52 protein-coding genes and 1 tRNA gene (2 of these 53 cut by a window edge) are annotated in these 57671 nt (G+C 60.2%); 35 read left to right on the forward strand and 18 right to left on the reverse strand.

Annotated elements, in window-relative coordinates; all coding sequences use genetic code 11:
• A protein-coding gene (locus tag RY113_RS01540; RefSeq protein WP_396334194.1) for a sigma-70 family RNA polymerase sigma factor crosses the window boundary here: on the forward strand, positions 1–577 show its 3' portion. Its footprint begins 113 nt before the window's first position; only the last 577 of its 690 coding nucleotides appear in the window; its start codon lies off the left edge, out of view; the stop codon is at positions 575–577.
• 2 nt (positions 578–579) lie between these two features.
• Positions 580–840, forward strand: coding sequence for a mycothiol system anti-sigma-R factor (gene rsrA / locus RY113_RS01545; RefSeq protein ID WP_110106725.1), 261 nt, complete (start codon positions 580–582; stop codon positions 838–840).
• Positions 841–866: 26 nt separating this feature from the next.
• Here rsrA and RY113_RS01550 read toward each other — a convergent pair whose 3' ends face one another.
• From RY113_RS01550 to RY113_RS01570, 6 genes are all read right to left on the reverse strand, one after another.
• Positions 867–1376: a group III truncated hemoglobin gene (locus RY113_RS01550; protein WP_211315128.1), complete on the reverse strand. Its 510-nt coding sequence runs from the start codon at positions 1374–1376 to the stop codon at positions 867–869.
• Between the two features lie 6 nt (positions 1377–1382).
• Entirely contained in the window at positions 1383–1850 is a 468-nt protein-coding gene (locus RY113_RS01555) for a hypothetical protein (RefSeq protein WP_315913070.1), read from the reverse strand.
• 170 nt (positions 1851–2020) lie between these two features.
• Positions 2021–2095: a 50S ribosomal protein bL37 gene (locus RY113_RS18465; protein ID WP_373366723.1), complete on the reverse strand. Its 75-nt coding sequence runs from the start codon at positions 2093–2095 to the stop codon at positions 2021–2023.
• An 88-nt stretch (positions 2096–2183) separates the two neighbouring features.
• Entirely contained in the window at positions 2184–2384 is a 201-nt protein-coding gene (locus RY113_RS01560; RefSeq protein ID WP_315913071.1) for a hypothetical protein, read from the reverse strand.
• Positions 2385–2806: 422 nt separating this feature from the next.
• Entirely contained in the window at positions 2807–3424 is a 618-nt protein-coding gene (locus RY113_RS01565) for a GDSL-type esterase/lipase family protein (RefSeq protein ID WP_110106593.1), read from the reverse strand.
• 68 nt (positions 3425–3492) lie between these two features.
• Positions 3493–7320: a multifunctional oxoglutarate decarboxylase/oxoglutarate dehydrogenase thiamine pyrophosphate-binding subunit/dihydrolipoyllysine-residue succinyltransferase subunit gene (locus tag RY113_RS01570; RefSeq protein WP_315913072.1), complete on the reverse strand. Its 3828-nt coding sequence runs from the start codon at positions 7318–7320 to the stop codon at positions 3493–3495.
• A gap of 377 nt (positions 7321–7697) precedes the next feature.
• Here RY113_RS01570 and RY113_RS01575 point away from each other — a divergent pair, with 377 nt between their 5' ends.
• The 9 genes from RY113_RS01575 to RY113_RS01615 all read left to right on the forward strand — a co-directional run bounded on the left by RY113_RS01575 (position 7698) and on the right by RY113_RS01615 (position 16427).
• Positions 7698–9197 carry a GuaB1 family IMP dehydrogenase-related protein gene (locus RY113_RS01575; protein WP_110106595.1) on the forward strand — a complete coding sequence of 500 codons (1500 nt, stop codon included), beginning with the start codon at positions 7698–7700 and terminating at the stop codon, positions 9195–9197.
• 71 nt (positions 9198–9268) lie between these two features.
• The gene (locus RY113_RS01580) at positions 9269–9835 is read left to right on the forward strand and encodes a gluconokinase (RefSeq protein ID WP_315913073.1); all 567 of its coding nucleotides are present in this window, start codon (positions 9269–9271) and stop codon (positions 9833–9835) included.
• Between the two features lies 1 nt (position 9836).
• Positions 9837–10313 (forward strand): redox-sensitive transcriptional activator SoxR, encoded by a 477-nt coding sequence (soxR, locus tag RY113_RS01585; protein WP_315913074.1) that lies wholly within the window; start codon positions 9837–9839, stop codon positions 10311–10313.
• A gap of 126 nt (positions 10314–10439) precedes the next feature.
• Complete coding sequence (locus tag RY113_RS01590) at positions 10440–11000, forward strand: flavin reductase family protein (protein WP_211315129.1); 561 nt, start codon at positions 10440–10442, stop codon at positions 10998–11000.
• Between the two features lie 303 nt (positions 11001–11303).
• Complete coding sequence (locus RY113_RS01595) at positions 11304–12671, forward strand: hemolysin family protein (protein ID WP_315913075.1); 1368 nt, start codon at positions 11304–11306, stop codon at positions 12669–12671.
• Positions 12668–13726 carry a hemolysin family protein gene (locus RY113_RS01600; protein ID WP_110106599.1) on the forward strand — a complete coding sequence of 353 codons (1059 nt, stop codon included), beginning with the start codon at positions 12668–12670 and terminating at the stop codon, positions 13724–13726. The genes RY113_RS01595 and RY113_RS01600 overlap by 4 nt, the downstream gene beginning before the upstream one ends.
• A gap of 75 nt (positions 13727–13801) precedes the next feature.
• Positions 13802–14728, forward strand: a complete 927-nt coding sequence (locus tag RY113_RS01605) for a metal ABC transporter solute-binding protein, Zn/Mn family (protein ID WP_315913076.1) — start codon at positions 13802–13804, stop codon at positions 14726–14728.
• Positions 14725–15555, forward strand: a complete 831-nt coding sequence (locus RY113_RS01610) for an ABC transporter ATP-binding protein (protein WP_315913077.1) — start codon at positions 14725–14727, stop codon at positions 15553–15555. The genes RY113_RS01605 and RY113_RS01610 overlap by 4 nt, the downstream gene beginning before the upstream one ends.
• The gene (locus RY113_RS01615; protein WP_315913078.1) at positions 15552–16427 is read left to right on the forward strand and encodes a metal ABC transporter permease; all 876 of its coding nucleotides are present in this window, start codon (positions 15552–15554) and stop codon (positions 16425–16427) included. The genes RY113_RS01610 and RY113_RS01615 overlap by 4 nt, the downstream gene beginning before the upstream one ends.
• Positions 16428–16573: 146 nt before the next feature.
• On the opposite strand, the gene RY113_RS01620 is transcribed toward RY113_RS01615, so the two are convergent.
• Positions 16574–16981: a Fur family transcriptional regulator gene (locus tag RY113_RS01620; RefSeq protein ID WP_110106602.1), complete on the reverse strand. Its 408-nt coding sequence runs from the start codon at positions 16979–16981 to the stop codon at positions 16574–16576.
• A 117-nt stretch (positions 16982–17098) separates the two neighbouring features.
• On the opposite strand from RY113_RS01620, the gene RY113_RS01625 reads away from it, so the two are divergent.
• Positions 17099–17755 carry an MBL fold metallo-hydrolase gene (locus tag RY113_RS01625; RefSeq protein ID WP_315913079.1) on the forward strand — a complete coding sequence of 219 codons (657 nt, stop codon included), beginning with the start codon at positions 17099–17101 and terminating at the stop codon, positions 17753–17755.
• A 64-nt stretch (positions 17756–17819) separates the two neighbouring features.
• On the opposite strand, the gene RY113_RS01630 is transcribed toward RY113_RS01625, so the two are convergent.
• A complete protein-coding gene (locus RY113_RS01630; protein WP_315913080.1) occupies positions 17820–18899 on the reverse strand; it encodes a PLP-dependent cysteine synthase family protein in 1080 nt (359 codons plus the stop codon).
• Positions 18900–18963: 64 nt separating this feature from the next.
• On the opposite strand from RY113_RS01630, the gene RY113_RS01635 reads away from it, so the two are divergent.
• From RY113_RS01635 to RY113_RS01650, 4 genes are all read left to right on the forward strand, one after another.
• Entirely contained in the window at positions 18964–19824 is an 861-nt protein-coding gene (locus tag RY113_RS01635) for a sulfurtransferase (protein ID WP_315913081.1), read from the forward strand.
• Positions 19821–20870 (forward strand): NAD(P)-dependent alcohol dehydrogenase, encoded by a 1050-nt coding sequence (locus RY113_RS01640; protein ID WP_315913082.1) that lies wholly within the window; start codon positions 19821–19823, stop codon positions 20868–20870. The genes RY113_RS01635 and RY113_RS01640 overlap by 4 nt, the downstream gene beginning before the upstream one ends.
• Positions 20871–20924: 54 nt before the next feature.
• Entirely contained in the window at positions 20925–21353 is a 429-nt protein-coding gene (locus tag RY113_RS01645) for an HIT family protein (RefSeq protein ID WP_315913083.1), read from the forward strand.
• A 140-nt stretch (positions 21354–21493) separates the two neighbouring features.
• Positions 21494–23455 (forward strand): BCCT family transporter, encoded by a 1962-nt coding sequence (locus RY113_RS01650; RefSeq protein WP_315913084.1) that lies wholly within the window; start codon positions 21494–21496, stop codon positions 23453–23455.
• 20 nt (positions 23456–23475) lie between these two features.
• Here the strand turns inward: RY113_RS01650 and hrpA are convergent, their stop codons facing one another.
• From hrpA to RY113_RS01665, 3 genes are read right to left on the reverse strand one after another with little or no spacing between them, the layout of a single operon-like run.
• Positions 23476–27468, reverse strand: a complete 3993-nt coding sequence (hrpA, locus tag RY113_RS01655) for an ATP-dependent RNA helicase HrpA (RefSeq protein WP_315913085.1) — start codon at positions 27466–27468, stop codon at positions 23476–23478.
• Positions 27469–27480: 12 nt separating this feature from the next.
• Positions 27481–28359 carry a hypothetical protein gene (locus RY113_RS01660; protein WP_315913086.1) on the reverse strand — a complete coding sequence of 293 codons (879 nt, stop codon included), beginning with the start codon at positions 28357–28359 and terminating at the stop codon, positions 27481–27483.
• Positions 28356–28859, reverse strand: coding sequence for a MarR family transcriptional regulator (locus RY113_RS01665; RefSeq protein ID WP_315913087.1), 504 nt, complete (start codon positions 28857–28859; stop codon positions 28356–28358). Before RY113_RS01665 ends, RY113_RS01660 begins: the two co-directional genes overlap by 4 nt.
• Positions 28860–28904: 45 nt before the next feature.
• On the opposite strand from RY113_RS01665, the gene RY113_RS01670 reads away from it, so the two are divergent.
• From RY113_RS01670 to RY113_RS01680, 3 genes are all read left to right on the forward strand, one after another.
• Complete coding sequence (locus RY113_RS01670) at positions 28905–29666, forward strand: EamA family transporter (protein ID WP_315913088.1); 762 nt, start codon at positions 28905–28907, stop codon at positions 29664–29666.
• Positions 29621–29842, forward strand: coding sequence for an EamA family transporter (locus RY113_RS01675; protein ID WP_396334195.1), 222 nt, complete (start codon positions 29621–29623; stop codon positions 29840–29842). Before RY113_RS01670 ends, RY113_RS01675 begins: the two co-directional genes overlap by 46 nt.
• A 448-nt stretch (positions 29843–30290) precedes the next feature.
• Complete coding sequence (locus RY113_RS01680) at positions 30291–32144, forward strand: HNH endonuclease (RefSeq protein ID WP_315913089.1); 1854 nt, start codon at positions 30291–30293, stop codon at positions 32142–32144.
• Here RY113_RS01680 and RY113_RS01685 read toward each other — a convergent pair.
• Positions 32139–32783 (reverse strand): class I SAM-dependent methyltransferase, encoded by a 645-nt coding sequence (locus tag RY113_RS01685; RefSeq protein ID WP_315913090.1) that lies wholly within the window; start codon positions 32781–32783, stop codon positions 32139–32141. The genes RY113_RS01680 and RY113_RS01685 overlap by 6 nt on opposite strands.
• 9 nt (positions 32784–32792) lie before the next feature.
• Positions 32793–33416, reverse strand: a complete 624-nt coding sequence (locus RY113_RS01690; protein ID WP_315913350.1) for a response regulator transcription factor — start codon at positions 33414–33416, stop codon at positions 32793–32795.
• On the opposite strand from RY113_RS01690, the gene RY113_RS01695 reads away from it, so the two are divergent.
• Positions 33318–33560, forward strand: coding sequence for a hypothetical protein (locus tag RY113_RS01695; RefSeq protein ID WP_315913091.1), 243 nt, complete (start codon positions 33318–33320; stop codon positions 33558–33560). The two genes, RY113_RS01690 and RY113_RS01695, sit on opposite strands and share 99 nt — an antisense overlap.
• Here RY113_RS01695 and RY113_RS01700 read toward each other — a convergent pair.
• Positions 33532–34911 (reverse strand): GH1 family beta-glucosidase, encoded by a 1380-nt coding sequence (locus RY113_RS01700; RefSeq protein ID WP_315913092.1) that lies wholly within the window; start codon positions 34909–34911, stop codon positions 33532–33534. The genes RY113_RS01695 and RY113_RS01700 overlap by 29 nt on opposite strands.
• 253 nt (positions 34912–35164) lie before the next feature.
• Positions 35165–35237 (reverse strand) — tRNA-Arg (locus tag RY113_RS01705).
• Positions 35238–35404: 167 nt separating this feature from the next.
• On the opposite strand from RY113_RS01705, the gene RY113_RS01710 reads away from it, so the two are divergent.
• The 10 genes from RY113_RS01710 (at position 35405) to RY113_RS01755 (ending at position 49296) form a co-directional block, all read left to right on the forward strand.
• A complete protein-coding gene (locus RY113_RS01710; protein WP_315913093.1) occupies positions 35405–36706 on the forward strand; it encodes an MFS transporter in 1302 nt (433 codons plus the stop codon).
• Positions 36707–36849: 143 nt separating this feature from the next.
• Positions 36850–38502 (forward strand): arginine--tRNA ligase, encoded by a 1653-nt coding sequence (gene argS / locus RY113_RS01715; RefSeq protein WP_315913094.1) that lies wholly within the window; start codon positions 36850–36852, stop codon positions 38500–38502.
• 3 nt (positions 38503–38505) lie between these two features.
• A complete protein-coding gene (lysA, locus tag RY113_RS01720) occupies positions 38506–39975 on the forward strand; it encodes a diaminopimelate decarboxylase (RefSeq protein WP_110106620.1) in 1470 nt (489 codons plus the stop codon).
• A 36-nt stretch (positions 39976–40011) separates the two neighbouring features.
• Positions 40012–41373, forward strand: a complete 1362-nt coding sequence (locus RY113_RS01725) for a homoserine dehydrogenase (RefSeq protein WP_110106729.1) — start codon at positions 40012–40014, stop codon at positions 41371–41373.
• Positions 41373–42476, forward strand: coding sequence for a threonine synthase (gene thrC / locus RY113_RS01730; protein WP_110106621.1), 1104 nt, complete (start codon positions 41373–41375; stop codon positions 42474–42476). The genes RY113_RS01725 and thrC overlap by 1 nt, the downstream gene beginning before the upstream one ends.
• Positions 42477–42499: 23 nt before the next feature.
• On the forward strand, positions 42500–43483 hold the full coding sequence (gene thrB, locus RY113_RS01735) for a homoserine kinase (protein ID WP_396334183.1): 984 nt from the start codon (positions 42500–42502) through the stop codon (positions 43481–43483).
• 339 nt (positions 43484–43822) lie between these two features.
• Positions 43823–46099, forward strand: coding sequence for a transcription termination factor Rho (gene rho, locus RY113_RS01740; protein WP_315913096.1), 2277 nt, complete (start codon positions 43823–43825; stop codon positions 46097–46099).
• Positions 46100–46274: 175 nt separating this feature from the next.
• Positions 46275–47348 (forward strand): peptide chain release factor 1, encoded by a 1074-nt coding sequence (gene prfA, locus RY113_RS01745; protein ID WP_110106624.1) that lies wholly within the window; start codon positions 46275–46277, stop codon positions 47346–47348.
• A 148-nt stretch (positions 47349–47496) separates the two neighbouring features.
• On the forward strand, positions 47497–48366 hold the full coding sequence (gene prmC / locus RY113_RS01750) for a peptide chain release factor N(5)-glutamine methyltransferase (protein ID WP_315913352.1): 870 nt from the start codon (positions 47497–47499) through the stop codon (positions 48364–48366).
• A gap of 72 nt (positions 48367–48438) precedes the next feature.
• Entirely contained in the window at positions 48439–49296 is an 858-nt protein-coding gene (locus RY113_RS01755) for an L-threonylcarbamoyladenylate synthase (protein ID WP_315913097.1), read from the forward strand.
• A gap of 644 nt (positions 49297–49940) precedes the next feature.
• Here RY113_RS01755 and RY113_RS01760 read toward each other — a convergent pair.
• Genes RY113_RS01760 through RY113_RS01770 form a run of 3 tightly spaced genes read right to left on the reverse strand, consistent with a single transcriptional unit; the run spans position 49941 to position 52794 of the window.
• Positions 49941–50939 carry an NAD-dependent epimerase/dehydratase family protein gene (locus tag RY113_RS01760; RefSeq protein WP_315913098.1) on the reverse strand — a complete coding sequence of 333 codons (999 nt, stop codon included), beginning with the start codon at positions 50937–50939 and terminating at the stop codon, positions 49941–49943.
• On the reverse strand, positions 50936–51898 hold the full coding sequence (locus tag RY113_RS01765; RefSeq protein ID WP_110106629.1) for a glycosyltransferase: 963 nt from the start codon (positions 51896–51898) through the stop codon (positions 50936–50938). The genes RY113_RS01760 and RY113_RS01765 overlap by 4 nt, the downstream gene beginning before the upstream one ends.
• Positions 51895–52794 carry a glycosyltransferase gene (locus RY113_RS01770; RefSeq protein ID WP_315913099.1) on the reverse strand — a complete coding sequence of 300 codons (900 nt, stop codon included), beginning with the start codon at positions 52792–52794 and terminating at the stop codon, positions 51895–51897. Before RY113_RS01770 ends, RY113_RS01765 begins: the two co-directional genes overlap by 4 nt.
• Before the next feature lie 312 nt (positions 52795–53106).
• Here RY113_RS01770 and RY113_RS01775 point away from each other — a divergent pair, with 312 nt between their 5' ends.
• The 5 genes from RY113_RS01775 to atpB all read left to right on the forward strand — a co-directional run.
• Entirely contained in the window at positions 53107–54873 is a 1767-nt protein-coding gene (locus RY113_RS01775; protein ID WP_315913100.1) for a nucleoside-diphosphate sugar epimerase/dehydratase, read from the forward strand.
• On the forward strand, positions 54873–55943 hold the full coding sequence (locus tag RY113_RS01780; protein WP_315913101.1) for a glycosyltransferase family 4 protein: 1071 nt from the start codon (positions 54873–54875) through the stop codon (positions 55941–55943). The genes RY113_RS01775 and RY113_RS01780 overlap by 1 nt, the downstream gene beginning before the upstream one ends.
• Positions 55944–56078: 135 nt before the next feature.
• A complete protein-coding gene (locus RY113_RS01785; protein WP_315913102.1) occupies positions 56079–56600 on the forward strand; it encodes a hypothetical protein in 522 nt (173 codons plus the stop codon).
• Entirely contained in the window at positions 56593–56847 is a 255-nt protein-coding gene (locus RY113_RS01790) for a hypothetical protein (RefSeq protein ID WP_315913103.1), read from the forward strand. Before RY113_RS01785 ends, RY113_RS01790 begins: the two co-directional genes overlap by 8 nt.
• Before the next feature lie 91 nt (positions 56848–56938).
• Positions 56939–57671: the 5' portion of a F0F1 ATP synthase subunit A gene (gene atpB, locus RY113_RS01795; protein ID WP_170120969.1), read on the forward strand. It continues 80 nt past the right edge of the window; the window shows 733 of its 813 coding nt (coding positions 1–733); the start codon lies at positions 56939–56941; the stop codon falls past the right edge of the window.

Consider the following 57671-nt stretch of genomic DNA (forward strand, 5'->3'; position numbering starts at 1 on the left):
GCGCGCCCGTTTTGAACGCGATGCCATGGTGTACGTTGACCAGCTATATTCGGCGGCCATGCGCATGGCGCGAAATCCTGCAGACGCCGAGGATTTGGTGCAGGAGGCCTACACCAAGGCGTTTTCAGCGTTCCACCAATATAAGCCGGGCACAAACCTGAAGGCTTGGCTGTACCGGATCCTGACCAACACCTATATCAACTTGTACCGCAAGCGTCAGCGTGAGCCGCTGCAATCCAATGCTGATTCCGTGGAGGACTGGCAGCTGGCACGGGCGGAATCGCATACGTCCGCGGGTTTGCGTTCCGCCGAAGCAGACGCCCTGGACCACCTGCCAGATTCGGACGTGAAGAACGCACTGCAAGCCATTCCGGAGGAATTCCGGTTGGCCGTGTACTTTGCCGATGTGGAGGGATTTGCCTACAAGGAAATCTCAGAGATCATGAACACCCCCATTGGCACCGTGATGTCACGGCTACACAGGGGAAGAAAACTATTGCGAGATATGTTGGCTGACTACGCCGTGGAACGCGGTTACCTCAAGGACGCCAAGCAACTAACTGAGACGGAGAAATGACCATGGGCGACTGCCAAAGCCTGGGCGATTGCGACGACGAACGCATCGCAAGGATCTACGAATACCTTGACGGCGCGCTGTCCTGCGAGGACCTCACCGAGATCAAAAATCACCTTGACGCCTGCACCGACTGTTCGCAGGAGTACGATCTGGAGTGCGTCATCCGTTCCGTGGTGAAGCGCTCCTGCAAGGAAGCCGCTCCGGAAACCCTCAAGGCAGCCATCCTGGCCCGCCTCCATGCAGGTAAGCCCGCCGCCGTTTAGCGGGCAGCCGTTTAGCTGACAGCCGTCTAGTCAGCAGGCGTCGGAGGACGCAGGGAGATGGTGCTGTACTGACTGGCCGGCCGGCCCGTCACGCGCCGGTGCAGCGAACCTGCGATCAGATGTGCCTGCACCTTCGCCATTTCGGCTTTCTTGCCAGCAAAGAGCTCGTCCACAGTGGCGGTCCATAACTGCAGCCAACGGTTGAAATGCTCCAGGCTCAGCGGTTCTTTAGCGTGGATATGGAAGTGGATCTCCAAGGCATTCCTGTTGTACAACCCGGCCTTGAACAACACTGTCTGCCAAAAGTCAGCCATGATGGGCAGGTGCCGCGGCAGGTCCATGTGCACCACATCGGTGAAGATGTACCCGATCGAAGCATCCGCGAACGCCTTGGTATAAAAGCTCTCCACCAGCATCAAGATGTCCTCCCGCGTGGTGATATCGGGGAGCTCCGCCGCGCATTTTTCCGTGCTGGAGGGGTTGTAGGCTGCCACGTTCGACGCCGTTCTGCCGGAGTTGCGTGCCGTGCGTTTCATGGGTGCCTAAGCCGCCACGGCAAGAAGCAGCAGAACGCCGGCTAGAGGAAGGGCAATGGCCTTGAGAAGTTCCGAGGCAATGTAGGTGATGTGCGTGATGGTGGCGACTTTGGCCTTCACCGCGGTACCGCCCGAGTGGGTCAGGGCCGTGTCCGAGAGCGCCTTGGTCCGCGCGGACATTGCAGGGCGCAGAACCAGGGCCTGTAGGGCCAAGGCAATAAGGGGCAGTGCCAATATAATGCCGATAGGCAAAGTTACCAGGTCCTGTCTTTGCGTCCATGCGCCCACCATGGCTACTGCCAAGAGCGCCTCCACCAAGTTCAGCACCTTGAAGACGAGCCTGCCAATGCCAACTCCCAAAGCGTGAGTCATACCCGGGGCCTTGAACTTCAGCGGCGTTTCTATGAATGAGATGGCGAAGATCATGCCAAACCAAACAAACGGAACCATGACCAGGACAACCAGCGCGAGCATTTCCCAACTTCCTTAGAGGGCGGCAAGAGGCCGTTATTTCCAGCCTATCTTTAGAACAGTATTTTCCGTGATTAATGGGCTAGTGCGTAGCTCACACAGGGTTGGGGCGCGGCATGAAAAAGCCCGTCCTGCCGGTTGGCGGGACGGGCTTTTACTTATTACGTCAAGACTTACGTGTTGGGACGCTTACCGTGGTTTGCGCCGCCACTCTTACGATCCCGACGCTTACGTGAACGCTTCGACATAGCTGCCTCCAATCATCTGAAAAAAGATCTTCAAAACCGATCCGAATCAAGTTTCTCATAGGTGACACATCCGCGCCTAACCGGCGGTTCAGGCGTGGCTGCTCAGTGACGACGGCGGGTAAAAGGGCGAGGTGCCTGCTCCCAGCATCATGGCTGCTGCGTCGCCAGCGAGCCACCAGGAAACAGTGCTCACACCGGTGTGGGCCAGGTCCTGTTCAACCCCACCGGCAGGTGCTGTGCCAGTATGGGTGACTGGCCGTGGGTGTAGTTGCGGCGGGCGAGCCCGCATAAATGCTTGCAAAAGCGCCGGTGACCGTCACACCCCAGAATGCTGCCACAATGCGCTGGGGAACTTCCGCGGTAGCGGCAACGGCCGGGTATTGAGGACCGGCAACCGCCTCGCTGCCCAACTCATAGAAATTTACGCTCGCTGGCCCGGAGAGACGGTCCTAGAGGCTCTTTGCAAAAAGTGCGGCTTGTTTGCTCGGAGCGCCCACAGTTTGAACCGAGCCGCGGGCAAAGATCTATTCAACATTGGCGCAGGGCTCACCTAGTGCGCCGCCGGCGGCTTGAGCGGCGGAAATAGTGAGTGCTCACGCAGGGCAACTTCGTCCCAGATGACAGGCACGCACTGAAGGAAAACCGTCAGTGCGTGCCTGTACTTTTTAGTGTGCTTCGAGGCCGCCAAGCCCCGGATGATTCGGTACGCGCCTAGTTGGCTTCGGGAAGATCAAGCCACTGGTACCAGCCGCGGTGCAACACCAACCAAGCCATAAGACCGTACCCGGCCTGGCCGGGCGCCCCTGCGTTGGCGGCTACGTCGTTGCGCCACTGCTCATGATTTTGCAACGGCGTGAACGTATCAACGTAGTGGTGCTTGCGGCGGGTGGTGACATCAGCAAAGGCCGTATTCAACTCCGCCAGCTTGCGGTTCAGGGCAGGATCCAGTGACGGCGGTGGCCCCACCACGAACACGGGGATGTTCAGCTGGGTGGCGCCGTCGAGGATGTTCGCCAGGTTCAGCCGGCTGCGGGCAGTGGATAGCCCATATTCAATGTCACGGCCGGAAAGCCCAATGACCAGACGGTTCTCATGGAAGTCATCAAAGCGGCGCCCGGCCTCGTTGAGCCAACGCCCCGCTAAAGCCTCGGTGCCTTCCCGCGGGCAGGCCAAAACAAAAGGCTCTATGGAAACATCGTCGGAGGGGGTCCTTGCCAGAACCCGGCCCAACCAGCCCAGCGCGCGGGGATCGCCCACACCTGCCACCAATTCATCCCCGACAGCTACAATTCGCAGGTCCCGCTTCTCCACGGCTCCCCTTTCCTTCATGTAAAAAATCCGAAAGTCTAAACAAAAGATGCCCGGCCTGATAGTGCAGACCGGGCATCTTGGATGGGCTAACTACGCTCGAAAGCCTGCTTGATGAGCAATGTTTGCTCCACCGCGTGGGTCTTGGCGGACCCCGTAGCTGTGGCTGCAGAGGCAGGGCGGGAAACCCGGTTCAGTTTCTTCGCCAACTCCGGTGCCAAGTTCAGGCCCATGAACGGCCAAGGACCCTGGTTGGCAGGCTCGTCCTGTGCCCAGACCAGATCGGCATTGGGGTACTTGGCCAGTTCGGCCTTGATCTCCTCCAGCGGGAGCGGGTAAAGCTGCTCAACACGGATGATGGCAACCTTAGTGTCGGCGGCCTTCTCACGTGCTGCAATCAGATCGTAGTACAAGCGGCCCGAGACCATAATGACGCGATCCACGGCGTTGTTGTCCACCGCTGCATGCTCACCAATCACGGGACGGAAACCGCCCGTGGTGAAGTCCTCAACGGGGGAAGCGGCAGCCTTCAGGCGCAACAGCTGCTTCGGGGTGAAGATGATCAGCGGCTTGCGCGGGCGCAGGTACGCCTGGCGACGCAGCAAGTGGAAGTGCGAGGCCGGCGTGGTGGGGTTGGCCACGATCATGTTCTCTTCAGCACACATCTGCATGAAGCGCTCAATGCGAGCTGAAGAGTGGTCCGGTCCCTGACCTTCATAGCCGTGCGGGAGCATCAGTACCAGTGAGGAACGCTGGCCCCACTTCTGCTCAGCAGAGGAGATGAATTCATCAATGACCGTCTGGGCGCCGTTGACGAAGTCACCAAACTGGGCTTCCCAGACAACCAAGGCATCTGGGCGCTCTACAGAGTAGCCGTATTCAAAGGCCATGGCAGCGTATTCACTCAGGAGTGAGTCATAGATCCACAGTTGTGCCTGATCCTCGCTGAGGTCACGCAACGGGGTCCAGACCTTGCCATTGGCGCGGTCGTGGAACACTGCGTGGCGCTGTACGAAGGTGCCTCGGCGTGAGTCCTGACCAGCCATGCGGACAGGGACGCCTTCCATGAGCAGTGAGCCAAAGGCGCTGAGTTCACCAAAGCCCCAGTCAATGCCGCCTTCACGGGACATTGCCTCACGCTTAGCCAGGAGCGGCTTGAGCTTCTGGTGAATCTCAAAACCTTCCGGGATCTGTGTGTGGATGGAGCCGATCCGGGCCAGCATGTCTGCGCTGATGGCCGTGATCTGAGGATCGTTGACACCGGAGTCAGCCTGCTGGGCGGTGGGACGCTCCAGATCCGAAATGGCCTGCGAATCCTTGGTGATGATGGGGATCGGGGATGTCTGAGCAGCATGCGTTTCAGCGAAGACGCGCTCGAGGCGTTCCTGGTAGTCGCGCAGCAGCTGCGTGGCTTCCTCTTCGGTGATGTCGCCACGGCCAATCAGCGCTTCCGTGTACAAGCGGCGCACTGAACGTTTGGCTTCGATCAGGTTGTACATGAGTGGCTGCGTCATCGAGGGGTCATCGCCCTCATTGTGCCCGCGGCGGCGGTAGCAAACCAGGTCAATCACAACGTCCTTGCGGAAACGCTGCTGGAACTGGTAGGCCAGCTGTGCGGCACGGACCACGGCTTCGGGATCGTCTCCATTGACATGGAAGACAGGTGCCTGGATCATCTTGGCCACATCGGTGGAGTACACCGAGGAGCGCGATGAAGACGGGGCCGTGGTGAAGCCAACCTGGTTGTTGACAACAATATGGATGGTACCGCCGGTGCGGTAGCCGCGCAGCTGGGACAGGTTCAGGGTTTCAGCAACAACACCCTGACCCGCGAAGGCGGCGTCGCCGTGCACCATGATGGGTAGCACGGGGAAGTTCTCGCCCTGGTCCAGACGGTCCTGCTTGGCGCGGACAATTCCTTCCAGGACGCCGTCAACAGCTTCCAAGTGGGAGGGGTTTGCAGCCAGGTAAACCTTGGTTTCGTTGCCGGCGTCGGAAGTGAAGGTTCCTTCCGTGCCCAAGTGGTACTTGACGTCACCGGAGCCCTGGACGCTGCGCGAATCCTGGGTGCCCTCAAATTCGCGAAAGACCTGGGCATAGGTCTTGCCGGCAATGTTGGTGAGCACGTTTAGGCGGCCGCGGTGGGCCATGCCAATGGCAACTTCATCCATACCGTCATCAGCGGCATCGGAAATGATGGAGTCAAGCAGCGGAATCAGGGATTCGCCACCCTCCAGGGAGAAGCGCTTCTGGCCAACGAACTTTGTCTGCAGGAACGTCTCAAACGCTTCGGCGGAGTTCAGCTTGGAGACAATGCGTAGCTGCTCTTCGCGGCTCGGCTTGGAGTACGGGTGCTCCAGCTCGTTCTGGAACCATTCGCGCTGTTCAGGTTCCTGGATGTGCATGTATTCCACGCCAGTGGTGCGGCAGTAAGCGTCACGGAGGACGCCCAAGATGTCACGCAGCAGTAGTTTGGACTTGCCGCCAAAACCGCCAGTGGGCCATTCGCGGTCCAGATCCCAGAGGGTGAGGCCGTAGGTCAGCACATCAAGGTCCGGGTGCGTGCGCTGGACGTATTCCAGCGGGTCGGTGTCGGCCATGAGGTGGCCGCGAACACGGTATGAGTGGATGAGCTGCTGGATGCGGGCGACCTTGTTGATCTGGTCGGCCGGATCCACCTGCAGGTCAACACTCCAGCGCACAGGCTCGTACGGGATGCGCAGGGATTCGAAGATTTCATCATAGAAGTTCTCGGCACCGAGCAGCAGCTGGTGCACCTTCTTCAAGAATTCGCCCGAACCGGCACCCTGGATGACGCGGTGGTCATACGTGCTGGTCAGCGTCAAAATTTTCGATACGGCGTTGCGAGCGATGATCTTGGGGCTGGCACCCTGGTACTCGGCCGGGTAATCGAGAGCGCCGACGCCGATGATGGCCGCCTGGCCCTTGGACAGGCGCGGCACCGAGTGCACGGTGCCGATCCCACCGGGGTTGGTGAGTGAAACGGTGGTTCCGGAGTGGTCATCAGCTGTCAGCTTGCCAGCACGGGCACGCTTGATGAGGTCCTCATAGGTACGCCAGAACTCGGCGAAGTTAAGCGTCTCAGCCTTCTTGATGTTCGGCACCATGAGAAGGCGGGTGCCATCCGGCTTGGGCATGTCAATGGCAATACCGAAGTTCACGTGCGGAGGCTGCACTGCTACGGGCTTGCCATCGATTTCGTCGTAGTAGACGTTCATCGAGGGGAATTGGCCCAGCGCCTTGATGACGGCGTAGCCGATCAAGTGGGTGAAGGAAACCTTGCCGCCGCGGGCGCGGGCCAGGTTGGAATTGATGACAACACGGTTATCGATCAGCAACTTCGCCGGGATGGCGCGCACGCTGGTAGCCGTGGGAACTTCAAGGCTCATGACCATGTTGGCTGCAATGGCCTTGGCCGGTCCACGCAACACAGTCTTGACTGCTTCAGACGGAACGGACACGTCCTTGGCGGACTTGGGCAGCTGGGCCGGGATGGGGGTGGTTCCCGTGCGTGCTGCATCCTTGGCCGGAGCCGGCGGACGCGGGGCAGCCGGCGCCTTGGGGGCCACGGCGGGAGCTGCCGGAACAACGGCGGCGGGAGCCGGCGTCGTGCTTGCAGCAGGGGTGTCTGCCGCAGGGGCAGCAGGCGCAGGGGCGGCAGGTGCAGCAGCAACAGGGGCAGCTACAACTGGAATCTGGGCGGTGATGGGGGCGGAATTGCTGGCAGTATGGCGGCCATTGCCGGCCGCATCATCAGCAGCGAAACCCTCAAAGAGTGGCCACCACTTGGTGTCTACTGAGTTCTTGTTGCCCTTGTAGCGCTCATACAGTTCATCGACGAGCCACTCGTTGCCGCCAAATTCTTCTGGTAGACGGTGGATGGATTGCTCTGGCACGTGTATTACGCCTCTTCCATGAGTTCTTGTTGCCCGCTGTGCAGTCATACGCATGGCGACAGCACCCGAATCTGGCGGATGTTGACGGCGCAAACGTGCGAAGCCTATTCGTAAATGGTCAGGATCCGAGAAATCCCTTCCTCGAGCAAGTCTAGTAAGATTCACGGCCTGTAGGCCAATCTATGCCGCGGCGCGCCCGGGTGCTTCGTAAAAACATGCACGTTCTGGCGGTGAGGCGCCTCACATGGTGGCTAGACTCGGAGGCGGATGCTGCCAAGCTCAGAGGCGGCTGCCGGGCGCTGTGCGTACGCTGCCTAGCAGCTCTTCGGCTATCCGCCCGGGCATATACCACCGGCACGCGTGAAAGAGGGAGAAAGATGCGTTTTCTGACCCAACCCACCACGGACCTGACCTATTCAGATGTTTTCTTGGTTCCCTCGCGCTCCACAGTCTCATCACGGCTGGATGTGGACTTGTCCAGCGGCGATGGCACCGGCACCACCATTCCACTGATCGTGGCCAATATGACGGCAGTCTCCGGGAAACGGATGGCTGAAACCGTGGCCCGGCGCGGCGGCATGGCAATCCTGCCCCAGGACATTCCGTTGGATGTTCTGCGTTCCGTCACCAGCTGGGTGAAACAGCGTGATTCGCTTTTTGAAACACCTCTGCTGATGAGATCAAGTGACATTGTGATTGACGCCCTGCACCTCATGGGCAAGCGCTCCCACAACGCCGTGGTGGTGGTTGACGGTCATGACTTTATGGGTGTGGTGCGCGGTGCCGATTGTGAGGGGGCAGATAGATTCGCCTCCCTAGCCTCAGTTATGCGCTCAAATGTTTTGACGCTGGAGTCCGCACCCTTTGACGAGATTCGCACGCAGGCCGACGCCGGTGAACTGGATTTTGCTGCCGCGAAGGCGCAGACGGATGCGGCCCTACGGTCAGCCTTCGCAGTCCTTGATTCCGCGGGGGCCGACTACGCCCCTGTCCTGCGGGCTGGGGAGGTTGTGGGAGTTTTGACCCGTTTAGGGGCGCTGCGTTCCACCATTTACCGGCCGGCTCAAGATGATTCGGGCCACTTGCGGTTGGGTGTGGCCGTGGGGATCAACGGTGATGTGGCCGGGAAGGCCGCGGCTCTTTTGGACCATGGTGTGGACGCCTTGGTGGTGGACACGGCCCATGGTCACCAGGAAAAGATGCTGGCCGCACTGCGCGGTGTGCGCCTGCTGGGCCCATCCGTTCCGGTGGTGGCGGGCAACGTGGTCAGCGCTGCGGGTGTGCACGATTTGGTGGAGGCCGGCGCGGACATCATCAAGGTAGGGGTTGGTCCGGGTGCCATGTGCACCACACGCATGATGACGGCTGTGGGCCGGCCCCAGTTCTCTGCCGTTTTGGAATGTTCCGCGGCAGCCGCAGAGCTGGGTGCCCACGTGTGGGCCGACGGCGGTGTGAGGTACCCGCGTGATGTTGCCTTGGCTTTGGCTGCCGGTGCCAGCCAGGTCATGATTGGCTCTTGGTTCGCCGGCACGTATGAGAGCCCGGGGGATCTGCACCTGGACGCCACTGGGCGCCAGTTCAAGGAAAGTTTTGGCATGGCCTCGGCCCGGGCCGTGGCGAACCGTTCCTCGGGGGACGCCGCTTTTGAACGCGCCCGCAAGGGATTGTTCGAGGAAGGAATCTCTACTTCCAAGATGTATCTGGATCCGGCTCGGCCGGGAGTGGAAGATCTCTTGGACATGATCACGGCAGGGCTGCGCAGCTCATTTAGTTATACGGGTGCGTCCTCCCTAGCCGAATTCCGGCAGCGGGCCATTGTTGGGGTGCAGTCCGCGGCTGGTTATGAGGAGGGCCGGCCACTACAGCAAAGCTGGTAGGGGAGCAGCTCACCTGGGCTCCGGTGGGCTCATCCGGGGTTTCTGGCCCAAGGTTTGGTATACAAGAAGCTATGACTACCCCTGAAGATGCTTCACCTTCACCCACCAGCCGAGTGCCTGCTACCCGAAAGTCTGCCACCCGGATTGTGGTCATGGGTGTTTCCGGGGCCGGTAAGTCCACCATCGGCACGCTCGTTGCGGACGCCCTGAATGTCCCCTTCGTGGACGCCGATTCGCTGCATCCGCTGGGAAATGTCCGCAAGATGGCCGGCGGCACCCCGCTTGATGACGATGACCGCTGGCCCTGGTTGTACCTGGTGGGCCACGAATTGGCGGCCACCACGGCCAGCGGAATTGTGGTGGCCTGCTCGGCGCTGAAGCGGCGCTACAGAGACGCCATCCGGGAACAGGCGCCCGACACCATTTTCTTGCACCTCGATGGCACGCTTGAGGTGCTTAGTGCAAGGCTTGAGGGCCGCTCCGGGCACTTCATGCCGCCGAAGTTGCTCGCCTCCCAGCTGGAAGCCCTGGAACCGCTGGAAGCCGACGAGTCCGCCGTCGTGGTTGATGTGGGTGGGAGCATGAGCGAAATTCTGGACCGCGCCGTGAGCGGCATTCGCCAAGGGCACGGGCAATAACATGTCCGACGCCGGAGCAAGCCTCCGCGCGCAGGAACAGTTGAGCGTGGGCCAAGTTGCCCAACGTGGTGACGTCAGCGTTTCAGCACTGCACTTTTATGAGCGGCAGGGGCTTATTTTCAGTTCCCGAACCTCCGGGAACCAGCGCCGCTACCCCCGCTCAGTGCTGCGCCGTGTGGCTGTCATCCGGGCAGCCCAGCGTGCAGGCATTCCGCTGTCCCTGGTGCGCGGGGTCTTTGCCGAACTCCCTGATCACGGCGTCCCCACCCAGCAGGATTGGCAGCGCCTGTCCGAGCACTGGCAGAGTGAATTGGACGCCCGCATCGCCGCTCTGCAAAAACTGCGGGGCAGTTTGGGTGGCTGCATTGGCTGCGGTTGCCTTTCGCTGGCAGAATGCGGCTTCGTCAACCCTGATGATCAGGTAGCCGATTTGGGGCCAGGGGCGCGGGCGTTCGACGGCATCGATCGGGATGAATAATACAACGGTGTCCAGCGGTGTGAGGGGCCTCATGGCGCTCCGGCTTGACCTCAACTAAGGTTGAGGTTCTAGAGTCACTTGAGGATCTTGGCCCAGAGGGCAAGACGCGGTGAGAGGAATTTTGTTATGACTGTGCAGGCCCATCACGTTCAGCTCGGTGCACCGTTAACGCAAGAAACCATGACGGCGGGCTTCAAGGCAGCCTTCGGCGGGCACCCTGCCGGCGTTTCCATCATCACAGCCGATTCTGTGACGGGGCCAGTGGGCATTACGGCGTCGTCGGTGGCTTCAGTTTCCGCAGACCCGCCGCTTTTGGCCTTCTCATTGGCTGCCTCGAGCGGTTCGGCGGCGGCGATCGCCGTGGCCGACTCTGTTGTGGTGCATCTGCTCACTGCCGGAGATCTGGAGTTGGCCAAGACCTTCGCAAACTCCGGAGCTGAGCGATTCGCTGGAACAATGGCCTGGACCCGGCTGGAGACAGGTGAGCCGCTGCTGTTGCACGGTGGCTACGCGCTGCGCTGCAAGATCATCAGCCGTACCCCGGCCGGCGGCTCCTTATTGCTGGCGGCGCACGTTCAAGAGATCATCACCTCCGAAGATGGTGCGGCGCATGGAGACCATGTGCCCATGGTTTACCACGGCCGTAACTTCCATGCCTTGGGCGAACACACAATCTTGCCCCACTAGAGATTCACGGCAAACTCACGGCTTTTGTTCACCTGTTCGACACCGAAGTCTCAGCAGTCCCGGTGTGCACTGGGGTAGACTGAACGTCCAATGGAAAGTAAATCTAGGGGCCGGCGCAACGGCTTACAGGGCACTGAAGGTGCCACTTGTATTCACGTTGCTCATGCCGGCAAAACCCGTACACATGACCACAGTTCCCTCACCCCCGCAGTGGCCGGCCCCAGCGCCGACCACCCTCCGCCGGCGGTCAACCCCCCTCAACGGACAGCATGGCTGTCCGTCACATCTAGGGGGGTGCTGTAAATGGAATGGTTACTACTTGCAGCAGGCCTGCTGTTAATCCTTGGCACAGGATTCTTTGTTGCCGTTGAATTTTCCCTCGTTGCGCTGGACCAATCCACCGTGCAACGGGCCGTGAACAATGGGGACAAGGCAGCAGTTCCGCTGCTGCGCTGTTTGAAGTCTCTATCTACGCAACTTTCCAGCTGCCAGCTGGGTATCACCTTGACTACTTTGTTGACGGGATTCCTGATGGAACCGTCACTGGGAGCCTTGCTCCAGGGACCGCTAGGCGTGCTGGGCATCCCCGAACTGGCTGTTTCTGGCATAGCGTTGGCCCTGGCCATGCTGATCGCCACGCTCCTGTCAATGCTGATTGGCGAACTGGTTCCCAAGAACATGGCCATTGCCAAGTCGCTTGAAATCGGCAAGCTGGTGGCCCGGCCGCAACTGGTGTTTACCGCCGTTTTCAAGCCCGCCATCATTGTCCTGAACGGCTTCTCCAACAAGGTGCTGAACGTGTTCGGCATGGAAGCCAAGGAAGAGATTTCCGGCGCCCGATCGCCGTCGGAGTTGGCCTCACTGGTGCGCCGTTCCGCAGCCATGGGCACCTTGAACAAGGGAACGGCAACGTTTGTGGCCCGCACCCTGAGCTTTTCCGAGCGCACCGCCGCAGACGTCATGACACCGCGCATGCAAGTTCAGACGATTGAAAGTACCCAGTCCGTGGCGGAGATCATTGACGCCGCCCGGCGCACAGGCTTCTCCCGATTCCCTGTCATCTCTGAATCGCCAGATAACATTGTGGGCGTGGTACACCTGAAAAAGGCTGTTGCCGTGCCCTCCCACAAACGTGAATCGCTCCAAGTTGGCGCCATCATGACTGATGTTCTGCGGGTGCCGGAAACTGTTCACCTGGACGCCTTGATTCTTGAACTCCGCGAGGGAAACCTGCAAATGGCCGTGGTACAAGATGAATATGGTGGCACTGCCGGCGTGACCACACTAGAAGATCTGGTGGAGGAAATTGTTGGGGAAGTTTCCGACGAGCATGACCGCATCAAGCCGGGCATTTTGCTCGGTGCTGACGGGACCTGGCTTTTTCCTGGACTCATGCGCCCCGACGAGGTCACTGAGCGCATTGGCCCGCTCAATGTTCCAGACGAGTCAGGCTACGAAACTGTGGGCGGCTTCATGATGGCAGAGCTGGGCCGCATCGCCGTCCCCGGTGACAGCGTCACTGTGGAGGGAGGGACTCTGGTGGTTGATCGGATAGAACAACGCCGTATTGACCGGATCCGGTTCCTTCCGGCACCAAGTCCCGACGGCGCCAAAGGTGGCCCCGGTGCCACCGAAGGTGCAGCCTCAAAGGAACGCGGTGAGCGAGCATGAGCCCCATTGCCGGAATTGCCTGGTTGGTGGTGCTGCTCCTGGGTAACGCCTTTTTTGTTGCCGCCGAGTTTGCCGTCATGACTGCGCGCCGCAGCCAGATTGAACCTCTGGCGGACGCAGGTTCCAAGCGTGCCAAGATCACCTTGGGCGCCATGGAAAACGTCTCGCTGATGCTGGCATGTTCGCAGCTTGGCATCACGGTGTGTTCGCTGCTGATCTTGAACGTCTCCGAACCTGCCATCCATCACCTGCTGGCCGCACCACTGCATGCCCTGGGTATCCAGGACAATGTGGCATCACCGGTGGCCTTCATCGTTACCTTGGCGCTTGTGACCTTCCTGCACGTGACGTTCGGTGAAATGGTGCCGAAGAACATGAGCGTTTCCGCAGCGGATAAGGCGGCCTTGCTGCTGGCACCGCCGCTGGTACTTGTCACTAAAGTGGTGCGGCCCCTGATTGTGGCGCTGAACTGGACTGCCAACCATATTGTGCGGTTGTTCGGGATCACACCCCAGGATGAGGTGTCCTCTACCTTCACGCTGGAAGAAGTGCAATCGATCGTGGAGGAATCCACCCGCAGTGGGCTGGTGGTTGACCAGACGGGTCTGATCACCGGTGCCCTGGAATTCTCGTCCCAGACGGCCCAGAGCATCATGGTGCCCTTGGCGGATCTGGTCACGTTGCCAGCAAATGTCACCCCCGCGGACTTTGAACGTGCCGTGGGTAAAACAGGCTTCTCACGCTTCGTTTTTGCTGATGAGGCGGGCGTGCTGATCGGCTATTTGCACCTGAAGGACGTGCTGCGGATTCCCTTGGAGCGCTACCAGATGCCCATCGGTGAAGCACGTGTGCGTTCCATGGTGAATCTGGCGGCCACCGAGGAAATTGAGGATGTTATGGCTACCATGCAGCGCACCGGCTCACACATGGCCAGGGTTATCGATGCCCATGAACAGACCATGGGCGTGCTGTTTTTGGAGGATGTTATTGAGCAGTTGGTAGGCGAGATCCGCGACGCTACTCAGACGCACATCCACGAGCGACGAAAAGCTTGATGCGAACGGTTCCTAATATGGGCTATGCTGGTCTTATTGGTAACAATTCTCATTAGCATCCCGTAAAGGAACCTTATGTCTTCACGTCGCCGCGCATTTCTTGCCATGGGCTCAATAGTGGCCGTCTCCCTCACCCTCGCCGCCTGCGGCGGTGGGGGAGGCGTCTCCACCACCGCCGCAGCGGAGGGCACCATCTCGGTGGTGGCCTCTACCAATGTGTACGGGGATATTGCCCAGGCCATTGGCGGGGAGTACGTCAGTGTTCATTCCATCATCGCCAAGGCCTCGGCAGATCCCCACGGCTATGAAGCCAACGCTCAGGACAAGCTGGCGGTCTCCAAGGCGCAGATCGGCATTGAAAACGGCGGTGGCTACGATGACTTCTTCGCCCAGCTGGCCAAGGGGCAGCTGGATTCGGGAGAGATTGTCAATGTCAGCGAGCTCTCAGGATTGGACACCGGAGCGGACTTCAACGAGCACCTCTGGTATTCCGAACCCACCATAATCAAACTCGCCGATGATCTCGCAGCCCGCTTCTCAGCAGTGCTACCGGCCCACGCGGAGACTTTCACCACCCAGGCGGACGATTTTAAAGCCGGTCTGAAAGAGGTGGCAGATGGCCTGGCCCAGGTGAAGACAACCTTTGGTGGCGAGTCCGTGGCCATCACTGAGCCCGTGCCGCTGTACCTTCTAGAACAGGCCGGTCTGACTAACAAGACCCCCCATGAATTCACGGATGCAGTAGAAAGCGGCAATGACGTCCCGGCCGCAACTTTGGTGGAGATGAAAACTCTGCTTTCTTCCGGCACCGTTGCGCTGCTGGCGTACAACGAACAAACCGCAAGCCCACAGACCGAACAGGTTAACGCCGAAGCCGTGGCCGCCGGTGTTCCCGTGGTGGACTTCAATGAAACTCTTCCGGAAGGGTCCACCTACCTGCAGTGGATGCTTGCTAATGTTAACCACTTGGAACAAGGACTAAAAGCAGCGGCCGCCAAGTGAGCGAAGCCGCTGTCATAACACTGAAACGGGCCACATTAGCGTACGGGCCGCGAACTCTCTGGGAAGATCTCAACCTGACTGTGGCCCCCGGAGAATTTCTCGCCGTCCTCGGTGCTAACGGCAGCGGCAAAACCAGCTTTCTGAAGACCCTGCTGGGCATGACCCAGCTTAGTTCCGGCACGCTCATGCTTGATGGTGCACCTGCTCGCCGTGGCAACCGCACCGTTGGCTACGTTCCCCAGCAAAAGAATTTCGCGCCAGACACCCCCTTGCGGGCCAGGGATTTGGTGGGCTTGGGTGTTGACGGTGACAAATGGGGCTTCCGTCTCCGCGGCCGGTCCTACCGGGCGCGTGTGGATGAATTACTGGAGCAAGTGGGTGCCACCAGTTACGGGAATATCCCGGTAGGCATGCTTTCCGGTGGTGAGCAACAACGGCTGCGCATTGCCCAGGCCGTTGCCGCCAACCCGAAGATTCTGCTCTGTGATGAGCCGTTGCTCTCCCTTGATTTGAATCATCAAAAAGAAGTCAGTGCCTTGGTGGGCCGGCAAGCCAAAGATCACGGGGCCGCCGTCGTGTTCGTCACGCATGAAATCAACCCCATTCTGGAACACGTGGACAGGGTGCTGTACCTGGCAGGTGGAAAATTCACGCTCGGAACACCGCAGGAAGTCATGCGCAGCGAGGTGCTCTCGGAGCTGTATGGCACTCGGGTTGAGGTACTCGCGCTGGACGGACGGCTCGTGGTGGTGGGCGGTCCGGACACGGTCCTGGATGGGCATGCGCTGGACACGCTGGGCTCCGTGACGGGACGGGAACTTTCATGAACTGGACAGATTTTTCTGATGCCGTCTTCAACTTCTCCAACTATGGCGAACTGCTGCCGCTGTTCCGGGACACGTTGCTGGCCGGTGCCATCCTCGGTGTGGTTGGCGGGCTGATCGGCACCTTTGTCATGATGCGGGATTTGGCGTTTGCGGTGCACGGCATTGCCGAATTGTCCTTCGCGGGGGCCGCCTTTGCCTTATTGATTGGCGCGGACGTCATTTTTGGATCCTTGGTTGGCTCCATTTTGGCCGCCTTGTTATTGGGAGTCATGGGTGTCCGGGCCCGGGAGCGTAACTCGGTCATTGGCGTCATCATGCCGTTTGGGCTGGGTTTGGGTATCTTGTTCCTGTCCCTCTATGAGGGCCGCTCCGCCAATAAATTCGGGCTCTTGACGGGGCAGATTGTCTCCGTTGATTCAACTCAGCTCTCCGTCTTGGCGGGCACGGCACTGGTGGTGGTGGTGGGGCTGGCCCTGATTTGGCGGCCGCTGACATTCGCCAGCATTGATCCTGACATTGCAACAGCACGCGGAGTGCCCGTGCGCACACTCTCGTTGGCGTTCATGTTCCTGTTGGGCATTGCCGTGGCGCTGTCGATCCAAGTGGTGGGTGCCCTGCTGGTTTTGGCCCTGCTCATCACGCCCGCCGCCGCGGCCTTGCAGGTCACGGTGGCGCCTCGGATGGTGGTGGTGCTGAGCGTGGCCTTCGCCATGATCTCCACCGTGGGTGGAATCATGCTGGCCCTGGGCGGCAGCATCCCCATTAGCCCTTACGTGACAACACTTTCCTTCGTGATTTACTTGCTGTGCCGGGCCACAGGGGCGGTGCGGCGCCGTCGTGGTTGGTCCCAGCGCCCCGCGTTGGCCGCATAGCTTCCTGGGTCCTCTGAAGCTGCACACGGTTTGGGCCCCAATGGTGCGCTACTTCAAAAGTGGCGCACCATTTGAGATCTTCCGTACGCACGTCCAGGGCAGGACGGGGCAGAGTGGTACAGGGCAAGGGTGCGCAGCAGAACGGCTTACGCGGCTGAGCACTCCGGGCAGAGGCCATAAATTTCCACGGTGTGCTGGACTTGGGTGAAGCCGTTGGCTTTGGCGATGGCCGCCGCCCAGCTCTCCACCTCTGGTGCCTGCACCTCCACTGTTTTCCCGCAGTTGCGGCACAACAGGTGGTGGTGGTGGCTGGTGGCGGAACAACGCCGATACACGGCCTCGCCTTCGCCGTTGCGCAAGGTGTCCACCAGACCCTCTTCAGCCATCGAGGCGAGGATCCTGTAGGTGGTAGCGAGTGAAACCCGGGTTCCTTGTTCATGCAGCAAGCGGTGCAGTTCTTGCGTGCTGACGAAGTCGTCCAGAGTGTCCAATGCTGCGCCGATGGCAACACGTTGCTTGGTGACGCGCTGCTCCTTCACCGGGGCATCCGACATGGTGCTCTCTTACTCTCATAGGGGCCGTGTTCCAATCACCCAGCCTAGCGCACCAGCATGAAAAGTCCCGTGGCGCCGCCCATGGCCGGGGCGGCGATACGGGCATAGGCTGACAGCATGTTGCTAACAAAATACACCCACTCTTGTATCCGGCTCGAGCAAGACGGGCGCGTGCTGGTGCTTGACCCGGGGATCTTCTCGGAGTCCGCCACGGCGCTGGCGGGGGCTGACACCGTCCTGATCACGCATGAACATCCGGACCATTACGACGGCGATGCCCTGGCACACGCGCTCTCAACCCTGCCGGACTTGAGCGTTCACGCTCCGGCCGGTGTGGCCCGCGACTTGCGGGTGCGGGCGCCAGAGGCGCAGGGCCGGATCATGGACGCGGCGCCCGGGGAGCGGTTCACGGCCGCCGGTTTTGCCGTTGAGTGCTTTGGCGGACAGCACGCCCTCATTCACCCCAGCATTCCCGTGGTGGCCAACGTGGGCTACCTGATTGATGATGATCTCTATCACCCAGGGGATGCCCTCATAGTCCCCGACGGGGTCAGCGTGGGCACCTTGTTAGTACCCGTCCATGCGCCGTGGTCGAAGGTGTCCGAAGTGGTGGACTTTGTGGTCTCGGTGCGCGCCCCGCACGCGTTCCAAATCCACGACGGCCTGCTCAATGAGCAAGGACTCGCGTTCACGGAGTCGCACATTGCCCGCATTGGCGGGCTGCACGGGGTGAAATTTCGGCACTTGCACGCCGGGCAATCCGTGGACATTTAGGCGTTGCGAGGTACAGGGTTTAGCCGGTCCTGCCCGCTTATCCGTCCAGCCCGTCCTGGCCGGTTTAGCCGTTCCAGAGGCCAGTGGCGAAGAAGTCTTCAATGACTTGTAGGTGCGGTGCGGGGTCCAAATCCTTCTCGCGCAGCCACGCCGGGTTGTTGTAGCTACCCGCGTACCGTTCACCGCCGTCACACATCAGCGTGACAATGCTGCCCTTTTCTCCGGCAGCCACCATGGCGGCCACCACCTGCCACACGCCCCACAAATTAGTGCCCGTGGACGGTCCGGCGTGCATGCCGGTGAACTGTTCAAAGTGCTTCATGGCAGCCACGGAGGCGGCGTCGGGAATTTGGAACATGGCGTCAATGACCCCTGGCACAAAACTGGGCTCAACCCTGGGCCGGCCGATCCCTTCAATGCGGGAGGACGTGCCTGTGACGGTGTCCATGTCCCCGCTCTTCCATGCCGGGTAAAAGGCCGAACCTTCCGGATCCACCACGGCCAGTTGCGTAGCGTGCCCGTGGTAGCGGATGTAGCGGCCAATGGTGGCCGAGGTACCACCGGTGCCGGCGCCCACAACAACCCACGCCGGTTCGGGATGGCGCTCATGGGAGAGCTGGCTGAATATAGATTCGGCAATGTTGTTGTTGCCGCGCCAGTCGGTAGCCCGTTCAGCATAGGTGAACTGGTCCATATAGTGACCGTTGGTTTGCGCGGCAATGGCGGCGGCCGCCGAATACACCTCATCGGCGTTGTCCACAAAATGGCAGCGTCCGCCGAATTGTTCAATCAAGGAAACTTTTTCCGGGCTGGTGGAGCGGGTCATGACGGCCACAAAGTCCAGGCCCAGCAACTGCGCAAAGTACGCCTCTGAAACAGCCGTGCTGCCAGAACTTGCCTCCACCACCGTGGTGCCCTGATGGATCTGGCCGTTCACCAAAGCGAACAGGAATAGCGAACGGGCCAAACGGTGCTTCAAGCTGCCTGTGCGGTGGCAGGATTCATCCTTTACATACAAGTCAACGCCCCACGCCTGCGGTAGCTCGATCTTGTACAGGTGGGTGTCTGCCGAACGGTTGTTTTCGGCTTGAACCTTGCCTATGGCGGTGTTTGTCCAGGACCAGTCAGGCTGCAAAGTGTTCATGCTTGTCAGCGTATCGCAGTAGATTTGGGGGAAGTTGCATGCGAATCAATTTCCAGGAGCTGCCATGAGTGTCCTTATCACTGTTGACCAACTGAACGCCCGCCGCTTAGCAGGTACGCGGACGGTGTTGTTGGACGTCCGCTGGGCGCTGGGGGACCCCCACGGCCACGGGCATTATGTGGCCGGTCATATCCCGGGCGCCGTCTTTGTGGATTTGGACACCGAACTGGCCTCGCACGGGTTGCCAGCAGATGGCCGCCACCCCTTGCCCGCGGAGGCGGACTTTGCTGCCGCGGTGCGCCGCTGGGGTATCAATTCAGGTGACACGGTGGTGATTTACGACGACGCCGGGGCGGCTGCTGCTGCCCGTGCCTGGTGGCTTTTGCGCCATGGCGGCCTCACGGAGGTGCACCTGCTCGACGGCGGATTGGGCGCCTGGCGTGCAGCCAACCTTCCCCTCACGGAAGGCGAGGAAACCGCGGAACCAGGTGATGCAGTAGTACATTTCGGGGCGCTGCAAACCATTGACGCCGATGAGGCAGCCACCTGGGCCGGAATTTTGCTCGATGCCCGGGCAGGGCAGCGGTACCGGGGTGAGGTGGAGCCCATGGATCCGCGCGCCGGGCATATTCCGGGGGCGCTCAGTGCCCCAACCAGTGAGAATCTGGTGGATGGGCATTTTTGTTCCCCGGAGCAATTGCGGGCACGGTTTGCTGCCTTAGGCGTTATGGAGGGAACCGCCGTTGGCGTGTATTGCGGATCCGGGGTGACGGCTGCGCACCAAATTGCTGCCCTGGAGATTGCCGGATTCACGGCGGCCCTGTACCCAGGCTCGTGGTCCGCGTGGTCCAATCAGCCGCAGAGGCCCGTGGCAACAGGGCCTTCTAGTGGCAGGGGTGAGAACGGCGATAGGGTGGAAGCATGACCCTTGTAAAAGCTTATGCAGCTGTTTCTGCCACGTCCGGACTCCGACCCAGCACTATTGAACGCCGCGAGCCCGGAGCGCACGACGTTGAAATTGCGATTGAATTTTGCGGACTGTGCCACTCTGACGTGCACACCATCCGCTCCGAATGGGGACCTGCGAAGTACCCGCTGGTGCCGGGGCATGAAATTGTTGGAATTGTGAGCCGCGTTGGTGAGTCCGTGGAAGGGTTCACCGTGGGCGAGCGGGTTGGTGTTGGCTGCATGGTGGATTCCTGCCGCGAATGCGACTCCTGCCTGGAAGACTTCGAGCAGTACTGCGAGGTAGGAAACGTTGGCACCTACAACGTGGCAGATCCACGCAATGGTGGTGCTATCACCCAGGGTGGCTATTCACAGGGCATTGTTGTGGATGAGAACTATGTAGTGCACATTCCCGAGGGCATGGACCCGGCCGCGGCAGCACCGCTTCTGTGTGCCGGAGTCACCACTTACTCACCGCTGCGCTACCTTGATGTCCAAGAAGGGGACAGGGTCGGTGTTGTTGGTCTGGGCGGGCTCGGTCACATGGCGGTGAAGATCGCCAAAGCTCTCGGTGCCACCGTCACAGTGTTCACCACCTCGCCCTCGAAGGCGGAAGCTGCCAAGGCCTTGGGTGCCGATCATGTAGTGGTGTCCACGGATGCGGCGCAAATGGAATCGGCGAAGAAGTCGCTCAATGCGATCATCGACACGGTTGCCGCCGTTCATGACATCAACGCGTACCTGCGCACACTGGCTCGCGACGGGGCGTTGATCCAGTTAGGTCTGCCCTCAGAGAAGATGCCGCCCGTAGATCCGGGCCTGCTGATCCGTGGCCGCCTTGCCTACGGTGGTTCCCTAATTGGTGGGATTGCAGAGACCCAGGAAATGCTTGATTTCTGCGCCGAGCACGGCGTTGTTTGCGACATTGAACTAGTGAGCGCTGATGAGCTTGACGGCGCCTATGACCGGCTGGTTGCTGGCGATGTCAAATACCGTTTTGTTCTTGACGTTTCCACCCTCTAAACACACTTTTTCTGTTGTTATTCGATTTCCTTTTGTGATTCTGAGGAGTTTTTTGTGAGCACCCTTTTTACCAAGATCATCAATGGTGATATTCCCGGCCGTTTCATCTGGAAGGATTCCGAGTGCGTTTCCTTCCTGAGCATCGGCCCGCTGACGGATGGGCACGTGCTGGTGGTGCCGCGGCAAGAAGTGGACAAGTGGACGGACGCAGCACCTGAACTTCTCACACACCTGATGGCTGTTGCGCAGAGAATTGGCCAGGCCCAGGTGGCCGCCTTTGGTGCGCCCCGGGCGGGACTGACCATTGCCGGTTTCGAGGTGGAGCACTTGCACGTGCATGTGTTCCCCGCGTATGGGCTGGAAAACTTTGACTTCGGCACGGTGAACAACCACCCGGACCCTGAGCTCATGAACGCCAGCGCGGAAAAAATCCGAGTGGCTTTACGTGATGCTGGCCACGGTGAGTACGTGCCAACTGCCTAGTATCCACGGATCTGGAGAAAATGCCCCAGTCACAAAAAATTCTCGGCTGTGTGTCCGCGCCCAGAGACCGGTAACGTTGGCGTCCGTTAAGTTTAGCTAGGTTTAACGACACAACTTTTCCGCGGACGGGAACTCAAGCAATGCCACAAGTGCATAAATCTGGGCAGCATGTAGGCCAGGATGGTCAGCTGGAAAAAGAGGACCACACTCTTTTGCAGACCATTGAAGAGAACTACCCTCACGATATTCATCCAGGCCTTGTGCCAGGAATTTCGGTGGATGAACAACGGATTAAATACGGTACTGACAGGCTGGTCTTTAGCCTCGCTGCGGTGTTGATCCTGGGATTCATCGCCTGGGGCGTGATCTCCACTGACTCGCTGAAGAGTGTTTCAGATGCGGCATTGAGCTGGGTGGTAGCCAACACAGGCTGGCTGTTCACCTCTCTTGTTTCGCTGGTTTTGGTGTTCATGATCTTCATCGGATTTAGTAAATATGGCCGCATACCCTTGGGGACCGACGGGGAAAAACCGGAGTTTTCCAAGTTTTCCTGGATTGCCATGATGTTCTCTGCTGGCATGGGCATTGGATTGTTCTTCTTTGGCCCTTACGAGCCGCTGACGTACTTCATTACACCGGCGCCCGGAACAGCCGCTCCGGAAACAGCTGACGCCATTCACAAGGCCATGGCGCAAACCATTTTCCACTGGGGACTGCATGCGTGGGCGTTGTACGCGCTAGTGGGTGCGGCGGTAGCCTACGGCGCGTACCGGCGTGGCCGGGTTCCTTTGATGAGCTCAATTTTCACCTCACTGTTTGGCAAGCGGCAAACTGAAGGTGTCCCCGGACGGCTGATCGACATGTTCGCCATTGTCGCCACACTCTTTGGAACAGCAGCATCCTTGGGAATCGGGGCCTTGCAAGTGGGCCGCGGTGTGGAGATTGTCAGCGGTATTGGCAAACTCCCCAACGCCGGGCTCATCCTCATTATTGCGATTCTCAGCGCGGCCTTCGTGGCCTCGGCTGTCTCAGGTGTTGGGCGCGGCATCCGCTGGCTCTCCAACATCAACATGACACTGGCCTTGGTGCTGGCCACCTTTATCTTTGTGGCTGGACCCACCTTGTTCCTGTTGAACCTTGTCCCAGCATCACTGACCGAGTACCTCTCTGAATTGCTGCACATGATGAGCAAGGGCCCCTCCTGGGGTGCTGATTCAGCTGACTTCTCAGCCACCTGGACCGTGTTCTACTGGGCCTGGTGGATTTCCTGGTCACCCTTTGTAGGGATTTTCCTGGCCCGCATTTCCCGCGGCCGGACCCTGCGCGAGTATGTGCTGTACGTTCTGGTTGTTCCCACGGTGGTCTGTGCGCTGGCCTTTAGCGTGTTTGGTGGAACCGCCATCTGGCTGCGTATGAATGGCGCCGATATTGGCACCAACGCCTCTCCCCAGGACCTGTTCTTTTCCGTGCTGGATCAGTTACCGCTAGCGCAGATCACGCCCTTCTTGGCCATGACCTGCGTTGCTATTTTCTTCATCACCTCCGCTGACTCTGCGTCCGTGGTGATGGGCATTCTTTCCCAGCGCGGCAAGGCAGAACCGGATAAGAAGATTGTGGTTTTCTGGGGCCTGGCCATGATGGGCATTGCCGTGGTGATGTTGCTGGTAGGCGGTAACACGGCGTTGCAAGGACTACAGAACCTCATCATTGTTTCTGCTTTGCCCTTTGCCATCATTTTGCTGCTCATGATGATTGCCTTCGCGAAGGACCTCCACACGGATCCCATGATGATCCGGGCGGAGTATGCCGAACAAGCCATTGAGAACGCGGTCAAGGCGGGCATTGATGAACATGGCGATGACTTTGCCCTGACCATTGAAAAAGCAGCCGTAGGCCACGGCGCTGGTGAAGACTTTGACTCCCACGGCAGCGGCGTCACCGATTGGTATCAACGCCATGACGAAGAGGGCGAACCTGTTGATTACGACTACAAGGCTGGCGAGTATGCCGACGGCTGGGTGCCCGAAGACGGCACAGAGCCCAGCATTGACTCCACGCCTGCCGATCCGCAGGAACAGGACCCGGAGTTCGTGAAGGGCTAGAACACGCGGGTGGTGCCGGCTTAGGCCATAGCCTTGGCCAGCGCCACCCGAACCCGCTTTTCCGAGACCGAATATGCGGTCCCCAGTTCAACCGCGAACAGGCTGACCCGCAACTCCTCGATCATCCAGCGCACATGTTCGAGCCCCGCTGTGGAGCGCTGCCCGGGCAGCAAAGCCGCCATGGCGTCGTCGTACTCATCTTCCAAACGCTGCACAGCCGCCATTGACTGCCCATCCCGGGTCACATTGCTTGGCAACTTTTCCAACCGCTTCTCAATCGCGGAGAGGTAGCGCGGCAGCGCGCTGAGCTGGGCAAAGCCTGTCTTGGCCACGAAACCCGGGTAAACCAACAGTTCCAGTTGCTGCCTCACATCGTTGCAAGCGCTGATGAGCGGCAGGCTGGTGCTTGCCTGCAGTGCCTTCTGAATCCGGACCTTGGAAGCCAGGACACGTTCGACGACGGCCGTTACGGAAAACACCGAATCGACAAGTTCCGCGCGCACCACCTCATACAACGCGTCGAAATCCTTTTGGTTCCACGGCAGTGCTGCGGGGGTTAATTTATCGATCGTGGCCAGTGTGCAATCGGCAATCAGCTCCGTGACGGAACCGTGCGGGTTCTGGCTGAAGGTGAGCTTTTCGGTGTTGTTCAAGTGGTCCAGTACGTACCTGTCCGGGGACGGAATCCGCAACGCGAGCAAACGGATCACACCGCCGCGCATGGCCTTTTCCGCCACATCCTGGCGTTGGAACACCCGGACGCCAGCCGTGGCACCCTCATCCACCAGCGCTGGGTAGCCCGTCACGGTGTGACCTGCCACCAGGCGCTTGATCTCATGCGGGAGTACGCCCACGTCCCAGACCGTGATTCCCGAGCGTTCGGCAATGCCGGAAGAGCCTGTGGCTGACGGATTCTCTGAAGGCTCTTTCTGTGCCCCGCCCTGCGGCGCTGTCTGCGGACCGCTTGACTTGGCCGAAACCTTGGCTGCCCGTGCCGGTGTGACAGTCTTTGGCGTGGCCCCCAGCGATTCGGCAATGGCGCGGCGGGTGGCGCCGGCTAGTTTCGCCTGAAGCCCGGACAGATCTTGATCTTCCTCCAGAATGCGGCCGTTTTTATCCACCACGGAGAACGTCATGCGCAGGTGGGAGGGCACTGCGTCCCAGTTCCATGATTGCGGCGGGATGACGTGGCCCTTGATCCGGCGCAATGCCAGCTCCAATGAGGCCTCCAGCGATTCTGTTCCGGGGTCAAAATCGGCTGCCAACGCTGCCGCAGCCTGCCGCCCCACATCCGGGGCCGGAATGAAGTTCTTCCTGATGGCCTTGGGCAGTGACTTGATCAACGCGGCCACCAGCTCCGCCCGCAGGCCAGGAATCTGCCAGCGGAATTGGGCTTCCTGCAACTGATTCAGGAACAACAGCGGCACCTGCACGGTCACGCCGTCGGACGGGTTGGGTGCGGCACCGGGCGCGGTGGGGTGGAATTCGTAGGAGAGCGGCAGCTCAAATTCGCCCTGCACCCACGTCTTGGGGAAGGCGGCCGGATCCAGATCGGGTTCCTCCGCCATGACCACGTGCGCATCGAAATCGAGCAGAGCGGCATTTTGGTGCCGGGCATCCTTCCACCATTTATCGAAGTGCCGCTCGGAGACCACCTCCGGGCCCACACGCTCGTCGTAGAACTCGAAGAGTGTCTCGTCATCCACACGCAGATCACGGCGGCGCATGCGGGTTTCCAGTTCCTCAACCTCGGCCAGGACAGCCTGGTTGCGGTGGAAGAACTTATGGTTGGTATGCCAATCACCCTCCACCAGGGCATGGCGAATGAACAGCTCGCGGCTCAGTTCCGGATCAATGCGCCCGTAGTGGATACGCCGGTCAGGCACAATGGGCACCCCGTAGAGGGTGACCTTCTCATGGGCCATGACAGAGCCCATTTTCTTGGACCAGTGCGGCTCACTGTAGCTGCGCTTGACCAAATCCGGGGCCACTTGTTCGGCCCACAAAGGATCGAACTTGGCGGCCGTGCGTGCCCACAGCCGGGACGTCTCCACCAGTTCGGCGGCCATGACCCAGTCAGGGGACTTCTTGAACAGGGCCGAGCCCGGGAACACCATGAACTTGCTGCCACGGGCGCCGGCGTATTCACGTTTGCGTTGGTCGTAGAGGCCAATGTGACTGAGCAGTCCGGTCAGCAGCGACATGTGGATGGCGTCATGATTGGCTACCGGGTCAATGTCCTTTCCGGAGACCTTAATATCCAACGACTTGCCCATTTGCTTGAGCTGGGCGAACAAATCCTGCCACTCGCGCACGCGCAGGTAATTGATGAACTCGGCCTTGCACAGGCGCCGGAACGCGCTGGAGGACAGCTCCGCCTGCTTGTCCTTGATGTAGCGCCACAGGTTCAAAAAGCCTGTGAAGTCCGAGTTCTCGTCAACAAAGCGCTTGTGTTTTTCGGTGGCAATTTGGGCTTTGTCAGTGGGGCGTTCACGCGGGTCCTGAATGGTGAGCGCCGCAGCGAGCACCATCACCTCGGCGGCAACACCGCGTTTGGCGGCCTCCACAATCATGCGTCCCAGCCGCGGGTCTACCGGCAGTTGGGAGAGTTGGCGTCCCACACCGGTGATGGCACCGGCGGCGGTCACGGCGCCGAGCTCGCGCAGGAGCGTCACGCCGTCGGTGATGGCACGGGAGTCCGGCGGCTGCACGAACGGGAACTTTTCCACGTCCTTGGGACCCTTGGCCACGCCCATGGCCGTCATCTGCAAAATGACGGCGGCTAAGTTGGTGCGCAGGATTTCCGGATCGGTGAACTCGCTGCGGGCGGTGAAGTCCTCCTCCGAGTACAGGCGGATGCAAATACCGTCAGAGACACGCCCACAACGTCCCGAGCGCTGATTAGCCGAGGCCTGGGAGACCCGTTCAATGGGTAGGCGCTGGACTTTAGTCCGGTGCGAGTAGCGGGAGATCCGGGCCGTGCCGGGATCAATGACGTACTTGATGCCCGGCACTGTCAGGGAGGTCTCGGCAACGTTGGTGGCCAGCACAATGCGCGGGCGGTTACCGGGGGAGAACACGGCGTGCTGCTCGGCCAGCGACAACCGGGCATAGAGAGGCAAAATCTGCACATTGCGCAGACGAGGATTCGTTTTAACCCTGCCAGCCAGGGCATCGGCGGCGTCACGGATTTCACGCTCGCCGGAGAAGAAAATCAGGATGTCCCCGGGTGCTTCCTTGGAGAGTTCATCCACGGCGTCACACACGGCGTCCAGGGGATCCCGATCCTCCTCGTCGTTGCCGCCGTCGCGTTGCCGGTCACCCAAGCGATCCCTTGCCGAGCGGTCGGCACCCACGCCTAGTTCGTCGTCGTCCTCCCCATCCTCAGAGGCTCCATTGGCGGGGCCAGAGAGCGGGCGGTAGCGGATGTCCACGGGGAAGGTGCGCCCCGAGACCTCAACAATGGGGGCCGGGCCCTCGGGGGAGGCGAAGTGCGTGGCGAAGCGCTCGGGGTCAATGGTGGCCGAGGTGATGATGACCTTCAAATCCGGGCGCTGGGGCAGGATTTGCCGCAGGTAGCCGAGGATGAAGTCGATGTTCAGGGAGCGTTCGTGGGCCTCGTCAATGATGATGACGGAGTATTTGCGCAGGAGCCTATCGCGCTGAATTTCCGCCAGCAGGATGCCGTCGGTCATGAGTTTGATCTTGGTGGCCGGGCCCACATGACCGGTGAAGCGGACCTGGAAACCCACCTCTTGGCCAATTTCCACGCCGAGTTCGCTGGCGATGCGTTCGGCCACGGTGCGTGCGGCGAGGCGGCGCGGCTGGGTGTGCCCAATGAGGCCCTTCTCGGCCAGCCCCAATTCCACGCACATCTTGGGGATCTGGGTGGTCTTTCCCGAACCGGTTTCGCCGGCGATGATGGTGACCTGGTTGGCTGCGATCGCGGCCATGATGTCCTCGCGGCGCTCAGAGACAGGCAACGCGGGAGGATAAGTAATAGTCAAAGTCATGGTGCCACCAGTTTATGCCGTTATTGGTACCGGAGCCCCTTTGCGCACTGTGGCGCGGATACTGAGGGTTCCTTTGGCAGCCAGCACCAGAAGTACGACGCCGGATACGCCCGCTAGTGACCCACCGATCAGGCAGACGGTGGCCCACTGGGGGGACGCGGCTGTGGGGGCGTTCAGAGCCGCGCCTGTGAAGATGGCTGCTGTGGCCAGAGTTGATAAGAGAGCGCCGCTGGTGAAGTGCAGCAGGTTTCCGGCTGAGATTTCCCGCCACCGCCGGTCAAGGGCCGCCATGCGCGGATCAGGCAGCATGGCCGTGGTGCTCAGGCGGTGCAGAACAAGAAGCGAGGAAGCGCTCAGTGCCATGGCTACGAGGAGCAGTGGTACGCAGGCGGACTTCATTGTGCTCAGGCCCGGGGCCAGTTCAGTGACAAGGACCCAGATGGTGAAGGCGGTGAAGATGATGAGGGTTGCTGCCGGCAGGATGAAAGTGCGCCTGGGCAAGAACTGGGTGCTGGGACTATTGGGATTGGTGGGTTTGGTGGGATTGGAGGGTTTGCTCAGTTTGGTGGCGGGCAGGGCGGAGAACAGGAGCAGGCCGCCGCTGGCGCTCAGTCCCGTGGTCATGGCGATGGGCAATCCCGCCTGGCCGGAGAGGCCAATGGAGATTCTGAACAGGGCTAGAAACATGATGGCGGCAAAGATGGCTGCTGCCGCGGTGCGCCATTGGGCCTTCAGAAGTGCCTTGTCCTCCTCCGCCGCCGAGGCGTGGAGGGACACCTTGCCTGCTGCGAGGGCAAGGGGTGCCTTTTTCTTGGCAATCCATGACGCAACGGCGGTGATGGCCCAGGCCAGAGCCGCGAGAATGGCAAGCGCAGCAATCAATTTCGTCATGAGGTGAGTCTTTCATGGCCGGCAGCGTCGCCGAGTTTTTGCAGCAGTACCGCAAGTTGGGCTTGCTCCGTTGCGGACAACGCCCCGGTTATGGAGTGCTCGGTGGCCAGGTGATCAGGCAGCGTCTCCTCGACCAGCTCGCGGCCCTCAGGGGTGAGCGAGACCAAGGTACCGCGCCCGTCGTCGGGGTTTGCCGTTCTGGAGACCAAGCCCCTGCTCTCCAACTTGTTCAGCCTTTGGGCCACTGCGCTGGTGGAGATCATGGCGTCATTAGCCAGCGCTGCCGGGGTGAGCCTGTGGGGTGCGCCGCTGCGCAGGAGGGTTGCCAGCACGTCAAAGCTAGAGGAGTCCAGTCCGTGCGCGGCGAAGGTGGCGGCAAGGCGGGACTCCACGGCTTGGGCTGTGCGGCTGAGCCGGCCAATCACGGCCATGGGGGAGACATCCAGTTGCGGTTTCTCTGCGTTCCACTGGGCGATGATGCGATCTAGTTGCTGCGGCATGTCACCACTCTAGCAATTTGCTAAGCACTTAGTTATATTAGCTAAGTGCTTAGCAAAAAGATTGTTCTTATTCTCGTAACTGCTGTGGCTCCTGTGCTGTGGGGCTCCACCTACCTCATCACCACCTTGTTCTTGCCGGAGGGAAGGCCGCTGCTGGCTGCCGTGCTACGTGCCGTACCGGCGGGGCTGTTGCTGCTGGCGCTCTCACAGCGCCTACCCCAGGGCTCCTGGTGGTGGAAATCCTGGGTGCTGGGCATGTTGAACATCGGTGTTTTCTTTGCCCTGCTGTTTGTGGCCGCCTACCGGCTGCCCGGGGGAATCGCCGCCATTGTGGGCGGAGCCCAGCCGCTCTTCGTGGCGCTGCTGGCAAGCCGGATACTCCTGGAAAAGCTCACGGCAGCGCGGCTGCTAGCTGGTGGCGCAGGTGTCTTTGGGGTGGCCTTGATGGTGCTGGCATCGCAGGCGCGGCTGGATGGGTTGGGGCTGGCAGCGGCCGCCGGTGGCACGCTGTCCATGGCACTGGGGACGGTGCTTGCCAAGAAATGGGGGCAGCCCACCGCGCGTGCGGGCAGCCCCGTCTCACTCCTAGCAACAACAGCGTGGCAGTTGCTGGCTGGCGGCGCCACGCTGGTCATTGCTCTGCTGTTCTTTGAGGGGCTGCCTACCGAGCCGCTGAGCGTGCCGAATATGGCGGGGTATTTTTACCTTTCGGTCTGGGAACTGCACTGGCTTACTTTTGCTGGTTCCGAGGCCTGGCTAAACTGCCTGCTGGAACGGCGGCCTTTTTGGGGTTGCTCAGTCCCGTAGTGGCCATAGCGCTGGGCTGGGCCGTTACGGGGGAGGATCTGGGGCCGTGGCAGATGGTGGGTATGGCGGTGGTGCTGGCTTCAGTGGCCTTCGGGGTTCATCAAAAAGGCGGGGTGCATGGTGCTGGCAACGTTCGCGCTCGCAGGCCGGACGCAGACGCTTCGACGCGCGCTTGAGTCCGAGGTTGGGCACATAGTTTAGCTCGTGGCAGGCGATCCGCTGGCCCGTAGCTGAAGGCTGGGCAGTAGCTGAAGCTGGCCTGCGCGAGGCAACCTTGCTCCGGCTCACCAGTGACAATTCTCGGGCTAATACACGCCGATTCTACGAACGCCTGGGCTTTGTACAGTGGCATGCCGGGTTCAAACTGCACCTTTCCTGAGGGCCCGGGCGGGTCTTTGCCGGATTGATTCCTCCACAGGCGGGGCTGGGTTTGCTGCCGCCAACAGATTCGGCCCGAGGGACTCTTGAGACTCCTAAAATGTCAGAGGCAGTTAGTAGAATAGGGATAGCAGAAGATAAAAGACAATGGGATCAAATATCTGATTTGCTCTTATTGAACTTCACTCCACGGGAATCGTTTCCAGATCACGCGGGATGAAGGTGGTTCAGCAGGAGGGCAGTGGCATGGTGGCACCGGAATGGTTTGGCAGCAACACCGAGGCTGCTTCTACCCGTCTGGCCGGACAGGACTCATCAATTCCCATGGTTTCCACCGGCAATGACCTGCCAGCAGTCCTCAGGGCAGATCCCGCAGCGGACGGCTCAGCCGCTATATCTGGTTCCACCGAAGTATGCCAGGGCCTTCTTGTGATGGGAGCTGCGGTGCTGGGACGCTGCGCCACGTTCTTTGAACCGGTGGTCTTGGCTCAGCTGGACGCAGCGCTGGCGCACGAATTCGCACGGCAGGCCCAGTCGCGAGCAGGGAACGCTGCCCATACCTTGGAGCTTGCCATCAGCAAGGGACACAGCACAGAAGCACTGGAGCACCTGGCCCATCAAGGGGCGTCTGCAAAGATGGTGGCCAATAAAGCAGAGTCCCGGGCGGCCTTGGCAACCGCTGTCATCACCTCGCTGGGTGGCACGGTCACCGAGGACGGCTTTGATCCCGATATTGTGGCGCAAGTGTCAGGGGCATCCCTGATCGATGCCATCGCAATGTTGGAGGAAGCCAAGAACGCATTGTCGGCGGTCCAAGCCCAGGCGCAAGCGATCTTTGTGGCCCAACAGCGGCTCGATCAGGCCAAGTCAGGTCTCAGCAAGGAAAGGCTGGGTCAGGGAATCGCCCAGCAAGTGGCACTGGCCCGGCACGAGTCGCCCTACCGCGGGCGCCAACTGTGTGAACTTTCCGAGGTCCTGGTGCGGGAAATGCCCTACAGTATGAACGCTTTTACCATGGGAAAGATCAGCGAGTACCGGGCGAGCCTTATTGTCAAGGAAACGGCTTTTCTCTCCTTTGAAGACCGCGCCCAGGTGGACAAACTCATTTGTGGCAACCCGGACGCTGCCGCACTTCTGGGAACCCGTGAATTGAGTTCCGCGGCAAGGAAAGCTGCGTACGAGTTGGATCCGGAAGCGTTCCTCAAACGGCATGAAAAGGCTATTGGTGACCGTTATGTCTCCTTGCGGCCAGCTCCGGACGGGATGACATTTTTGACGGCCCTGATTCCCCTGAAGCAGGGCGTGCGCATTCTCGCCACGCTCACCAGGGTTGCAGACAGTGCCAAGGCCTCCGGCGATGAGCGAGGCAAGGGGCAAATCATGGCTGACGCACTAATGCACCGACTCATCCGGCACAATCCCTGTGACGAAGGTGCCGGGACGTTGAGCGATCACCGAGGCGTGCAACCGAAAAACTCTACAGGTGAGACTTGGGCACAAGTGCCGGGGACCACTCGTGAGCCTTGGTGCACCACAGTTGGCCAGCCTGAGATTGCCCTGGAACTCATCATGACCGACAGGTCCTTGTTTGGTGGTGCCAAAGATTCGGCGGTCCTGGTGGGGTACGGTCCCATCCCGGCACCCATTGCCCGCAACATGACCCTTGGTGATGGTGATGGTGATGGATTTTCGCCCCGTGTGTGGCTGAAGCGGCTCTTCACCCATCCGGACAGCAACGCGCTTCTGGCCATGGATTCAAAATCAAGGCTCTTCCCGGAGGGCATGAAGGAATTCCTGAGAATCCAGGACCAGCGCTGCCAGACACCCTATTGTGATGCACCAATTCGCGAGTACGACCATGTGAAGGCTTACGCGGCAGGCGGGACCACAACCATAGAAAACGGCCAGGGCCTCTGCACCGCGTGCAACCAGGCGAAGGAAGCCCTTGGGTGGTCCTTCGAACGGGGTACTGGGCCCGAAAATGGCTGTCCCAGTACAGAAGTCATCACCCCCACCGGCCACCGATACATCTCCACTGCACCGCCACTGCCCGGGCCCACCCCCACAAGATCCAGGCAGCAGTGTGGGTCCCAACTATGACAATCGGATGGCTCTTAGCACCTCGTCGTGAATGGTGATGGAAGCATGGTCGTGGCCCGTGCCGGCCCGGGGCCGGGCTTCGGAAACCTGAATCCGCCACTGGGTGGGCTCCAGTGCCGCAGCCAGCTCAGCAGCCGTGAAGAACAAATCAGGTGCGTCAGGGCGGTGGGCACCGGCAAGGGCATCGGTTGCGGAATGGCCAACAATGAGCAGCGTCCCGCCAATAGCAACTGATGCTGCCAAATGGGCGTACAGGCGCTCGCGGTCCGTCCGGGGCAGGTGCATGAACTGTGCACTGACAAGGTCAAAAGTGGATGCCGGGGGTGTCCAGATGAGCAGGTCGTGGTGCTCCCAGATAACGGATCCGGCTAAGTCCATTGCGGAGGCATGTTCCTTGGCCCGTTGGAGGGCGACTCGTGAAAAGTCCACTGCGGTGACGTTCCAGCCCCGATCGGCGAGCCATAGGGCATCGGCACCTTCGCCACTGCCAACATCAAGAGCGGTTCTTGGTGCGGAAACATGAAGTGGGTTCAGACTTGCCGCCTCGGCCACCAGTTGTGGATTGGGGTGTCCGCTCCACACGGCGTTTGCACTGTTGTAGCGCTCGTCCCAAAAATCTGCATCAAAAGTCCTCGTCATAGGAACAGGCTATAACGCACCCTTCGGGCTGTGTTGCGGTTCATCCCCGGACACGTCTGCTTCACGCAGGCCACATTCATAGGCCAGAACCACGGATTGAACGCTCTCACGCAAGCACAATTTTGCCAGCACCCGCGTGACATGGGTTTTTACCGTGGTCTCTCCCAAAAACAGCGTGGTACCAATCTCGGCATTGGACAGGCCCTGGGCCAATTCGGCAAAGACATCCAACTCACGCGGAGTCAGTGGATGCAGCACTTTGGGAATGCCCTTGAGCGCCGGGGGCCTGGCTGCAAAGGACTCAACCAGACGGCGCGTGACCGAGGGAGCGAACCGAACCTCACCCGCGTGGGCAGCAAAGATGGCGCTAATCAGCGTCGCCGGGGCAGTGGTCTTGAACAGAAAGCCGCTGGCGCCGGCCCGCAAGGCGGCATAAACGTATTCGTCCAAATCAAACATGGTCAATATGAGGACTTTGCTTGCGGTCCCCTCACGCACCATACGGGCGAACCCCGCCAGCCCGTCAATGCCCGGGTGGAATTCTCCGGCGCTGGCATCAACCTGCGTAGCAACGTGCCCAAGTCCGGCGCCGTAGCGAGGGCCGTGCGAACCGTGCTGGCTGCTCCTTCCTATGCCTTAGCGAGCGCCCGGATCGGGGCTGAAATTGCTGCCTCGAGTGGGTTCGCCGGTGTGGAGGACGTGCTGCCGGGACTCATGGGCGCACACACCCCGTCAGCACTCGCTGCCGTTACCCCGCGGTGCTCTTGCTGGCCTTGATCAGCGCCTGGTACCAGTAGTAGGAATCCTTGGGCGTGCGCTTTTGGGTTTCGTAGTCAATGTGGATCAGCCCGAACCGTTGGGAGTAGCCCACAGCCCATTCGAAGTTGTCCATGAGCGACCAATGGAAGTAACCGCGCACATCCACACCGGCATCCATGGCGGCCTTGAGCGCTCGCAGGTGGGAATCGGTGTAATCGATGCGGCGTAGGTCCGCCACCCGGCCAGTGGCGTCCGGGCCATCGTTGATGGCTGCACCATTCTCCGTGATGTAGATGGGTGGGAGGGCATCGCCGTAGCGCTCTTTGAAGGTCAACAACATCTCGGTGAACGCCTCAGGGACAATGGGCCAGCCGAAGTCGGTACGGGGATAGCCTTCAATCTCCCGCAAGGAGAAAGGCAGGGAGGAATCGAGCTCGTGTCCGTCAATTAGCGCCCCCTTGCCCGCAATTGGTGCGCCCACCAGCGTGGGGTTGTAGGAGTTGATGCCGTACCAGTCGATGGGGGTGGAGATGATCTCCAGATCCCCGTCGGGGATGGGCGGCAGGAACGGTGCCAGTTCCTCCGGGTAGGCACCCTTAAGGATGGGGTCTGCGAAGATCCAGTTGGCGATGTTGTCATAGAGTCCGGCAGCCTGCAGATCTTCTTCAGCCTCGCTGGCGGGCCATGTTGCTCCGTGATTGTTGGCAATGCCGATATTGCTGCCGCCGGCCGCTCGCAGGGCTTGGACACCGAGCCCGTGGGCTAGCAGCAAATGATGAGCGGCCGGTAGCGCGTCAAATCCGCGCTCCAGCCCGGGTGCCTGAATGCCAGCCCCGTAGCCAAGCATGGTCAGCGCAACCGGCTCATTGATAGTGATCCAGCGGGGGATCCTGTCCGCAAAATGCTCGCCCACAATCTGCGCGTAGTCGGCAAATCGCTCCGCAGTGTCCCTGTTGAGCCAGCCGCCGGCCTGCTCCAATTCCAGCGGGGTGTCCCAATGGAACAAGGTGGGGCTGGGGGTGATGCCAGCCTCGAGCAGACCGTCAACAAGTTTGTCGTAAAAACCAAGTCCTGCAGCGTTCACCGCACCTTGTCCTCCCGGCTGGATGCGCGACCACGAGAAACTGAAGCGGTAGGCCTCCACACCCAGCTCCTTCATGAGTGCGGTATCTTCGGGGTAGCGGTGGTAGTGGTCGCAGGCGATCTCCCCGGTGTCCCCGTTGATAACCCGTCCCGGTTCTGCCACAAACGCATCCCAGCTTGAGGGGCCCCTGCCATCCTGGGCTACGGCGCCTTCAATTTGATAAGAGGCTGTGGAGACACCCCATGTGAAATCCTGCGGGAAACTGGGGAAGTTTGGCTTGTTCATTGAGGCCTTTCCTTATTGACAGCGTCGTCAGCAGTGGCGTCCTAGAGATCGAGCTTTTCGCAAGGGTGCGGGGAAGTCAAGGAATGCACCCTAGTGTGAAGGTGTTCGCAGAGTGTTTGTGTCTACATCGGGGAGGGGCACGTCCAGGGGCGGGAAATGCGGCAGCGGCGGCGTTCTCCCTCAGTGGGTCAAAGAGGGCAAGCAAAAGTGGCCGGGTTTGCGAATAATTTCGCAAACCCGGCCACCAGATATGTGCCCTCGGAGGGATTCGAACCCCCGACCTACGGTACCGGAAACCGTCGCTCTATCCCCTGAGCTACGAAGGCGCGGCAACCGTGGCTGCCGAAGGGAACGAGAAAGAGCTTAGCAGGTACAGGGGGCTCGATGTAAAACCGGGCCCTTGGGGGGGGGTGGTGATTATTACCAGAATCACAGCGGCCGTGGCAGTAGGTGGTGCGGAACCAGCGGGTAACGTTGGGGCAATGGTGACCACATGAGTGTGAAAAAGCAGCAAAAACTATGGCTTTTTGCGGCGGGCATAATCCTTACGGCGTTGACCCTGCGAGGGGCTGTGACGGTGGTGCCTCCGCTGATCTCAACAATCAACGAGGATTTGCCTCTCAGCGCAGCCACTATTGGCATTTTGGGTATGCTCCCCACGGCTGCTTTTGGCCTCTTTGGCTTCCTGACGCCGTATGTGATCCGCCTGGCATCACTGGAAAAGCTCATTGTGGCCGCCATTTTACTGGGCATCATTGGCCAGCTGGTGCGCGTCATGGTGCCAACCACCCCGCTATTCTTAGTGTTCTCCGTGGTGGCTTTTGGTGGGCTCGGTGCCGGAAATGTGCTGCTGCCACCGCTGGTAAAGAAGCACTTCCCTACGAAGATCGGTCTCATGACGGCCGTCTACGTCACGGCGATTTCCATTGGCACAGCCCTTCCCGCACAGCTCGCCGTGCCCGTGGCGGATGCCACTAATTGGCAGTTTTCCCTATCTTCCTGGGTAGCTCTGAGTACGGTGGCACTGATTCCGTGGTTCGTGGCACTCTTTTCGCCAAAAACTGTGGCGGGATCTGCTGGCGTGGACACAGTGGCCGGGGAACCGGCCGGAGGGGTGCGTGGAGAAACCGGGGCCACCACCAGTGCTGACGCGCTAATAATCCATTCTTCAGCCGTTGCCACGGCGCCACCGCCGAAGATGAACCTGTGGCGTTCTCCCACAGCCTGGGGGTTGACGTTCATGTTTGGTTGCACCTCACTGAATACGTACGCACTCTTTGCCTGGTTGCCGGAAATTCTTACCGAGGCAGGATTGGACCAGGCCCATGCCGGATCCATGTTGGCGCTGTTTGGCGCGCTGGGCCTGCCCCTGAGTTTGGGCATTCCTTTGATTGCGGTAAAACTTCGGAATCCCTTTCCTGCCGTAGTGGTCATGCTGGGCTGTTTTGTTGCCGGCTACTTGGGCTTGTTGCTCTCACCGGCTGATGGCACCTGGCTGTGGGTTTCCTTGACCGGGCTTGGCCCCGGTACGTTCCCGCTGGCCCTATTGTTGATCAACCACCGCACCCGCACTCAGGTGGGTGCTGGTGCGTTGTCAGGATTTGGTCAAGGCATGGGCTACACGCTGGCGTGCACGGGCCCGTTGTTCTTTGGGTTGCTGCGCCAATGGACGGGTTCCTGGACGGCCCCGTTCATGTTCTTGTTTGCCACGTTGTTGTTACTGGGTGCCGGGGCCTGGGTCATTTGCCGCCCGCGGATGCTCGAAGACGATTTTGAGCCAGCCCCCGTCGTGTAAGAAGCGGTGCGTGTAAGAAGCTGTGCCTGTAACTGGCGGTGCACCTAGGCAGATGTAGCGGTGCCGGGGGAGGGATAGCCACATTTTGGGCACTCGGTGCCCGGATTGCAAGAGGGCGCGGCGAGAACCGTACACTTAGCTATGTGACTCCTGAAGAACTTTCTGCCGCCATTGCCACCTGCCTCAAAGATGCCGTCGACGCCGGTGACCTCACCGTTCCCGTCGAGGCGCTGCCCACGGAAGTCCGTGTGGAGCGGCCCAAGAGCCGCGAGCACGGGGACTGGGCCACCAACATTGCGCTCCAGCTGGCCAAGCCGGCCGGTGTGCCGCCACGCAAAATTGCTGAAGTGCTGCAAAACCGCCTGAGCGAAATCCCCGGAGTGTCGAAGGTGGACATTGCCGGCCCCGGTTTCTTGAACATCACCGTTGACGCCGCTGCAGCCGGTGAACTGGCCAAGGCCATTGTTGAAGCGGGTGAAAGCTACGGTACCAACACGGCCATGGCGGGCACCAAGATCAACTTGGAGTTCGTCTCCGCCAACCCCACAGGACCCATTCACTTGGGCGGGACCCGCTGGGCCGCCGTGGGCGATTCCCTGGCCCGTGTGTTCCAGTCCCAGGGTGCAGATGTCACCCGTGAGTACTACTTCAATGACCACGGCAACCAGATTGATAAGTATGCCCGCTCACTGCTGGCCAGCGCCAAGGGCGAGCCCGCACCGGAAGACGGTTACGGCGGAGCGTACATTGATGACATCGCCAACGAGGTGATGGCCAACAACCCCGCCATCCTGGAATCAGAGGATCCGCAGGAAGAGTTCCGCGCCCAGGGCGTGGAGCTCATGTTCGCAGCCATCCGCAAGTCTTTGCACGAGTTCGGTGTGGACTTTGATGTCTACTTCCACGAGAACTCGCTGTTTGAGGACGGCGCAGTAGATAAGCTCCTGGAACAGCTCAAGGGCTCCGGCAACATGTACCTCAAGGACGGCGCCTGGTGGCTGAACTCCACCGATTACGGCGACGATAAGGACCGCGTTGTCATCAAATCTGATGGCAACGCCGCCTACATTGCCGGTGACATTGCCTACTTCAAGAACAAGCGTGACCGCGGCTTTGACCTGTGCATTTACATGCTCGGTGCCGATCACCACGGATATGTGGCCCGGCTCAAGGCCGCAGCTGCAGCCATGGGCGATGACGCTGACCGCGTTGAGGTGCTCATTGGCCAGATGGTGAACCTGGTCCAGGACGGCAAGCCCGTACGCATGTCCAAGCGTGCTGGCACGGTTGTCACCATGGAAGACCTCGTAGAGGTTGTTGGCACCGACGCCGCCCGCTACCAGCTGGCCCGCTTCTCCTCGGACTCCAACATTGACATCGATCTGGATGTGCTGACCAAGAAGTCCAACGAGAACCCCGTGTTCTACGTCCAGTACGCCCATGCACGCACCTGTGCCGTGGCCCGCAACGCAGCAGCAGCCAAGGTTGAGCGCACCGTCTTCGACGCGAGCCTGCTGCGCCACGTCACCGAATCAGAACTCCTGGCGGTCCTGGGCCAGTACCCGGGCGTGCTCGCAGCCGCCGCCGGGTTCCGCGAACCGCACCGGGTGGCACGCCACCTGGAAGTCATCGCTGGCGCCTACCACCGCTGGTACGACGCCTGCCGCGTCACGCCCATGGGCGAGGACGCCGTCACTGACACCAACCGCACCCGCCTCTGGCTCAACGACGCCGTGGGCCAGGTCCTCGCCAACGGCCTTTCCCTGCTGGGCGTAAGCGCTCCGGAAAGGATGTAAGTAATGACTGACACAACACAAGAAATTGCCGGCGCGCAGCTGGCCCCCGAATGGCTGCCCGCCGCCGGGGACCTCAATGAGATGGTGCCTGCCATGTGGGCGCACGACGTCGAACGCGGCCCAAGCGGCGAAGTCACCATTAGCGGCATTGCGGTCAGCGAACTGAAGGCACAGTTTGGCACGCCGCTCTTTGTCATGAGCGAGGACGATTTTCGCGCCCGCGCCCGCACCTTCAAGGATGCCTTCGACGAAGCATTCAAGGACATTTGCGGCGGCGTTGACGTCTACTACGCCGGCAAGGCCTTCCTCTCCACCGAAGTAGCACGCTGGGTGGACTCCGAAGGGCTACGCCTTGACACCTGCTCCGGTGGAGAACTGGCTGTGGCCCAGCGCGCCGGACTGACAGGGGAGAAGCTGGGGCTGCACGGCAACAACAAGTCCGCAGCAGAGATCAACCGCGCCCTGGATATGAAGCTGGGACGGATTGTGGTGGACAGTGTGCATGAGCTGGCACGTGTGGCGGACATCGCCGCCGCCCGCGGAGAAAAGGCCAACGTCATGCTGCGCCTGACCCCGGGCGTCCACGCACACACCCACGAATCCATCGCCACGGCGCACGAGGACCAGAAGTTCGGCCTCTCGATGGTCTCCACGGTGGACGGGGTCTCCGCAAACGGCCATGTCCTCAGCGCCGCGGAGTCAGCTGCAAAGCTTGCCGTGGACTCGGAGAGCATTAACTTCCTAGGCTTCCACGGCCATATCGGCTCGCAGATCTTTGAAGCTGAAGGCTTCGAAATTGCGGCCCGCAAGTTACTGGCCTTCACCCATAAGATCCAGGAAAAGTACTCCATCACACTGCCCGAACTGGACCTGGGCGGCGGCTACGGCATTGCCTACACCGCGGTGGATACCCCGCGCCCGGCTGCCGAGGTCGCCGCGGCAATGGCCGCCGTCGTCCGGGGTACCTGCGCAGAACTGGGGATGGCAGCGCCAAAGATTTCCATTGAGCCAGGACGGGCAATCGTTGGCTCCACCACCTTCACCCTCTACGAGACCGGCACGCTGAAAACCGTGCAGGTTGAGGTGGATGGCGGGGAAGATGTGACGGCCCCGCGCCGTTATGTGTCGGTGGATGGCGGCATGAGCGATAACGCCCGGCCGGTGCTGTATGAGGCCGATTATTCGGCGGTTCTGGCCAGCCGCTCCTCTCACGAGGCTCCCGCATTGTCCCGAGTAGTGGGCAAACATTGCGAGAGTGGTGACATTGTTGTTAGAGATGTATATCTGCCCAATGACGTGGCGGCCGGGGATTTGCTTGCAGTCCCCGGAACGGGCGCGTATTGCTGGGCACTTGCCAGCAATTACAACTACGTGCCCAGACCGCCCGTGGTGGCCGTGAAGAACGGTGCCGCACGCTTGATAGTGCGCGGCGAAACAGAAGACGATTTGCTGGCACGCGATTTAGGGGCCTAGAGACCTTTGACAGAGCGCAACACCGTGGACACTTCCGTGTCTGCAAACACTAAAACCTTGAAAGTGGCGCTGCTTGGCGCCGGAAATGTGGGCTCGCAGGTTGCCCGTATTCTGCTTACGGATGCATCCGCACTGGCCGCCCGCACTGGGGCCCGGCTGGAGCTAGTGGGCATTGCCGTGCGGAACGTTGATGCTCCGCGTGAGGTTGAAATTCCCCGTGAGCTGTTCACCACGGACGCCTCAGCGCTCATCCGCAAGGCGGACATTGTGATTGAGCTGATGGGTGGGCTGGAGCCGGCGCGCACGCTGATCCTCGAAGCAATCGAGCATGGCGCCACCGTGGTCACCGGCAACAAGGCGCTGCTGGCCGTTGACGGACCCACCCTGTACGAGAAGGCCGACGCCGCCGGTGTCCAGCTTTCCTACGAGGCCGCCGTGGCTGGTGCTATCCCGATCCTGCGCCCCATCACGGATTCGCTGGCAGGGGATAAGATCACCCGTGTCATGGGCATTGTCAATGGCACCACAAACTTCATTCTCGATGCCATGGATTCCACGGGCGCAGAATTTGCTGACGCTTTGGCCGAGGCTACCCGCCTGGGCTACGCAGAAGCAGACCCTACTGCCGATGTTGAAGGTCACGATGCCGCCGCCAAGGGTGCCATCCTGGCCTCGCTCGCCTTCCATACGCGTTTCGCGTTGGAGGATGTGCACTGCGAGGGCATCACCGGTGTGAGCGCGGGGGACATTGCCGCGGCCAAGGAAGCCGGCTATGTCATCAAGTTGCTGGCGATCGCCGAGAAAATTTCCGTCCCTACAGGTGGTCAAAATAATGACGATGGCGGCACCTTCACTACGGGTGTGAGCGTGCGGGTCCACCCCACCCTGATTCCGCGTGAGCACCCCCTGGGTGCGGTTCGCGGCGCCTACAACGCTGTGTTTGTCGAGGCCGAATCCGCCGGAGAGCTGATGTTCTACGGCCGTGGTGCCGGCGGTTCCCCCACGGCCTCGGCTGTCATGGGTGATGTTGTCTCAGCAGCGCGGCGCCTAGTATTGGGCGGACCGGGACGCAGTGACTCCACCATTGAGGTGCTGCCGGTGTTGGGCATAGATGCAGTGAAAACCCGGTACTACATCGGTATGGACGCGGCGGATCAGCCCGGAGTCCTATCAAAGATTTCTGCCTTGTTTGCGGAGAACGGGGTCTCCATTGAGACCATGCGCCAAACGGTGCACCGTGAGCGCGACGCCAGTGAGAACGGCAGCGCCGCTTCGGCGGAGCTGCGCATTGTCACACACCGCGCCAGCGAAGCCGCCTTGGCGGCAACTGTTGAGGCCATCAATGGCCTTGACATCATTAATTCAGTTACGAGTGTCTTGAGGGTGGAGGGAGTCTAATGGCTCACCAGTGGCGCGGAGTAGTCCGCGAATATGCAGAACGCCTGCCGGTAACGGCAGAAACTAAGATCATCACCCTGGGTGAAGGCGGCACACCCCTGGTGTACGCGCAGCACCTCTCAGCCTTGACGGGTTCCAATGTGTACCTGAAGGTGGAGGGCATGAACCCTACCGGTTCCTTCAAGGACCGCGGTATGACCATGGCCATGACAGCTGCCGTTGCAGCCGGAGCCAAGGCAGTTGTCTGCGCCTCCACGGGTAACACCTCGGCATCGGCTGCAGCCTATGCCAAGGCTGCCGGATTGACTTGTGCGGTGCTAGTGCCTGAAGGCAAGATCTCCATGGGCAAGCTCAGCCAGGCCGTAGCCCACGGTGCCACCATTTTGCAGGTTGACGGAAACTTTGACAACTGCCTGGACGTAGCCCGCAAGCTTGCAGATTCCTACCCGGTGTTCCTGGTCAACTCGGTCAACCCTGCCCGTATTGAGGGTCAGAAGACTGGTGCCTTCGAGGTTGTTGACGCCTTGGGCGACGCCCCGGATTACCATGTACTGCCCGTAGGCAACGCAGGAAACATCAGCGCTTACTGGCGCGGCTACAAGGAATACTGCGCGCCCTACGAGTCAGCAGAAAATGGCACCCTGCCGGCAGTGTCCACGCACACCCCCATCATGTGGGGCTTCCAGGCAGCCGGGGCAGCCCCGTTTGTGGCAGGCCACCCCATCACCGAGCCGGACACCATTGCCACGGCCATCCGCATTGGCAACCCGGCGTCCTGGGACATGGCAATTGCCGCCCGTGACGAATCCGGTGGCGTCATCGAAGCAGTCACAGATGAAGAGATCCTTGCCGCCCACCGCTGGCTCTCCGCCAAGGAAGGCGTCTTTGTGGAGCCCGGCTCCGCAGCCGGTGTTGCTGGTCTGATCAAGAAGCATGCGGCGGGGGATGTACCCACCGGTAAAACCTTTGTCATCACCGTTACCGGCCACGGCCTGAAGGATCCTGACTGGGCCCTGAAGAACGCTGACGGCAGTTCCGCCGCACCCAAATCCGTGCCCTTTGACGTTGTAACAGTTGCCGGCGCACTGGGACTGACGGACTAGCCGCAATCATGACAGGGTCCACCATGACACCCCCGCTTTCAAAAAACCCGCTTTTGAAAACTCCGCTTTCGAAAACCACCGCCACGGTCCGCGTTCCAGGCACCAGCGCCAACCTCGGCCCCGGCTTTGATTCGTTAGGTTTGGCAGTTTCGCTCTATGACACCTTGAACATCACCACAACTGATGTTCCGGGACTGGAATTTGAGCTCAGCGGGGAAGGGGAGCAAGTTCTCCCTCGGGATGAGAGCCACCTCGTGGTGAAGACCCTTGACATTGCCTGGTCACGCCTTGGATACAGCCGTGTGGGAGTTCGGGTCAGTGCACACAACGTGCTCCCGCACGGCCGTGGCCTGGGCTCCTCGGCTTCGGCAATTGTGGCTGCCATCATGGCCGCCAACGCGCTGGTGGCCCCGGAAGATCAGCAGGACAAGGCGTGGGTTCTCCAGCTCGCCTCAGAGTTGGAAGGCCACCCGGATAACGTAGCACCGGCCATCTTCGGTGCCGTTGCGCTTTCATGGCAGGACGGTGAGGGATACTTCAGCGCCAGGGTCACCCCGTTGGAAGAGGTGGTTCCCGTGGTGGCCATCCCGGATGTGGAGCTCAAAACCGAACGGGCTCGCGGAATGCTTCCTGCCAGCGTCCCGCACGCTGATGCTGCAGCGAACTCCGGGCGGGCGGCGCTGCTTATGCACGCGCTGACCACCGAGCCTTCATTGCTGCTGGCCGGTACCCGTGATTATTTGCACCAGGATTACCGGGCGGAGGCCATGCCAGCTAGTGCCGCGCTCGTCGCCAGTCTGCGGGCCGCAGGCTACGCCGCTTTCATTTCCGGAGCCGGCCCCACCGTCATGGTGCTGGCCAACGGCTCCGAGCAGGCGCACGCCGCAGTGCAAAGCATCATCGAAGCTGGTGCTGTGGCATCAAATGCCAGCCAAGGCGGCGTGTCGTGGCGTGTAGAGCGGCTACAGGTAGACCTTGAAGGTGCTAAAGTGGAAGTGCATCCTTAGCCCACAAACACTTTCCCTGCAATGGCTGTTAGCCAGCTGATGCGGAATTGAACAATGTTTGTTTGGCTGGCGATGCCACTCTTGCGGCCTGCACGTTCTTGAGCGGTGCCCGTTGGAACAATCCATGGCAGCCGCCCGATTGATCCTAAGAATCGCTCCCATTTGAGAAAAGATTCAAAGAGTGAACTACACCATTCCCTGATAGATCCGGTATTTCGGGCACGGGAATGGAACCTCAGAAATTTCCCAATGCAAGCCAGTGCGGCAGCAGCGGGGAGTCTGACACTAATCATCGCGGCCCCAATCATTGGGCCCGCCATCGAGGGGGAAGGATCCTTCGTGACCGAAACTGTAACTTCAGCCGCCGCTCCCAAGGCCGCTGAATCAAACACCACCGCAGCACCTGCCAAGTCCACCGGCCTGGCCGGTCTAAAGCTTGCCCAGCTGCAGGTTCTGGCTGGACAGCTGGGCATCACAGGCGGTTCCCGGATGCGCAAGGGCGATCTTGTTGAAGCCATTTCAGCGCATCAGCGAGGTTCCTCCGTTGCCGACCGTCCTGCCACTGTCAAGGCTGGCACCGCCGCCAAGTCCGGCGCTGAGAACGGCTCCACCGAGAATGCGCCTGCCGCGCAACGTTCCAACACCCGTCGCGGTGCTGGCGCAAAAACTGCCACCGACGGCGCAAGCGAGACTTCCGTAGCCAGTGCACCCGCCGCTAATGCTGCCAGCAACGGCGCCACCGAGACCAGCACCGAAGCAACGGAGCGCCCGGTCCGCGGCCGTGGCCGTAGCCGCCGTGCTGCCAGCAGCGATGGCATCATCACCACTGACACGGGCACCACCTCCAGCGTTGTCACAGTGGAGAGCGCCGCTGCCGAATCCTCCACACAGACTGCTCAGGAAGCGCCCGCCACGGACGCAGGGGAGTCCGAAGGTGATAACCGCCGCTCATCCCGCACCCGCAACCGCCGTGCACAAGGTGGTGGCCGCCAGCATGAAGCCAGCACTGAAGGCGCCGCTACAAGTGAGAACGCAACAGTTGAAGCCCCGGAAGCCTCCGAGGCAGACGCGGCTGGCGGCGAGAGCTCAGAGAACGGCGACCGCAATGGTCGCAACCAGCGCAACAGCAACCAGCGCAACCAGCGCAGTGGCAACGAGCGGACCAGCAATGACCGCGGCAACAGTGCCAACAATGCCCCTGAAGATGAAGACGGAACACGGAACAACCGCAACCGCCGCAACCGCCGCGAGCGCAACTCCAATGAGTCCAGCGACCGCAGCAACAGTAATAACAGCAACAGCAACAGCAACAGCAACAGCAACAGCAACAACAGCAGCAGCGGACGCAATGATCGCAACGATCGCAATGATCGTTTCCGCGACCGTAACGAACGCCGCCGTGGCCGCACCCAGGGTCCGGACTTTGATGACACGGAACTGACAGAAGACGATGTTCTCCTGCCCGTAGCTGGCATCTTGGACATCTTGGAGAACTACGCCTTTGTGCGCACCTCCGGATACTTGCCCGGTTCCAATGACGTCTACGTCTCCTTGTCGCAGGTCAAGAAGTACAACCTGCGCAAGGGTGACGCCGTGGTAGGTGCCATCCGCGCACCCCGCGAAGGCGAAGACCGCAGCAATGCCCAGAGCGCCCGCCAGAAGTTCAACGCCTTGGTGCGCGTCACCAGTGTGAATGGCAAGAACCCGGATGATCTGAAGAACCGTGTTGAGTTCGCCAAGCTTGTACCGCTGTACCCCTCGGAGCGCTTGCGTCTGGAAACTGATCCCAAGGTTATTGGCACCCGTGTCATCGACCTGGTTGCCCCCATTGGTAAGGGCCAGCGTGGCTTGATTGTTTCCCCGCCCAAGGCTGGCAAGACCTTGATCCTGCAGGCCATTGCTAACGCCATCACCATTAACAACCCTGAGGTTCACCTCATGATGGTTCTCGTTGATGAGCGTCCTGAAGAAGTCACCGACATGCAGCGCACCGTCAAGGGTGAGGTCATTGCCTCAACCTTTGACCGTCCCGCCGATGACCACACACAGGTTGCAGAGCTTTCCATTGAACGCGCCAAGCGTCTTGTGGAAATGGGTATGGACGTAGTTGTCCTGTTGGACTCCATGACCCGATTGGGCCGTGCCTACAACAACTCCGCACCCTCCTCCGGACGTATTCTCTCCGGTGGTGTGGACTCCGCAGCCCTGTACCCGCCCAAGCGCTTCTTCGGAGCTGCCCGCAACATTGAAAACGGCGGCTCACTGACCATCCTGGCAACGGCACTGGTGGAAACCGGTTCCAAGGCTGACGAGGTCATCTTCGAGGAGTTCAAGGGCACTGGCAACATGGAACTTCGCCTGTCCCGCCAGCTGGCTGACAAGCGCATTTTCCCGGCCGTTGATGTCAACGCATCGGGTACCCGCCGCGAAGAAAACCTGTTGTCCCCCGAGGAAGTCAAGATCATGTGGCGCCTGCGCCGCGTGCTCTCCGGTCTGGAAATGCAGCAGTCCCTTGAACTGCTGACCTCCAAGATTCGTGAGACAGGCTCCAATGTTGAGTTCCTCATGCAGATCCAGAAGACAACACTGGGCTCCAAGGCTGAACACGACAAGTAGCTAAGCTAACTAAACCGCCTCTATTGTGAAGGGGCCCTGCACACTTCCCGGACGCCCGGAAGCGTGCACCCGGGGCCCCTTCACAACGACGGCGGTTTCGTGCGTTAAACAACCAACGTGTTTCGCTCTGACAAGAGTAATTAGACTTGACCAACGTCGAGAGAGGTTTTTTTAAATGTTTGAATCCATCCACGGTTTGCTTGATGAGCATGCCGAGCTGCAGATGCGCCTCAGCGAGCCTGAAGTACACGCCGATCAGGGATTGGCACGTAAACTGGGCCGCCGCTATGCCGAATTGAGCAACGTGGTTGAGGGCTACCACCAGGTGGAGACTTTGGGCGATGATCTAGAAGCAGCCAAGGAAATGGCCTCCGAGGATGCTGAGTTTGCCGCGGAGGTCCCCGTTCTTGAAGCGGCCTTGGCAGCGGCACAGGAGAAGCTGCGCCGCCTGCTCATCCCGCGCGATCCCGATGACGCCCGCGATGTAATTCTTGAAGTCAAGGCCGGCGAAGGTGGTGACGAGGCTGCCTTGTTCGCGGCTGACTTGGTACGCATGTACACCCGGTACGCGGAAAGCCGTGGGTGGAAGACTGAGGTCATCTCAGCCACCCACTCCGATTTGGGCGGCTACAAGGATATTTCCATTGCTGTTAAGGGACGCTCCAACGATCCCGCCGAGGGTGTTTTTGCCCGGCTGAAGTTTGAAGGCGGCGTGCACCGTGTACAGCGTGTGCCTGCTACGGAATCTCAGGGACGAATTCACACTTCTGCGGCCGGCGTTTTGGTGCTGCCCGAAGTTGACGAGCCTGAGGAAGTAGACATCAGTCAGAACGACCTCAAGATCGACGTTTACCGTTCATCGGGTCCTGGCGGCCAGTCAGTTAACACCACTGACTCCGCCGTTCGCATCACCCACTTGCCCACAGGCATTGTGGTAGCCATGCAGAATGAGAAGTCACAGCTGCAAAACCGTGAAGCAGGCATGCGCGTGCTGCGTGCCCGCATCTTGGCCCACCAGCAGGCCATCATCGACGCCGAAAACTCCGCAGTGCGTAAGTCACAGATCCGCACCATGGACCGTTCCGAGCGTATCCGTACCTACAACTACCCGGAAAACCGGATCGCGGATCACCGTACCGGTTACAAGGCCTACAACCTTGACGCTGTCATGAACGGTGACTTGGAGCCGGTTGTGCAGTCAGCCATCGAGATGGATGAGCAGGCACGATTGGACGCCATTGGTGACTAGTCCCCACTCGCCGGCCGAAGAAATCGCTGGCGCGATTTCCCCGGAACCTGGCGAGCGTGGGCCCACCCACTTGCCGGCCGAAGAAATCGCTGGGGCGATTTCCCCGGAACCTGGCGAGCGTGGGCCCACCCACTTGCCGGCCGAAGAGTTGGCTAGCGCCACCTTACTGGCTGACGCTGTCAAGGACGCAACGGCCGTGTTGGCTGCTGCTGGTGTTCCCACACCGGCTGTGGATGCGCAGCTTTTGGCCGCTCATTTGCTGGGCGTGAGCCGCGGTGAACTCGGCGCCATGCTTTTTGGTACAGCTGTGTCACCTGTTGGCTACGAGGAATTTGTGGCTCGACGTGCAGCGCGGGAACCGTTGCAACACATCACCGGAGTGGCGTTTTTTAGGCACCTGGAATTGGCGGTTGGCAAGGGAGTTTTTGTGCCTCGGCCGGAAACTGAATCTGTAGTTCAGCTAGGGATTGACTTTTTAACTCAGCTGCGCCAGGAACGTGGTGATGCGGCCAAGCTCATTGCCGTGGACCTTGGTACGGGATCCGGAGCAATAGCAGGAGCCATGGCCACTGAAGTGGCGGGCAGCTCCGTATACGCTGTGGAGCTCAGTGACGATGCCTTTGACTGGGCTGCCAAGAACTTAACCGGCACAGGTGTCACTTTGCTGCACGGCGATATGCGCGATGCCTTTGCGGAGCTCAATGGAACTGTGGATGTGGTGGTTTCCAATCCGCCATATATTCCTGCAGCAGCCATCCCGAGGGACCTTGAAGTACGGTTACATGATCCCCACATGGCACTGTACGGCGGGGGAGAAGACGGTATGGAAATGCCCGTCGCGGCGCAGGCCACGGCCGCACGGTTGTTACACCCGGGTGGATTTTTTGTCATGGAACATGCCGAAGTTCAGGCAGCCCAAATGGCAGAACTCTTTAGTGACAGTGGGCACTGGGATGACGTGCGCACGCACATGGATCTGACCGGTAGGGACAGGGCCACCAGCGGCATCCGGCGCTGAGCATTGGAAGTAAACATGGTGATTGAACTGGCGCGTTGCACTCTGTGGACGCCGTGATGAAAGAATGGTCTTGTGAGTACCACTTCCTATAACTGCACCAATGAAGAGCAGCGCGCCGAGGGCCTGGCCCATGCGCAGAAGGCCATTGCGGCCAAGCAGACTGTCGTCATGCCCACAGACACTGTCTATGGGATCGCCGCGGACGCGTTCTCTCCACAAGCCGTAGCCACACTGCTGGCTTCCAAGGGTCGAGGCCGCAGCATGCCGCCGCCGGTTCTCATCCCTCGCATCGGCACCATGGAGGGTCTGGCCGTTGACATCCCTGACGACGCCCGCAAATTGGCCGAAAAGTACTGGCCTGGCCCGCTGACCATCATCTTCCATGCTCAGCCCACCTTGACGTGGGATCTGGGCGAAACCAAGGGTACCGTTGCGCTGCGAGTGCCAGATGATCAGTTGGCCCTGGACCTGCTTACCCTCACGGGACCACTTGCTGTATCCAGTGCCAACAGGACCGGGCAGCCCGCAGCGCAGACCGGATCAGATGCCAGGTCACAGCTCGGGGAATCGGTGGAAGTGTATTTGGAAAGCGGATTCCGTCCGCTGGAAGGTACAGAGCCCATTCCCTCCACGATTGTTGACGCCACCGGGCTGCGTTTGCGTGTGGTGCGTGAAGGCGCGATCTCGTTGGCTGAGATCAAGACAATGATTCCAAGCGCCTTGGGCGCAGACGTGGAACCGGAAATGTGGGTGCCTTCTAACCTGAGTAGCCCCGACGCTGCGGAAGTCTCTGAGGTTGCACAGATTCCTGACGCTGCGGATGCTTCTGATGAGACGGACACTTCTGAAGAGGCGGATGCCGCAGCTGAGGTCACGGACGGCGATCGTGACGCTGTGAAACCGGCGCAGGACGGTCCCTCAGAGGTTTAGGGCCCGGGCGCATTAGTCACGGAAATCTCGGCGGAAGTGGGGAACCGTGGTGTGACCCAACCTAGCGGTAGCACGGTCAACGGCTCGCCCACAGACGTGCGTTGTTCTGGGGAACATCATCACCCTAGAAGACACGGACAAGCGCGTGTGGGTGGCTATCTCTCGAGTGACGATCATGATGAGAATTTCACTGCTGTTTTTATCTGGCGCAGGACTTCCGGACTGAATCTGAGATGCCACCCGGGCGGCACTGCCTGAGGAAGGCGTTGTTGCATCTAGACCGGCTGCCCGCAATGGGGATGCTTGTGGCTCATTCCGCCGGTGGGCATCTAAGGATGTTCACCCAGCCCAACCAACTAGCAGCCTTGATCGCCGCATTTCACGCCGAGGTATCCGGCTATGAATGGGGCGGAGGATAAAAATACTGTGCACCGTACCAAAATTCTGTTGCACAAGGGTCAGTAGATATCCAGGTATGTCCTTCATTCCTTACGTCAAAGGAAACCCACCATGAAGCTCTCTGTTAACGCATTCACCACTCTCGACGGGGTTATGCGAGGCCTTGGGGTGGGTTTCCAGGTGGCCGAATCCAGGGTCACGGGCCCTAGCAGTGCCCCCAGCAGTGCCCCTAGCACGCGTATCTGTCAGCGCAGGCTCAGGCGTGCCTGTTCCAGAACGTGGGCAATAGCCGGGGTAGGGATCAGGCCCGCCGATTCCGCCCAGCCTGGCTCTTGGCCCTGACCGAACCACATGAGTTCCACCCGACGGATGGGTCCGTGGAGCCGTTCGCCTAGCATGCGTGAGATAAAGTAGCCAGTGCTCAGCACGCCGTGGCAGAACCACTGGGGCAGGCGCACGGGTGCCCGCCCGCCGGCAGCCCGCAGTACTTCGCTGACGCTCAACCCCTCCCACGGTTGCAACACCAGTGGTGGGACAGGGCCAGTAAACAGCGCGCTCTGGACCACGAACCACGCCAACGCGTCGATGGAGCTCACGGGGGTGGGGGCGGTCCCGGGCGCCACAACGGAGGCAAGGGCAGAGGAGGCCACCTTGACTAGGGACCGGGTAGTTGGACGGCTGGTCCCCTGCACGGAGGTTGCCCGAATGCTCACAACGTTGCCAGGAGCAAGGCCACCTGTTGAACCAGCTTCAGCGGTGGCGAGCAGTTCCAGAACTTCCTCACCCAACGCCTTGGTGCGGGAATAGGCTGAAAACGGCGCCCTCTGCCCACTTTCATCAATCATGCGGCGGTGTCCCTGGACGGAGGCGCTACTCAGGTGCACAAAACGTCTGACACCGGCCTGCCTCGCTGCCAGTGCAATGACGGCGGGTAGCAAGCCATTGGCACCCATCATTGCGGGGGAGCCGCCCTCTCCGGGTGTGGCTAAGCCGGCAGCATTAATGACAAATTCGGCTCCGGAGAAGGCCTCTGCGAGGGAATCGACAGCGGTGGAGTGGGCCGCCTCGGCAACGAGGGCGGCGGCATTTGATGCGTCCGAGCTGAGCCGGGGTGCTGCCATGGACATGACGTGCTCCCCGCGGCGCAGCAGTTCCGCCACGATGGCGCTGCCCACAAAGCCGCTGCCACCCAGCACTATCCAGCGGGGCAATTTCCTGTGTGGCCCATCCGAGGGTGCACTCATCTTATGGTCACCTTTTTTAGGGCGGGCATGGGCTTAAAATCCGTGGCAGCCAGGATTTGCCGTGACTCCCGCCAGCCCGCAACAAGCCGGCCGCTGCCACGCAACGACTTCTCCACTGCCAGTAAGCGCACTACTTCCTTGGCTGCGGTCAACGCCGTGCCAAGAGCAAAGCCCACGGGATTGAAACGGCCGTGGAGGCGCAGATACTGCCCCAGAAGTCCACGGTTTCGCATGACATAAAACCGGCCCAAGTCCGAGGAATCATTGAGGTGCCGGATCCCCAAATCAATTTGCCGTTGGGCGCGGGCCTTGTGCAGGACAAATTCATTGACGTAGACAACAGGGCGGTCAAGTGAAATGAGCCAACCGTACGTGGTGTCATCCCAAGTCAGAAAGAAGCGCGGATCCGGCAGCCCCACAGCCGCCACTGCATCCTTGTGCAAGAGCATGCCCTCAAAGCAGCCCACATTCGTGGCAAATTCATCTGAGGTGGCAAACACGTCGCCACGCACGGGAAGGGGGAAGCCCAAAAAGGTGCTGAAGTTGTTCTGCCAGTAAAACGGTTCGCCGGCGGCGTCGTAGCGCCGGCCCACCAGGGCGTCATATTTATCCATCCACGGCGCAAAGGCGCCGATGGCCCCGGGAACGCATGTGACGTCGTCGTCCATTAACCAGATCCACTGGGCACCTTGCGCCAACGCCCGCTCCACACCGGCGGAGAAACCGCCGGCCCCACCGGAATTTTCAGCCAGCAGGTGGTGGATCAGCGGAACAGGGAATTGCGCCCGGGCAGTCTCAATAACCGCGGCCGTGGTATCGGTACTGGCGTTGTCCACCACAATGACACCGTCTGGGGCAGGATTCAGTGCGGCCACGGAGTCCAACAGCCCGCCAAGGTAGTCGGCGCGGTTATAGGTGGTGATGACCAGGAAGAACTGCTCGTGCCGGGACAGGCTCAAAACTTTTGGTCCTCAATGGGGCCAAACTTCGCCCCGCGCAGGCCAGCGCCATAGGTGCTGGCCCATTTGGCTAAGCCCTTAACATCACCCTTCTTCAGGAAATACAGTGGATAACCCACCACATCAGCCACGAAGGAACGCACACGGCGGTGCTTGCGTGTGAGGAAACCGCGGTTGCGGTAGTAGTAGAAACGCTTGAACGGGGACTCCGGAACAAGCACATGCAACCTGTCGCCCAGCACCAGTTGAACCTCGCCCCACCCTGCCGGGTGCGTCAGTGCCACGGTGGTGACGGTGCCGAACTTGATCTTGGCAGCGCGCAGGCGCAGCATGAAGTCAATCTCGTCTCCGCGGATGAACAGGCGCAGATCGGGCAGGCCCACCTTGAAGAAAACATCCGTACGGATCAGCGCGCCGTTGAAGAACTGGCCAATGCCCTCAATGAAGCCCAGCGGCTCAACCACCGAACGCTCGTGGGTGAGGTGGCCGTCAATGCGGAACGGGAAGGAAAGCTTGGTTGGTTCACCGGGGGCCACAATCAGCGGCACCACCACTTCCAGATCGCGGGCCTTGGCAGCGGCCAGCAGTGTGGCCAAGCACTCGGGATCTTCCGGGTGAGCGTCGTCGTCCATGATCCAGACCCACTGTGCCCCTGAGGCGATGGCATTCAAGATAGCCAGTGAGAAGCCGCCGGCTCCACCCAAGTTGGCCAAGGAGCGCACATATGTGACCTCGGCCGGGGCCTCGGCGGCAATGTCGCGAACCTCCGCCGTGCCTGAATCAACCAAGGCAATGGCATGCGGGGTGTGGCTTTGCACGGCGAGTGCCCCCAACAGGGTGCGCACGTCCTCGGGCCGGTCAAAGGTGACGGCAGCGACTGCTACGGAATCTGTCAAAGGGGAGTCCTCTCGGCTGGTGCCTGCGGCATTGCGCGGCATCCGGCACGGCTAAACAGTGAGTAATCATCGGAAGGGATTACTATTCATGTGTACCTTCTTACTTTAGTACAGCCACCATCCGGCAGTTTGTTGCGCCGTGGACAGCAGCGCCGCCGCCGGCAACCTTGGCAGAATACGGAAATACGAATCACGTTGAATACCTTCAGTACACAGGCACCCGGAAAACTCGCGAGCACTTCACCCGAGAGTGATCGAAAGCCCCGGCTATGGCTTTGGTCACAGGCGATTCTTGATTCTCTTGCCTGGACCGTGGCCCTGTTACTGGCAGTGTTGCTGCGTTATGAGCTGGATATTGGCCTCATTAACTTCGCCGGTCTGGCGGCACTGGTGGTTGTGGCCGTGGCCACCCAGCTCATTGCCGGCTGGTACATGGCCCTCTACCGCGGGCGCTATACCTTTGGCAGCATCCACGAGGCCCGTGTACTGGTTGCCGTCACGCTGATAGTGGCGGTTGTCACCAGCATTTTCTTGTCCATCTTTATCAATGAAATCCATGTTGCCCGTTCCGTGGCCGTCATTGCCTTCCCCTTTGCCGCTCTGACCATGGCCGCCGTACGTTACGCCAAGCGTTTGTACGTGGAGGGCAAACCGATGTTCGGGGATGAAGCCCAAAAAACCCTGATCTACGGAGCAGGGTTTCTCGGTAATTCGCTGGTGACGCGCATGGTTCAGGATCCGGAATCCCCGTACGTGCCTGTGGGCCTCATTGATGATGACGCCGCCAAGAAGCACTTACGCTTAAGTTCAGTTGGGGTGTTGGGTAGCGGCAAGGACATAGCTGAGATCATCAAGCGCACCAAGTCAACCGTGATTGTGCTGGCCATCGCCCACCTGAGTGCCAAAAGGATCCGGGAAATCTCCGACAGCGTTTCCGGCCTAGGTGTGAAAGTTCTGGTTCTGCCACCTCTGCAGGAAATGCTCAGCCCCGACACCAATAAAGACAACCGGGGCGGGCTCACCGATTTCCGCGAGATTGATGTTGCTGACCTCATTGGCCGCACCCCTGTGGAAACCCAGGTGGAACTCGTGGCCGGTTACATCAGGGGTAAACGGGTGCTGGTGACGGGGGCCGGAGGTTCCATCGGGTCGGAGCTTTGCCGCCAGCTGCACGGCTTTGAACCTGCCGCCTTGATCATGCTGGACCGTGACGAATCCGGCCTGCAACACACTCAACTCTCCATTGAGGGCCACGGCTTGTTAGATAACAAGGACATTGTGCTGGCGGATATCCGCGACGGCGAGGCGATGGCGAAAATCTTTTCAGACAGGCGCCCCGAAGTGGTGTTCCATGCCGCAGCGCTCAAGCACGCGCCCCTGTTGCAGATGTATCCGGACGAGGGCTGGAAAACCAATGTTTTGGGCTCGCTGAACGTTCTTGAGGCCGCCCGCAGCGTGGGTGTTGAAACGTATGTCAACGTTTCCACCGACAAGGCGGCCAGCCCCACCACTGCACTGGGCCACTCCAAACGTGCGGCAGAGAAGCTCACCTCCTGGATGGCTCAGGAGACGGGCATGCGCTACGTTTCGGTCCGCTTTGGCAATGTTATTGGCAGCCGCGGCTCCATGCTGCCCTTGTTCACAGACCAGATCAACAAGGGCGGCCCGGTGACGGTAACCCACCCGGATGTGACGCGCTTCTTCATGACCATCCCTGAGGCCTGCCAGCTGGTCATCCAGGCTGGCGCTATTGGGCACGGCGGTGACGTGTTGATCCTGGACATGGGTGAACCGGTGCGCATCATGGATGTTGCAGAGCGCATGATTGCGATGTCCGGCCGTGACATCAAGATCAAGATCACTGGCTTGCGCCCCTCGGAGAAACTCCACGAACAGCTCACAGGTGATGACGAGATTCAGAATCCTGACGGTCACGCCAAGATTTCCCACACGCAGGCCCGTCCCTTGGCCCCGAAGGACCTTGATCTTGGCCTGTGGCTCCAACGCTGCGAGGACGAAGCCGGGCCGGATGCGCCCAGCATTGACGAGTCCGACGGCGACGTTGCGGGCGGTGTCTGATGGAACTCTGGGCACAAATAACCGTTGGCGCAGTAGCCCTGGTGCTGGCCCTGGTGCTGCCGTTGTTCGTGCGCCCGCTGCTGGCCCGGGCCGGGGTTCTTGACGTCCCCAACGAGCGTTCCTCCCACACCGTACCCACCATCAGGGGTATGGGAATTACAACTGCGGTAGCCTTGCCCGCCGCTGTTCTGGTGGCGGTGTTCCTGCCCCAAGGCAAGACGGGGTTACAGGGGTCATTGACGCTGGTGGTTATTCTCGTCGTGGTACTGGGTGCCGCAGCGATTGGCTGGATTGAGGATATTCGCGGCCTGTCGGTGAAGATCAGGGCCGGGCTACAGCTGCTTCTTGGCGGTACGGCAACGGCTGTGGTGGCCATCCTTGACCCGGGCCAACAACAATTGTGGCTGATTCCGGCCGGTGCCCTTGCCGTTGCCGCCTACGTCAATGTCACCAACTTCATGGATGGTATTAACGGAATATCCGGCACGCACGGCCTGCTGGTGGGTGGCTTCTATGCCTATGCCGGCTTCATGACCTCCCATGACTGGTTGGTCTATGCGGGTATTGCCATCTCCCTGGCCTTTGCCGGATTCCTGCCGTGGAACCTGAGCCGCAACAGGGTGTTTCTTGGGGATGTGGGCAGTTACCTGTTGGGTGCCGCCATCGCCATCACGGCCATGTGTGCGTTCCTGGCGGGAGTTCCCGTGGAATATATTTTCTCGCCCGTACTGATCTATTTGATTGATACCTTCGTGACGTTCCTGCGCAGGCTCCTGGCGGGGGAGCGCTGGTATGTGGCACACCGCCAGCACGTCTATCAGCGCCTGGTCATAGTGGGCCTGAGCCACATCCAAGCCACACTCGTAGTTGCTGCCGCAACCATTCTTGTCAGCTTTCTGGGCATCGCCGCGGCACAAGGGCATGAAGTGGTTCAGATTCTGGCCACCGCGGCCGGCTTTGCGGTGGTCCTGGCGTATCTGCGCACTCCAACCCTCTTCCAACGCTTCCTGCGTAAAATCAAAGAGCGCTCCTCCGCGGACGGCACACCAACAAGCACCGGCCAGGACTGAAAGGACCCGTATGGCGGAGAACCATGCACGTCAAATTCAAGTTCTATCTCGTGTAGAATTTCCTGTGGTGACATTCACTCTGCCCGCTGTTCAGCGAGGCACCTTGCCCCAACCACTTCCCATGATGGAGTTCCCATGAAGGACACAAGCGCCCACCATAGCGCTGCGCGCAGGCCGTTGACGGCCTCCGGTCCCACTGCGAGCCCCAGCTGGAATATCTTGAAGAGGTGCCTGCTGGTGGACGGTATTGCCGTCCTGATCATGGTGGTTGTTGCTTATGTTTTCACGGATGTTCACGGCGTCTTAAGCGTGCTGTTCGGCTCCCTTTTGGTGATTGCCTTTTTTGGCTTGAGCCTGCTGGTGGGCCACTTGTTCAGCAAGCGGATGCCAGGTGCTGTCATGGGTATCTTCGTGATGACGTACTTTGTCAAAGTGGTGGGATTCGCAGCGGTGTTATTTGCGCTGGGAACCCCCACTTGGCTAAACAAGTCCTGGTTCGCTGGGGCGGCCGTGGCGGCTGTGCTGCTATGGCAGGCCACTGAAGTGATCATCTTCAGCAAACAGCGTTTTCTCATCTTTGATGAATCCGCGGTGGAAGGCTCCCCGGCTGGGACAGCAACCACTCCGGACGTAACAAAGGATGTTGCCGATGACTAAGAAGACGCCCGACTCCGGCAAACCCGACCATGTGGTAATTCCACCTGCTTCTAATGCCGAAAAGCTGGACTACACCTACATTATTGGCGGAATCCTGCTCTGGGGTTTGATAGGGTGGGGACTGGACTTTTTGTTGGATACTGGCTGGCTATTGTTCGCTGCATTGCCCGTTGGGGCGCTTTGCGGATATTTTCTAGCCAGGCATCATCAAAGGCATGGCCGCCTAGATGATGACAAGAAGCAATGAATCCCACCATCAGACTTTCCTACGGTGCTAACCATCTTTTGATGGACCGCCACACTTGCCCTTTGACCGAAACTGCAGAGAGGACAGCGCGTTGACCGCGTTTGCGCTTCCGATGGCCTCGAATGACGGTGGCTTCGTTCCACCGACAATTAGCGATACCCACCTCCCCGACATCCTTCCCTGGATGACCGATTACGGCACTGGGCTCGGCAAGCAGATGATCATGATCATCTTGTCGGTGGTGTTGATCGTCTGGTTCTTCAAGGCTGCGATCCGAAATCCGAAACTGGTTCCGGGACGGGTCCAGTTCTTCGCCGAAGGCTTCTACAGCTTCGCCCGCAACACTGTTGGCCGCGACATCATGGGTGAGAAAAACTTCCGCCCGTGGGTGCCGCTGCTCTTCTCAGTGTTCCTATTTGTGCTGCTGAACAACATCTTTGGTGCCATTCCGTTCCTGCAGCTTCCTTCCTTCTCACACGCTGGTAGTGCTTATGCCATTGCCTTGATTATCTACTTCACGTGGATTGCTGTGGGTGTGCAGAAGCACGGCATTCGTTACTTCAAGCTGGCAGTGGTCCCCACTGGTGTTCCTGCTTGGATTCTGCCGCTGCTGGTGCCGTTGGAAATCATCTCCAACTTTATTGTCCGCCCGCTGACGCACTCATTGCGTTTGATGGCGACAATGCTGGCAGGTCACATGATTGTGGTTCTGGCAGGTAGCGGCGCCCAGTACCTGATTGTTGTTCAGGACAGTATCCTGCTCAACGCAACGGGTGTGGCCGTGATTGTTGGCTCCATTGCCATGTACTTCCTGGAACTGTTGA

It is taken from the genome of Arthrobacter sp. lap29 (assembly GCF_032458965.1).
Lineage (GTDB): Bacteria > Actinomycetota > Actinomycetes > Actinomycetales > Micrococcaceae > Specibacter > Specibacter psychrochitiniphilus.

Excerpts from the sequence above, each read along its gene's own strand:
- rsrA (WP_110106725.1), top strand. The coding sequence starts at position 580 with ATGGGCGACTGCCAAAGCCTGGGCGATTGCGACGACGAACGCATCGCA.
- RY113_RS01550 (WP_211315128.1), bottom strand. The coding sequence starts at position 1,376 with ATGAAACGCACGGCACGCAACTCCGGCAGAACGGCGTCGAACGTGGCA.
- RY113_RS01555 (WP_315913070.1), bottom strand. The coding sequence starts at position 1,850 with ATGCTCGCGCTGGTTGTCCTGGTCATGGTTCCGTTTGTTTGGTTTGGC.
- RY113_RS01560 (WP_315913071.1), bottom strand. The coding sequence starts at position 2,384 with ATGCGGGCTCGCCCGCCGCAACTACACCCACGGCCAGTCACCCATACT.
- RY113_RS01565 (WP_110106593.1), bottom strand. The coding sequence starts at position 3,424 with ATGAAGGAAAGGGGAGCCGTGGAGAAGCGGGACCTGCGAATTGTAGCT.
- RY113_RS01575 (WP_110106595.1), top strand. The coding sequence starts at position 7,698 with ATGCGTTTTCTGACCCAACCCACCACGGACCTGACCTATTCAGATGTT.
- RY113_RS01580 (WP_315913073.1), top strand. The coding sequence starts at position 9,269 with ATGACTACCCCTGAAGATGCTTCACCTTCACCCACCAGCCGAGTGCCT.
- soxR (WP_315913074.1), top strand. The coding sequence starts at position 9,837 with ATGTCCGACGCCGGAGCAAGCCTCCGCGCGCAGGAACAGTTGAGCGTG.
- RY113_RS01590 (WP_211315129.1), top strand. The coding sequence starts at position 10,440 with ATGACTGTGCAGGCCCATCACGTTCAGCTCGGTGCACCGTTAACGCAA.
- RY113_RS01595 (WP_315913075.1), top strand. The coding sequence starts at position 11,304 with ATGGAATGGTTACTACTTGCAGCAGGCCTGCTGTTAATCCTTGGCACA.
- RY113_RS01600 (WP_110106599.1), top strand. The coding sequence starts at position 12,668 with ATGAGCCCCATTGCCGGAATTGCCTGGTTGGTGGTGCTGCTCCTGGGT.
- RY113_RS01605 (WP_315913076.1), top strand. The coding sequence starts at position 13,802 with ATGTCTTCACGTCGCCGCGCATTTCTTGCCATGGGCTCAATAGTGGCC.
- RY113_RS01615 (WP_315913078.1), top strand. The coding sequence starts at position 15,552 with ATGAACTGGACAGATTTTTCTGATGCCGTCTTCAACTTCTCCAACTAT.
- RY113_RS01620 (WP_110106602.1), bottom strand. The coding sequence starts at position 16,981 with ATGTCGGATGCCCCGGTGAAGGAGCAGCGCGTCACCAAGCAACGTGTT.
- RY113_RS01625 (WP_315913079.1), top strand. The coding sequence starts at position 17,099 with ATGTTGCTAACAAAATACACCCACTCTTGTATCCGGCTCGAGCAAGAC.
- RY113_RS01630 (WP_315913080.1), bottom strand. The coding sequence starts at position 18,899 with ATGAACACTTTGCAGCCTGACTGGTCCTGGACAAACACCGCCATAGGC.
- RY113_RS01635 (WP_315913081.1), top strand. The coding sequence starts at position 18,964 with ATGAGTGTCCTTATCACTGTTGACCAACTGAACGCCCGCCGCTTAGCA.
- RY113_RS01640 (WP_315913082.1), top strand. The coding sequence starts at position 19,821 with ATGACCCTTGTAAAAGCTTATGCAGCTGTTTCTGCCACGTCCGGACTC.
- RY113_RS01650 (WP_315913084.1), top strand. The coding sequence starts at position 21,494 with ATGCCACAAGTGCATAAATCTGGGCAGCATGTAGGCCAGGATGGTCAG.
- hrpA (WP_315913085.1), bottom strand. The coding sequence starts at position 27,468 with ATGACTTTGACTATTACTTATCCTCCCGCGTTGCCTGTCTCTGAGCGC.
- RY113_RS01660 (WP_315913086.1), bottom strand. The coding sequence starts at position 28,359 with ATGACGAAATTGATTGCTGCGCTTGCCATTCTCGCGGCTCTGGCCTGG.
- RY113_RS01665 (WP_315913087.1), bottom strand. The coding sequence starts at position 28,859 with ATGCCGCAGCAACTAGATCGCATCATCGCCCAGTGGAACGCAGAGAAA.
- RY113_RS01680 (WP_315913089.1), top strand. The coding sequence starts at position 30,291 with ATGGTGGCACCGGAATGGTTTGGCAGCAACACCGAGGCTGCTTCTACC.
- RY113_RS01685 (WP_315913090.1), bottom strand. The coding sequence starts at position 32,783 with ATGACGAGGACTTTTGATGCAGATTTTTGGGACGAGCGCTACAACAGT.
- RY113_RS01700 (WP_315913092.1), bottom strand. The coding sequence starts at position 34,911 with ATGAACAAGCCAAACTTCCCCAGTTTCCCGCAGGATTTCACATGGGGT.
- RY113_RS01710 (WP_315913093.1), top strand. The coding sequence starts at position 35,405 with ATGAGTGTGAAAAAGCAGCAAAAACTATGGCTTTTTGCGGCGGGCATA.
- lysA (WP_110106620.1), top strand. The coding sequence starts at position 38,506 with ATGACTGACACAACACAAGAAATTGCCGGCGCGCAGCTGGCCCCCGAA.
- thrC (WP_110106621.1), top strand. The coding sequence starts at position 41,373 with ATGGCTCACCAGTGGCGCGGAGTAGTCCGCGAATATGCAGAACGCCTG.
- thrB (WP_396334183.1), top strand. The coding sequence starts at position 42,500 with ATGACACCCCCGCTTTCAAAAAACCCGCTTTTGAAAACTCCGCTTTCG.
- prfA (WP_110106624.1), top strand. The coding sequence starts at position 46,275 with ATGTTTGAATCCATCCACGGTTTGCTTGATGAGCATGCCGAGCTGCAG.
- RY113_RS01760 (WP_315913098.1), bottom strand. The coding sequence starts at position 50,939 with ATGAGTGCACCCTCGGATGGGCCACACAGGAAATTGCCCCGCTGGATA.
- RY113_RS01780 (WP_315913101.1), top strand. The coding sequence starts at position 54,873 with ATGGAACTCTGGGCACAAATAACCGTTGGCGCAGTAGCCCTGGTGCTG.
- RY113_RS01785 (WP_315913102.1), top strand. The coding sequence starts at position 56,079 with ATGAAGGACACAAGCGCCCACCATAGCGCTGCGCGCAGGCCGTTGACG.
- RY113_RS01790 (WP_315913103.1), top strand. The coding sequence starts at position 56,593 with ATGACTAAGAAGACGCCCGACTCCGGCAAACCCGACCATGTGGTAATT.